This window comes from Stenotrophomonas sp. YJH_SMC_130, assembly GCF_059369035.1.
In genome coordinates this window covers 1-56,428 of record NZ_JCAFSH010000004.1, presented here as the reverse complement: position 1 = coordinate 56,428, position 56,428 = coordinate 1, and the positions used below count along the sequence as shown (strand labels likewise).

Genomic DNA, 56,428 nt, shown 5'->3' with positions numbered 1-56,428 from the left:
GCGCAAGGACCTGTTGATGGACATCGCCACCGAGGAGATCAGCCACTTGGAGATCATCGGCACCATCATCGCCATGCTCAACCGCGGGCCCAAGGCGATCCAGTCCGAAGGGCTTGCCGAGGCCGAGGACATGCGGCTGCTGGGCCAGAACAGCACCAGCCACACCGAACAGATCCTGTACGGCGGCGGCCCGGCGCTGGTCAATTCCAGCGGGGTGCCGTGGACAGCCGCCTACATCGACTCGATTGGTGACCCCAGCGCCGACCTGCGCTCGAACATTGCGGCCGAAGCGCGCGCCAAGCTGGTGTATGAGCGCCTGATCAACGTCACCGACGACCCGGGCATCAAGGATGCGCTGCGCTTCCTGATGACCCGCGAGATCGCCCACATGAAGTCGTTCGAGAAGGCGCTGCACAGCATCCAGCCCAACTTCCCACCGGGCAAGCTGCCGGGGGATCCCGCGTTCACCGATCTGTACATGGACATGTCGCAGGGCGACGGCGCCGACGACCTGCAGGGCAGTTGGAACAGCGGCGAGCTCTGGGAGCGGGTCAGCGACCGCGAGGCACAGGCCGCTGTGGACGGTGGCGACGGCAGCGGCACGGTAGACCTGGATCCGCGCGAACAAGCGGCGGTGCAGGCCATGACCCTGCGCACGCTCTCCGACCCGGAAGCGCGGCCGACCACCGGGGCCGAGCTGGGGGCCGGCCCAGGCGCGGGCGCACTGGACCTGCCGCCACGCGAGCCGTGAAAAACCTGGGGCGCCCACCTGCGGCGCCCCAGTTGAAACGCCCGTGAGTGACGCGAGGGCGCACGAAAGTGGGCGGACATCACGTCCGCCCACGAAGGGGTACATCGGGTTTCAATGCCGATCAGCGCTGCTGGCCACCGCGGCTGTTGCCGCCGCCACGTTCCTGCTGTTGCTGCCCCTGGTTGCCGCCCTGGTTGCCACCACCGCGACTGTTCTGGCCGCCTTCGCGGCCGATGTCAGCCATGTGCTGGCGGTCCTGGCTCACTGTTTCGCCGCCCTTGCGGCCGGCTTCGCGTGCTTCTTCCGAGCTGAATTCATGGGCGTTACCTGACTCGTGCGCGGCACGTCCACCCTTGGCGGCGATCTCGCGCTGCTTGTCCTCGTCCATCGAAGCGAAACCGCGGTTGCTGTTGCCCTGGTTCTGGTTCTGGTTGGCCATGGAAAGTCTCCTTGGGTTCAGCCGCCCGATTGGCGGCAGCGACCATCTTCCAGATCCGGCGCTAGACGGCGGTGGCATGGCTGCCAGCGTGGCGTCATCCGGAAGCCCGGGATTCCTTATCCTGCCTCCACGAACCATGGTGCACGCGTGTGCGCACCGGCAGACACGTCTTCCGCAACCCAACCGCGCGTCAACGCGATGCGGAAGGGACACGCCACTGTTCGACGCAGCGTCCACACCGATCTCACCGCGCGTACGCTCCGCGTGGCTATGGTAGAGCGGTCTGCAACAACCGGTGGTGCCATGCCTTTTCGAGCAATTGCCTACGCAAGTGAAGCCTCCCGCAACCTGACGGAACAGCGGCTGCAGCAGCTTGTGGCGGAGGCGGTGCAGTTCAACGAATCCGTCGATGTCACCGGTACACTGCTGTTCGATGGCTCGCGCTTCCTGCAGTACCTGGAAGGCCCGGAGGCAGGAATCAAGGCCGCTTACATGCGCATTCTGGGAGCCAGCAGCCACAGTGGGATCGTCGAGCTGAACCGGGGCAGGGTGGGGCGTCGACAGTTTCCGCACTGGCGGATGCGCAGCGTGCGGGTGGACGAGCTGGCGCTGGGAAAGGTCGCCATCTCCGACTGGACCGGCTTCGTGCGCAGCGCGTCGGCGCTCGACTCGGGGAAGAGTGCACTGGATCGTCTGCTGTCGGTTTCGCAGTCGCACACGGAGGCAGGTGTGGGCGGCATCACGGAACCGGACGGGCAGCTCGCACGATGAAGGCCACAGCCGCCCCGGTTGCGCCCGCCCCACCACGCGTCGGCTGTGCGGGTTGGTCGCTGCCGCGGGCGGATCAGGAAGCGTTCGGCGCGGGCGACAGCCTGCTGCAGCGTTATGCCACACGCCTGCCGATGGTGGAGATCAACTCGTCCTTCTATCGACCGCACCAGCCCAGGACTTACGCGCGATGGGCCGCGAGCGTGCCGGAGGGCTTCCGGTTCGCGGTGAAACTGCCGCGCGAGATCAGCCATGAGCGTCGGCTGCGCGATGCGATGCAGCCGTTCGAACAGTTCCTGGATGGCGTGCTGGCGCTGGGTGGAAAGCTGGGGCCGCTACTGCTGCAGTTGCCGCCCAGCCTGGTGTACGACACGATCACGGCCGAAACCTTCCTGCGGGGCCTGCGCGCCCGCACGCGGGCCGATCTGGCGTGCGAGCCGCGCCACCCGAGTTGGTTCACGCCGGAGGTCGATGCGCTGTTGAGTGCGCATGGCGTTGCACGGGTTGCCGCGGATCCGGCACGGGTGCCGGCGGCAGCGATTCCCGGCGGTGACCGCACGTGGAGCTACTGGCGCTGGCACGGCCAACCGCAGATCTATCGCAGTGCGTACAGCGAGCAGACCCTGGCGAAGCTGGCGCAACGGCTGCAGCGCGAAGCCGATGCGCAACGGCCGGCCTGGTGCGTACTGGACAATACCGCACTCGGCCACGCCACCCGCAACGCCCTGCGCCTGCAGGCGCTGCTGCAGAAGAACGCCCATGCCTGAAGGTCCTTCCATCGTGCTGTTGCGGGAAGCGGCGAGCCATTTCAAGGGGCACGTGGTCCGCACCGTGTCCGGTAACAGCCGCATCGACCTGTCACCGCTGCAGGGCCGCCGGGTCAAGGCGGTCCGCAGTTGGGGCAAGCACTTCCTGCTGGAATTCAGCCGCCACACGCTGCGCATCCACCTGATGATGTTCGGCAGCTGGCGCATCGACGAACGGAAGCCAACCCCGCCGCGTGCATCCCTGATGTTCGACAATGGCGAGCTGAACTTCTATGCGTGCTCCGTGCGGCTGATCCACGAGCCGTTGGACGATGTCTACGATTGGCGCGCGGACGTGATGAACGAGGCCTGGGATCCGAAGCTGGCCCGGCGCAAGCTGAAGGTCCTGCCGGACGTCCTGGTCTGCGATGTGCTTCTGGACCAGAGCGTCTTCGCCGGCGTGGGCAACATCATCAAGAACGAGGTGCTGTTCCGGATAGGCGTGCATCCCGCCTCCCGGCTGGGCGACCTGCCGCCACGAAGGCTTACCGCCTTGATCGAGCAGGCTCGCGCCTACAGCTTCGATTTCCTGGAGTGGAAGCGCCGCTTCGAGCTGAAGAAGCATTGGCAGGTGCACACGAAAAAGGTCTGTCCCCTGTGTGGTGGCCCGATCAGCAAGCTCTATCTGGGGACGACGCGGCGACGCACGTTCTTCTGTCCCAATGATCAGGTACTGTACGGGACCTGAGGCTGCCGTCCGTGGCAGCCGTATTCCGCGGCGCGCCGATCAGGCGGCCTGTGCAGCCTTGGCGTTGCCGCCGCCCTTGGCCAGCAGGGTCAGCTTCTCGTCGGTGGCCTTTTCTTCCTCCAGCGTCTCCAGCAGCAGCGGCAGGGCGTCCTTGTAGCCCAGCTGCTTGGCCAGCGCGGCGATGGTGCCGTAGGACGCAATCTCGTAGTGCTCGACCTTCTGCGCGCCGCCAATCAGGGCCGCATCCCGCACCGGTCCCTTGTCGATGCTGTCGATCACTTCCTTGCCTTCTTCCACCAGGCCCTCCATCGCCGCACATTTGATGCGCTTCAGGCGAATGCCCAGGATCTCCACCACCTGGTCGATGCGCTCGATCTGGCCCTGGGTTTCTTCCAGGTGCGTTTCGAACGCTGCGGCCAAGTCCGGGTTCTCGGCCGCACGGGCCAGGCGCGGGAGGGCCTTGGTCAGCTGCTTCTCGGCACTGTAGATATCCGAGAGTTCATGGATGAACAGGTCTTCCGCCGTCTTGATAGCCATACTGGGCTCCGCAGTGAGTGGAGTGCTCAGCGTAGGTCCTGCCCGGTTGCGATCGGGCAGGGGCCAGGTGAAGGCGGCATGTGAGCGCCCGCAGGATTACTGCGCACGGTCTTTACGAGAGTGCGCCCGAACCACACGGCATGCAGCGCTCCTTCCTGGACTTGATGTCTGCAGCGGTCTTCGCCAGTGCCTCGTAGCGCTGGCGAATGTCCTCAAGATGCGCCGGCTCCATCGACTCCAGGTTCAACAGCTCCTGGTTGGCGTCCATGCTGACCCGGATCAGTTCATCCAGCTTGATGTGCAACGCGGCCGTATCGGCGTTCTGCGTGTGCTGGATCAGGAACACCATCAGGAAGATCACGATGGTTGTTCCCGTATTCACCACCAGCTGCCACGTGTCATTGAAGTGGAAGGCCGGCCCGCTGGCAGCCCAGGTGATGATCACACCCAGCGCCGCGACGAATGCCCCCAGGCTGCCGGACAATCGCGCCGTCGCGGCCGCGACACGGGCGAAGCGGTGCCGCATCACGCGTCACCTCCCGCGGCCTCCTCATCCGTGCGGCGATCTGGCAGCCTGACCCGCTCACCCAGGCGCTTGTCCTGCTCGTCCGGCGTTGGCGCAGCGACGAAGGGGGAGATCGGATCACTGGCGGGGAAGGTTTCCTGCAGCGCTTCGTCATGATTGCGGTGGTTGTGCAGCTTAGCCTGCAGCGGACTGACAGGATCGGGGCGCTGCGCCTCCGTGTCCGGATGGGGAAGGTCTTTCTGGTCGCGTTGCATGGTGCATCTCCAGGTTGATCACCACCTCGCAGGTGGCGGGGCCAGCATAGGAATGCGTTGTGAGCGGCCCCATCAAGGGCGGGGCAACGTGGCGTCAATCCTCAGGCAACGCGCGTTAACAATCAGCGTGGCGGCGCGGTCTGCGTCGGCCATGGCGTTCTGATGCGGCACGTGGTTGCGCACCCCCTCACGCCATTCACCCCGCAACAGCGAGAATGGCCTACCGGGCGCACCATGCGCGATCCGCCCACCGAATGCAGGAATGCTGAGATGTCCAACACCCCCTTTGGCGAATCGTCATGTGTTGCCGCAGCCAGCGGCTGCATCGAGGTCCGCGGTGCGCGCGAGCACAACCTGAAGAATGTCGATGTCTCCATTCCACGCAATGCACTGGTGGTTTTCTCCGGCGTGTCGGGATCCGGTAAGTCCTCGTTGGCCTTCGGCACGGTCTTCGCCGAGGCGCAGCGGCGCTACTTCGAATCCGTCGCGCCGTACGCGCGTCGCCTGATCGACCAGGCCGGCGTGCCCGACGTGGATGCCATCGACGGCCTGCCGCCGGCGGTGGCCTTGCAGCAGCAGCGCGGCGCGAGCAATGCGCGCTCGTCGGTGGGCAGCGTGACCACGCTGTCCAGCCTGGTGCGCATGATGTACTCGCGGGCGGGGGCCTACCCGGCCCACCAGCCCATGCTGTACGCCGAAGACTTCTCGCCCAACACCCCACAGGGTGCCTGCAGCACCTGCCACGGCCTGGGGCACGTCTATGAGGTGACCGAAGCGCTGATGGTGCCGGACCCATCGCTGAGCATCCGCGAGCGCGCCATCGCCTCCTGGCCACCGGCCTGGCATGGCCAGAACCTGCGCGACATCCTGGTCACGCTGGGCTACGACATCGATGTGCCGTGGAAGAAGCTGCCGAAGAAGGACCGGGACTGGATCCTGTTCACCGAGGAAACCCCGACCGTGCCGGTCTATGCCGGGTTCACGCCCGCCGAGACCCGCGCCGCGCTCAAGCGCAAGCTCGAGCCCAGCTACATGGGCACGTACACCGGCGCACGCCGCTACGTGCTGCACACCTTTGCCAACACCCAGAGCGCGCTGATGCGCAAGCGTGTTTCCCGCTACATGGAGGGCCGGCTGTGCCCCGCATGCCACGGGAAGCGCCTGAAGCCGGAAGCGCTTTCAGTCACCTTCGCCGGCGTGGACATCGGCGAGTTCCTGCGGCTGCCGCTGGACCAGCTGGCGACGTTGCTCGAGCCCATCGCGCAGGGCGACTTCAGTGCACACAGCCACGGCGCGCGTACCAGCAGGCGTGCAACGCCCCGCGATCGCGCCAAGCGGGCAGCAACCGGCCGCGCGACCCACGCCGGCGCACCCGACGTGCGCCTGACCTCAGCCTTGTCTGAGGAAAAGCGCCTGGCGGCGCAACGGCTGGCGGGCGGGGTCATGGCGCGGGTACGGCAACTTCGCGAGCTCGGCCTTGGCTATCTCTCGCTGGATCGCGCCACGCCCACGCTGTCGGCCGGCGAACTGCAGCGCCTGCGCCTGGCCACGCAGCTCAGCTCGCTGCTGTTCGGTGTGCTGTACGTGCTCGACGAACCGTCGGCCGGCCTGCATCCGGCCGACAGCCAGGCGCTGTACGAGGCGCTGGAACGCCTGCGCGACGGCGGTAACTCGGTGTTCGTTGTTGAACATGATCTGGAGCTGATGCGCCGCGCGCAGTGGCTGGTCGATGTGGGCCCGCAGGCAGGGGAGCATGGCGGACGCGTTCTCTACAGTGGCGAGCCCGATGGCCTGCGCAACGTTCAGGATTCGCGCACGGCGCAGTACCTGTTCGACCAGGTGCCCGCGCCGGTCAGCCGGCAGCGCAGTGCCAACAGCTGGCTGGTGCTGCAAGGCATCCATCGCCACAACCTGCACGGTGTGGATGCGCAGGTGCCGCTGGGGCTGCTGACCGCAGTGACCGGCATTTCCGGATCGGGCAAATCCAGCCTGATGGCGCAGGCGCTGCCCGAGCTGATGCTGCTGCACCTGGGGCACGAGACGGTAGATGACAGCACCGACAGCGCGCCCACGGATGGACCCAGCTTGATCGAAGCCACTCGGGGCCAGCTGGCCGGCGACGTGGACGCGATCCAGCGCGTGGTGCAGGTGGACCAGAAGCCCATCGGCCGCACGCCACGCTCCAACCTGGCTACCTACACGGGCCTGTTCGACCACGTGCGCAAGCTGTTCGCCGCGACACCCGACGCGCGCCGCCGCCGATTCGATGCGGGCCGCTTTTCGTTCAACGTGGCCAAGGGGCGATGCGAGACCTGCGAAGGCGAGGGTTTCGTCAGCGTCGAACTGCTGTTCATGCCCAGCGTCTATGCACCATGCCCCACCTGCCACGGCGCCCGCTACAACGAAGCCACGCTGAGGGTGCAGTGGAACGGCCGCAACATTGCCGAGGTCCTGCAGATGACGGTGGACCAGGCCCATGCGTTCTTCGCCGAAGAAGAAGCCATCGCCCGCCCGCTGCAGCTGCTGCAGGAGATCGGCCTGGGTTACCTGCGGCTGGGCCAGCCAGCCACGGAACTTTCAGGTGGCGAGGCGCAACGCATCAAACTGGCTACAGAGCTGCAGCGCAGCCAGCGTGGGCGCACGCTGTACGTGCTGGACGAACCCACCACCGGCCTGCATGCAGCAGACGCGGACAGGCTGCTGATGCAGCTTCAGCGGCTGGTGGACGCAGGCAACACGGTAGTGATGATCGAGCACGACATGCGTTCTGTCGCGCAGGCCGACTGGGTGATCGACGTCGGCCCGGGCGCTGGCGGCGCGGGCGGCACCATCGTGGCGGCGGGGGCACCGCATCAGGTGGCCCGCGCCAAGGGCAGCAGGACGGCACCGTTCCTGGCATCCGAGCTGGGGCAGGGTGTGCGCGAGCGGAATCATCCGGCAGGCGGCGCCTAGCCGCAGGACAGCAGCGTCCAGCAACGATCGGCAATCTCTGCCGCGCCAGGGTGGCCGCGCAGGCTTGATCGTTTCGCAAGGCGGCACTGCAGATCGTCCATCCAGGCTGACCGGGTACCGTGCAGATCTCTCACATAGATGTCGCAGGCAAGCCGGATGACCGGCGCCACTTCGTGCCGGAAACTCACCGCGGGCAACGCGCCCAGGTTGAACGCGGTTTCCCAGTGGGCCAGCTCGCGCTCCACATCGACAACGTGCCTGCTTCTTCCGCGGCTCACGGCGCCTACCCCTGTTCGAAACCTCACTGTACACGCTTGCTGCCGGGAGCCTGTTCATCACAACCGTTCATACAACGCGCTTGCCGGCACGTTCCCGTAACGGCAACAGGCCCACAGTCAATCGGCAGCACACTTGCTGCGACGGAGCAATCGTGGCGCAGCGTTCGGCTGGCTGGAGTCGTTCCGCAGGGTCCAGCAGGACGAAGCACACGTATTCGAATGCGCAAAGCGCGCCGATGCGGCATCTTCCTAGGCGTCGCATCCGGACCTGACATCGCGCAGGCGTATGCTCGGGTCATCCAGGAGCAACGCGATGACTTTTCCGATCTGCATCTACGATAGAACGGGCACGGGGCTCCGGCTGCCCGCGGGGTGGTGGATCGACCTTCAGTCCGATCTGCCCGCGCTGGTGAACGGCGCCGCACGCATCGACCTTCCGCGCTCTTCGAAAGACGAGCATCCACGCTTGGATCCAGAGGTCCTGAGGGACCTTTTCCGGCGCATCGGGGGTTCGCAATGGCTAGGTTGAATCCGGTGCGTTCCCTGGGAGTGCGGTGGCTGTTCTTCCGTCTTCGCAACGGCCAATCCATCAGTCCCGCCAGGTTGATGTCCGTCTGGTCCGAGGCTGCCGAATCCAATGAGTGCGCCGTGCGCCGCGAGATCATCGACGGCGCAGGCTACGTCTATGCCCTGTACGCACCCAACAGCCTGCTTTCCCCCCGGCGTGTGGAGCTGCGCATGAGAGCGCTGCTGGAGGAGGCGGGCTACGCCTTCACGATGGGTAGCCTGGCAGGGCGTCACCCCGGCGACGGTTGAGGCGCGGCGCTGAGGCGCCGGCCGGACAGTCCATGCGTCGCTCTCATTCGGGGCCATCAGGCTCCAGTGGTTCGTCAGGTGCGGGATCGAAGAGCGCCAGCATCCGTTCCCGCCGACACTGTTCGAGCCAGTGGTGCCATATCTCCACCTCGTCCATCAGCCCCGTGGCACCGCACGCGGGGCACGTGAGCGTCGTGCCCAACGGACTCGTCTTGAGGCCCTCGTCCTGAGTCATTGATGAGCGCAAGCCGCAGCTCTTGCAGGTCGATCGCAACTGATCGAGGCGAACGATGGCGCCATTGCGCGCAAGAAGGGGCTGGATCGCGTGGATCCGGAAGGCATTGGGAGGATGCATGGCCGTGTCGTCTGGGGCTGGACACGGGAGCAAAGGATTCTGCGCCGGAGAAGAGCCGTGAGAACGCAGTGTGCCTTGTTGGAGGTTAACCCTTCATCAAGGTGCACACCGCGCTCCATGATTGGCCTGAAATCCCACGGCCGCAATCGTGCACTGACGTGGCAGCCGGCGCTCGTCCGGTGCCGGCCCTGCCTCTGGGCAGGAAGGGCTCCGCCATCACGACGGAGCCCCGTACACTCACTTTTCCTGCAGGAACGCCAGCAGGTCCTGGTTGACCTTGTCCTTGTGGGTGTCGGTCAGGCCGTGCGGCGCACCCGGGTAGACAATCAGCTTTGCGCCCTTGATCAGCTTCGCCGATTGGCGGCCTGAGATGTCGATCGGCACGATCTGGTCGTCGTCACCGTGGATGACCAGGGTGGGCACATCGAATTTCTTCAGGTCTGCGCGGAAATCGGTGGCCGAGAACGCGGCGATCGAATCGTAGGTGTTCTTGTGGCCGCCCTGCATGCCCTGCGCCCACCACGCATCGATCAGCCCCTGCGACACCTTCGCGCCCGGGCGGTTGAAGCCATAGAACGGGCCCGACGGAATGTCCTTGTACAGCTGCGCGCGGTTCTCCATCTGTGCCTTCCGGATGCCGTCGAACACTTCGATCGGCAGGCCGTTCGGGTTGTCGGCGGTCTTCAGCATGAACGGCGGTACCGAGCTGATCAGCACCGCCTTCTTCACCCGCCCGGTGCCATGCCGGCCGATGTAGCGCGCCACTTCACCACCGCCGGTGGAGAAGCCCACCAGGGTCACATCGTGCAGATCCAGCGTATTGATCACCGTGGCCAGGTCATCGGCGTAATGATCCATATCGTTGCCGTCCCACGGCTGGCTGGAGCGGCCGTGGCCGCGACGGTCATGGGCAATGACGCGGTAGCCGTGGTTGGCCAGGAAGATCATCTGCGACTCCCAGCTATCCGAGTTCAACGGCCAGCCGTGGCTGAAGGTCACGACCGGGCCGTTCTTCGGGCCCCAGTCCTTGTAGTACAGCTGCACGCCATCGGCGGTGGTGATGTAGCTGGCGGTGCGCGCGATGCTGGTGACTGCCGCCGGCCTGGGCGGTTCGGCGGCCTGCGCGGACAGGCCGGCCTGGACCGAGAGGGCGAGGGCGGCAACGGCCAGGGTACGGGCGAAGGTGTTCATGCGGGAACTCTCATGGGTGGGTGGTGAGACGTACTTTGCGCCTGCAATCAGGCGTCCGGGTGATGAACTGTCCTGATTTCTTGATAGATCGTCTTGCACGGATGTGCGCGTACGAATCGATCGCGATCGCCCGTTGACAGGGTAGAACGAGCGTTCTACTTTGCAGCCATGAGCAAGCTCACCACCGACACCCAACAGAAGATCCTGGCCACGGCCGAGGCGCTGATCTACCAGAACGGGATCCACGCCACCGGCATGGACCTGCTGGTGAAGACCTCGGGCGTGGCGCGGAAGAGCATCTACCGCCACTTCGAGAACAAGGACGACGTGGCCGCCGCCGCGTTGAAGGCGCGCGACGTGCGCTGGTTGGCCTGGTTCCGGAACGAATGCGATAAAGCGGACACCCCGGAAGCACGCATTCTCGGCATGTTCACCGTGCTCAAGGGGTGGTTCCAGTCCGAGGGCTATCGCGGTTGTGCGTTCATCAATACCGCGGGCGAGGTCGGCGACCCGGCTGATCCCATCCGGCAGATCGCGCGTGATCACAAGCAGAAGCTGCTCGATTACACGCTGGAACTTACCGAACAACTGGATGTGGAGCAGCCGGCGGATCTGGCCCGTCAGTTGCTGATCCTGATGGAAGGCGCCATCACCCTGTCGCGCGTGATGGGTGATTTCGACGCCGCAGACACCGCGAAGGATGTCGCGAAGCTGTTGTTGGAACAGGCCAAGCTTTAGCGCCTGGGTACGCCAGATCCTTTGAAGCAATCCGTGTATCCATTTCGATTGGAGGTCTCCCCGTGTCCGCAGAACAACCCCGTCCGCCGCTTCCTCCGTTCACCCTCGAATCCGCCACCCAGAAGGTGCGTCTTGCCGAGGATGGCTGGAATTCCCGCGATGCCGACAAGGTGTCGCTTGCCTATTCGCTCGACACCCAGTGGCGCAACCGTGCCGAGTTCACCAACGGCCGGGAGGAAGCCCGGCAGTTCCTGGCACGCAAATGGAACAAGGAACTCGAGTACCGCCTGATCAAGGAGCTCTGGGCCTTTACCGAAAACCGCATTGCGGTCCGCTACGCGTACGAATGGCACGACGACTCCGGCAACTGGTTCCGTTCCTATGGCAACGAAAACTGGGAATTCGGAGAGGATGGCCTGATGCAGCGCCGCTTTTCGTGTATCAACGACATGCCGATCAAGGAGAGCGACCGCAAGTTCCATTGGCCGCTGGGCCGTCGCCCGGATGATCACCCGGGGTTGTCGGAGCTGGGTATGTGATTCCCGCTGAGGCGCCACCTGAAGCGCGCTCAGGTACGATGGGGCGGCCGGCATCCGCGCCGGCGGGCAGGGGGCGCAATGGACATGCAGGCACGGGGCGGATTCGTTCCGCCCGCGAAGACCGATTCCCAGGAACTCACGTTCCACTGGCTCTACCAGCGGGTGCAGGGGCTGGTTGAGCACAGCATCTACCCCAAGGCGGGAAGGGTGGAGACGTGGGCGTTCCGCATCGGCATGGGTGCGGCGATCATCGGCATTCTCATTGGTCAGCTTCCGGATCGATGGCTGCCTGTTGGCGCAGTGCTCCAGGTGGTGGTTGCCTGCCTGGCAATCGAAATCGGAGGGTTCATTGTCGGTGGCGTCCTGGCCGCCCGCAGGGGCATTCGCCAGTTCAGCCAGCCGCGGCTCTCCCACGCCCGGGAGATGGATGAAGACTTCGCTCACTGGCAAGCGGTGGTGACCGAGCTTCGCGGATTCCCGCGCGTCCAGCGCGAGCGGCGACTCAAGTTCGTCAGCACCTTGCGCACAAACATGATTGAGCGCATGGGCATGATGTATGGCGGCCTGCAGCGGCTGGGACCATTCCCGCTGTTGATTGCCCTCTACCTGCAGTTCCGTGGATGGAAATGGGGTGACTGGGCGGGCGCTTTCGATGTTGGCCTGCTAGGCGCACTGCTCATCTTCGCCATGGTGCTGCTGTACGTGCTGGGCTGGATGCTGATCGGCCTTCGCACCAGGCTCGATACCTACGTTGCCTTGTTGGAGGGCTCCATCCACGAGCCCGAGCCCTCCCAGTCAACGCCCTTGTAGCGTCGGCCTATCGTGTTCTTCATGTTGAGGGACAAACAGGATTGTGAGCCATCCAGTGAGGCATACGCATGGCCCAAGTTGGTAGGGTCGTATATTTCGCCGACTTCACAGATCTGTACCCCGCAGATGGGCATAGTGGCCTTTGGGTAGTGTGAGCGCGTCCATCCAGCCACGGGGGTTCCCCGAACGCCAGGAGGTCACTGTGCCAAGTTGTGATGAAGGAATGAAGTTGACGCGTCGCCAAGTGATCGCCGGTGGCGTCACGACCGTGGCGATGTCCGCCGCACCGGGGGCATCATCGCTCGCCGCCGAACTGGCGGCGCCCACGCCGCCCAGGCCCCCGGTCATCGGCACGGTGGCCTTGATCGTCAACGGCGAGCGGCGGGAGCTTGAGCTCGACACCCGGACCACGCTGCTCGATGCCCTGCGCGAACATCTGAAGCTGACCGGCACCAAGAAGGGCTGCGACCACGGTCAATGCGGTGCCTGTACCGTGCTGGTCAACGGTGAGCGCATCAATGCCTGCCTCAGCCTGGCGGTGCAGCACCAGGGCGATGCCATCACCACCATCGAAGGCCTCGGAACCCCCGATGACCTGCATCCGATGCAGGCCGCCTTCATCAAGCATGACGGCTACCAGTGCGGGTATTGCACGCCGGGGCAGATCTGCTCGGCGGTGGCGGTACTGGACGAGATCAAGCGGGGTGTCCCCAGCCATGTGCAGGCGGATGTCAGCGCACGGCCCCGGGCCACCAACATGGAAATGCGCGAACGCATGAGCGGCAACCTCTGCCGCTGCGGCGCCTATTCCAACATTGCCGAGGCGATGGCAGAGGTCGCTGGCGTGACCTCTGCAGGGAGGCGCGCATGAGGGCCTTCAGTTACGAACGCGCGAAATCCCCGGCCGAGGCCGCCAAGGCCGTCGCCGGTACCGAGGGCGCGAAGTTCCTGGCCGGAGGGACCAACCTGCTCGACCTGATGAAGCTGGAGGTCGAGACGCCAGCGCATCTGGTCGATGTGCAGGACATCGGCCTGGACAGGATTGAACCCACCGACGAGGGCGGCCTGCGCATCGGCACGCTGGTCACCAATACCGCGCTGGCCTCGCATGAGCGCGTGCGCCGCGACTACGCGGTGCTGACCCGCGCGATCGTGGCAGGTGCCTCCGGGCAGTTGCGCAATAAGGCCACCACCGGCGGCAACCTGCTGCAGCGCACGCGCTGCCCGTACTTCTACGACCCCAATCTGCCCTGCAACAAGCGCCTGCCCGGATCCGGCTGCGGCGCACTCGAGGGGTTCTCCCGGCAGATGGGCGTGATCGGCACCTCGGACAGCTGCATCGCGACCTATCCGGGCGACATGGCGGTGGCCCTGCGGGTGCTGGACGCCTCGATCCAGACCGTCAGCGGTGACGGCAGTACGCGCAGCATCCCGATTGCCGATTTCCATCGTTCCCCCGGCGACAGGCCGCAGCAGGACAACGTGCTGCAGCGCGGTGAGCTGATCACCCACGTCACGCTGCCGGAGCCCCTGGGCGGTCGGCACGTGTACCACAAGGTACGTGACCGCGCGTCGTATGCGTTCGCACTGGTGTCGGTCGCCGCGGTCGTGCAGCGAGACGGCTCGGCGCGGTTCGCCTTCGGTGGGGTTGCGCCGAAGCCGTGGCGCGTCGAGCCAGCCGAACCCCTGCTGCGCGACGGCGTAAAGGCCGCGACCCGGCAGGTGTTCTCCGGTGCCCGTCCGACGCCGGAGAACGCGTTCAAGATCGCGCTCGCCGAGCGCACCCTCGCAGCGGTGCTGGTGGAAGGAGAGCGCTGATGCCCCTTGAATTCAACGCCCCCGCCGGCGACAACCTGTTCGACAAGGCCAAGGTCGTCGGCAAGTCGACGCCGCGCATCGACGGTCCACGCAAGACCACCGGCACCGCCCCCTATGCCTACGAGCGCCACGACGTGGCGCCGAACCAGGCCTACGGCTACATCGTCGGTGCGGGCATCGGCAAGGGGCGCATCATTTCGATGGATGCCTCCCGCGCACGTGCCGCGCCCGGCGTACTGGCGGTCATCACCGCACCGGAAACCAAGCCGGTCGGCACATCGAACTGGAACAATGCACCGCTGTTCGGCGGGCCCGAAGTAGCCCACTACCACCAGGCCATCGCCTGCGTGGTGGCAGAGACCTTCGAGCAGGCCCGCGCCGCCGCGGCGCTGATCCGCACCCGCTACGAGCGCGGCAGGGGGCGCTTCGATTTCCCCGCCCTGGCGCCGTCCGCGCCGCTGGCAAAGGGGCGCGGTGGCAAGCCCGACCGGCAGACGCTCGGCGATTTCGACACCGCCTACGCGAGCGCCGCGGTCAAACTCGACCAGACTTATCACACCTCCGACGAAAGTCATTCGATGATGGAGCCGCACGCCACCATCGCCGCCTGGGAGGGCGACACGCTCACGCTGTGGACGGCGAACCAGATGATCGACTGGGCCAGGCAGGGCATGGCGGCGATCCTCGGCATCGATCCTGCCAAGGTGCGCGTGGACTCGCCCTATATCGGCGGCGGCTTCGGCGGCAAGCTGTTCATCCGTGCCGACGCGGTGCTGGCCGCGTTGGCGGCCAAGCAGGTCGGGCGGCCGGTGAAGATCGCGCTGCAACGCCCGTTGATGCCCAACAACACCACGCACCGGCACGCCACCCTCCAGCGCGTGCGGATCGGCTGCGGAAAGGATGGCCGGATCTCCGCCATCGCCCACGAGAACTGGTCGGGCAACATCAACGGCGAGGACGGCGAGAACGGCACCCTGCAGACGCCCAAGCTCTATGCGGGCGCCAACCGCCTGGTGGCCAACTACATCGCCACGCTCGACATGCCCGAAGGCAATGCGATGCGCGCACCGGGCGAAGCACCGGGCCACATGGCGCTGGAAGTGGCGATGGACGAAATGGCCGAGAAGCTGGGTCTGGACCCGATCGCGTTCCGCATCCTCAACGAGCCCGAGGTCGTACCCGGCGATCCGTCCAAGAAGTTCTCCGACCGCAACCTGGTGCGCTGCCTGCGCGAAGGCGCGGAGCGCTTCAACTGGAACAAGCACAACGCCAGGCCGGCGCAGGTCAGGGAAGGGCATTGGCTGATCGGCATGGGCGTGTCCGCGGGCTATCGCGGCGCACCGACGATGAAGTCGGCGGCGCGGGTCCGGCTTGACGGCCAGGGCGGGGTGATTGTCGAGACCGACATGACCGACATCGGCACCGGCTCCTACACGATCATCGCGCAGACGGCAGCCGAGACCATGGGCGTGCCGCTGGACCGGGTCCAGGTGACCCTCGGTGACTCCCGTCATCCTGCCTCCGCCGGTTCCGGCGGCCAGTGGGGCGCGGCAAGCTCCACCGCGGGCGTGTACGCGGCGTGCGTCAGCCTGCGCCGTAAGGTGGGCGAGAAACTGGGCTTCGACGGCGACACCGCAGACTTCGCCAATGGCCGCATCCAGGCGGGCGGGCGGACGATCAAGCTGGCGGAAGCGGGGACACTGTCGGCGGAGGACGGCATTGCCTTCGGCGACTTCAAGCAAGGCTACGACGTCGGCACCTATGCAGGGCATTTCTGCGAGGTTGCCGTGCATGCCTACACGGGAGAGACGCGCATTCGCCGCATGCTTGCCGTATGCGATGGCGGCCGGATCCTCAATCCGCTGTCCGCACGCAGCCAGGTCATCGGCGGGATGGTGATGGGTGCGGGCGCGACCCTGATGGAGGAGCTGGTGGTCGACAAACGGCTTGGCTTGTTCATCAACCACGACCTGGCCGGCTACGAGGTTCCCGTGCACGCCGACATCCCGTATCAGGAGGTGGTCTTCCTCGACACGCTGGATCCGGTGATCTCGCCGATGAAGGCCAAGGGTGTGGGCGAACTGGGCATCTGCGGGGTTGGCGCCGCGATCGCCAATGCGATCTACAACGCAACCGGCGTGCGCGTGCGCAACTATCCCATTACCCTGGACAAGCTGCTGCCCGGCTTGCCCGACGTGGGCTGACCCTTGCGCATGGACCGACCCGCAGCCTCGCCCACTCTGGAGGCCTCCGCCGCAGGCGGAGGGGAGCCCTGCGATCTTGCCGAGGACCTGTCCGCAGCGCCGGGCTTCCTCGCCGAAGGCAGCCCGCGCGGCGTACTCGAGACGGCCTTGACGCGCGTGCGCGCGGGGGAGCACGCCGTGCTCGCGCTGGTGCTGGAAATCGATGGCTCCACCTACGCCGGTGCCGGCGACATGGTGCTGTTCTGCAACGGCAGCCAGGTCGGCTGGCTGAGCGGCGGATGCCTGGAGCCGGAGCTCGCGCGACGCGCGGAGCAGGTGAGCGCGGCAGGGCGGGTCGACTGGATCGAGATCGACACCCGCAGTGACGACGACCTGTTGAGCGGGTCCGCGCTCGGCTGCCGCGGCCGGCTTCGGATTGCGCTCCTGCCATTGCGTGCCATGTCCGGCATCGACGACGTCATCGAGGCCTGGCTCCGCGAGGGCGTGCCACTACAGCGCGAGCTGCGCGCATCGGGGCAGATCGTTTTCCGCGCGGGCTGTCGCGAGCGGACGTGGCAGCTGCACCCGATGGACGGTACGCAGTCCTTTGGCGAGGGCGCATGGCATTTGCCGTTGCCCCGGCTTCCGCGGGCTCTGGTGTTGGGGGGCGGCCCCGAAACGCCCTTCCTCGTTCCGTTGCTGCGCGGCCTGGGGTGGCGGGTCAGCGTGGCCGAACGGCGAGCGCGCTGGGCCCCAGCCGGGCAGTACGCCGATGCGCATCTTCAGACCAGCCCGGCCGAGGCCCTCCATGGCGACCCGTGCGACGCGGCACTGGTGATGCATCACGATTTCGAACTGGACCGGGAGACGCTGGCGGCCCTGGCTGATACCAAAGTCGCGTTCATTGGGCTGCTGGGTCCGCGGCGAAGGCGCGAGGACCTGTTCAAGCTGCTGACACCGGATCAGCGCCACCGCCTTTCCCCGAGACTTCGATCACCTGTCGGCCTGAATATCGGCGGCCGGGGGCCAGAGGCGATTTCGCTCAGCATCGCCGCGCAGCTGCAGCAATGGCGAAGCGCGCACGGCAGGTGACTGACGCGCATGCGGTCGTCGTGCTGGCTGCCGGCGGGAGCACCCGACTTGGCCAGCCCAAGCAGCTTCTGACCCGGCAGGGCGAGACCCTGGTACATCGCGTGGCGCGGTTGGCGCGGGAGCTCGCGCCAGCGCAGGTGCTGGTCGTGGTGGGCGCGAACGCACAGGCCGTGACATCCAGCATTGCCGGGCTGGATGCCACCCCGGTAACCAACCACCACTGGGAACGCGGCCTGGCGAGCAGCCTGCAGGTTGCCGGCGCACACCTGCTGGCCACGGTGACCGTGGTGATGGTCGTGGCATGCGACCAGCCCGCGATCGAGCGCTCCCATCTGCAGGCGCTGCTTTCCGGTGCCCGCGCCTCGGCGTCAGGGTGCGCTGGCACCCGTCATGGAGACGCGCTTGGCATTCCTGCAGTAGTGCCGCGCGCCTGGTTCACCGCTGTCGGTGCAGCCGGTGACCGGGGCTTCGGAGCGCGCCTGCGGGAACTTCCTGTCGATATGGTGCATGTCCTACAGGCGCCGGAACTGGGCCTGGATATCGATACGCCAGAAGATCTAGCGCATGCGCGCGATGCGGGCTGGATCGATGCCGGGAGGTGACCCGCATGATCACAGGGCCAATGCCTGTCGCGCACGTGACGAGCGGAAGGACTGGAGCTCGAACCCTCGCTGCCCTCAGCCCTGTAGAGTCGAGCCATGCTCGACTACGGCACGCCACATCGCGCCCCGTCAGGCACATCACCAGCAAGAATCTGCAGCACCCGATCCAACAGAACAGGCTCCGGCACGTCAGCCAGCACCTGCTCCAGGTAATCCAACGGCTCCAACTGCCATTGAAGCAACGCGCCAAGCTGCAGAACCGCGGGCGCCCGCTGCTCTGCGTCCAGTGAGACCTGCAACAGCAGATGGTGCGGGCGCCTCTCCAACCACAGCACGGGTATGCCTCGGCAATGAACCTGGAACGCGGCATCCCGATGCCGCTCAACGAACTGGAAGCCCTGTCGTGGCCCAGCCTCCACGAACTGCACGGCTTGGCGGCGCAGTTGTGAGAATCGATCATCGTTGACGCTTTGGAACGCGACAGGCGAGGGCACCGGCGGCGCCGGCCACAGCGCCTGTGCCCCAACCACCACCACAAGACAGAGCGCGTTGGCCGCCCAGCGGCACCACGCCACTCAGCCCTCCGGATGCAGTCGGGTACTGGCGTGTGCGGTAAGGCCGATGCCAGCCATGATCAGCCCCTCCATCACGCGCGGACCGACGCACTGTCCCAGTTCGCCGTTCTCGCGGGCACGTTGCGCGGCCAGTAGGATCTCCAGCACCACCCGAAGGCCCGCGAGCGAGCAATCGGTATCCGCCAGTGCGATGCGCCGGCCCGGCATCTGGTGGCGTTCCGGCCAGGGCTGGCCATCGGAGGCGGCACCGGCGCCGATGCTGTGCAGCAGGGCGATGAGAGTGTTCGGGTCCAACGCGGGGCCGTTGGCGGGCGCATCGTGGATCGGGTGCGGGGCAGGTGAGTGGGGCTGGGTCATGGCTGGGCTCCTTGCGTGCAGGCAGAAGCCGCCACCGATAAAGGTGGCGGACGATGCGTGGTTCGAAACCCGGTCTACGCTAAGCCGGCGGGCACAAGGCCCCCACGCACCGCCCGCCATAGTCGGCCGACGGTTGCCAGCCGGCATCACCCAGGGAGTGATGCCGACTGGCAAGCGCTTACTTCAGCGTAGAACCGGGGATTCGAAGCCCCGACCACCCGTTTCCGGTGGCACGCAAAGGAATACGCCCGGTTGTGCGCGATGCCAATGCAGTAAGGCCGATGCCGACACCACTTTCAACATTTTCAGAATCGTTGCATATGGCGCAGGGGGGCCGGATCTTTGCGCTGCAAGGCTAACGGCGATGTTGGCGATCGGTGTCCGCGGACTGTCGGTATCCGCTCACCGGGATCATAAGGGAGGCGGATGCGACAATTTTGCCAGAGGCTGTCAGGCCTCAGTAACCCTTCAACGCAGCCTTGGTTCGCTCCAGCCATGCGGCATTGTGGCTGCGCGCGTGGCGCGACCAGTGCTGAGCATCGTCGATGATGCTGGCGAACAGACTGCGGGCTTGCTCGCGATCGTCGGGTTGCGGCTGCGCCATCAGCCATTCGGCGTAGAGGCAGCGAGCGGCCGCGTCATTTCCGCACTCCACCGCGCGCTCGAACGCGGCACGGGTGCCGGGCGCTTGGGCGGTTGCCAATGCCTGCGCGTAAAGCAGCGTCTGTTCCGGCTTGTGGCGCACATCCGGATGGCGGGCGAACAGGCCGTCCAGCGTCTCCACCGCAAGCGCGGGCTGTCCGGACTCGAGGCGAGCGCGGGCGAGTCCGGTCAGGATGTAGGGATCGTCGCCCAACGGCGAGCTGGCTGCCTGCTCAAGCAAGGTTCTGGCTTCCTCGGCCTGGCCGCCATCCAACAGCGTCATGCCCAGGCGAACCCGGTTCTGCACGGTCGGCGTGCGCGCCAGTTCGGCACGGGCGTTGCGCAGGTCCTGGCCCGGGTCCATGAGCTGCTTGGCGGAACGGACGACCTGCCGGGCGCCGCGCGAATGGCGGACTTCCGGGAAGTAGATCGCCAGGAAGTAGACGACGCTGCCGAGCAGTGGGAACGAGAAGAGCAGGATGAGCCAGTAGAGGCTCTGGCCCGAGCGGATGGCGTGCACCGCGAAGTAGATGGCGGCCAGTACGTGGAGTCCGATTCCGATATAGGGCATGTGTGCCGCCTCGTCCTTGTGAGGGGTGGAACTATAGTTGGGGAGGGGTGGGGCGCCAATGGGCGGGGTGATCGGGCGTGACGCGTCACGTTAATAGAGTGGATTCTGCAGAGCGGAGCGCAGCATGCCACTATGTGGCGGGGCTGCATTGATGGAAGGGGATACATGGAACGTACGCAGAAGACGCTAACGATGGCTGATGTTGCTGGATGGGGTTCGGCGCTCGTCACGTTCGGATTGATTCAAGGGGCCTTCTATCTGAAGGCGTATTGGGGGCACTTCGGCCTGGATCCCTTTCAGTTTGTTGCGGTGAGTGAGCTTGCGCTCGCAGGGCTTGCGGGGATCGGCATGGTGTTGTTCCTCATGCTGCTGGCCTCGCTGTTTGGCGGCTGGGTGGAGATGAAGGTCACGAGCGGCAGCTCCAAAAGCAAGCTGTTCGCATGGCTGTTTCCAGTGCTTTTCTTCACTGCCCTAGGGCTGCTGCTTTGGTGGTCGAACACGTGGCCTCTTCTGATAGGGGTTCTTCTGACGGTCATCTGTGCGTTGATCGTGCATCTTTCACCAGTGGTGCCCACCGCAGTGAAAGATTCCCCTTGGCTGATCTACGCCTTGGTGATGCTGGTCTACGTCTCGATAGCGTCAAGCATGCTTGGCTCCCAGCGTGCCGAGAAGATTTCCTCTGGCGGCGGCAAGCACGTGACGGCTGTGACTGTTGATGGAAAGGTCCAGGGCGACCTAAGCCTGATTGGTCGTCTTGGTGACAGCTATGCACTGTGGGACCCGGCGCGGAAAGCTACAGTGCTTGTGCCTGTTGGCGATGTTGGGAGGTTGGAGATTCTGCGAAAGGGTGTGATTCCTGTTCCGGCAGCCCAATAGGGCTGGATCTTGGCAAGCGCCAAGCTGGGAGGGGCAGTGCACTTCAGTACGGGGAGTGGCGATAAGGGATGTTTATCGAGGGTACGGTGGTTGCGCGCTTTGGGCTGGAAGTGGGTGCCGATCTGGAGAGACCTATCGCGCACATAGAAATGTCCACTTCTAGCCGAGGGCAGACAGATTGGCTGAGATCAGCGCGACTCCTCGTTTAGTTCGAGGCGGCTTGAGATATCGCGACCAGGTCCGCTGCCGTAGGCGGTGATTCGATACTTCGAAGCCGGTGAGCTTCAGGGGCATGAGTGTGATGAGATCTGATGGAGAGGAGAGCGGCGTATCCAGTCCGTGAATCAGTGTCTGAACCGAGGCCATTTCTCCATCGAATCTCCATCCGCGCTCCAAGAAACGTCCATTTGCGGCTTTCAGAATGACTGCGTGGCGGCTGCGATGGGTAGCCGCGGTCATTTGGCGTGAGTGTTCATGAACAATCGCAAGTTAGTGGCTATTGCAGTTGTGCTTGCCGCAATAGTGGGGGGCACCGTCTGGTCGATGAGTTCAGCTGGGGACGATGCTGCGTTGATCACCGCGCCCGCAAAGATTGCCGATCTGGAGAAGACTGTACAGGCGGTTGGCCGGGTCAATCCTAAGGAGCTGGTGGCCGTTGGCGCGCAGGTATCAGGTCAAGTCACGAGTCTGCATGTCACGCTGGGTCAACGCGTGAAGGCCGGGGATCTCATTGCTGAAGTCGACTCGCAGCCTCAGCGCATCGCTCTGCGCAGCGCTGAAGCTGCAGTCGGCGCGCTCCGTGCGCAGCAGGCCGCTAGCAAAGCTCGCTATTTGCAAGCGAGCAGCATGTATGAGCGGCAGGCTCGCTTAGTGAAATCGCAAATGGTCTCGCTGGAGGGCTTTGAGGCTGCACGAGTGGCGCGTGACGCCGCCCACTCGGAGGTTGCCTCGCTACAAGCCCAGATCGATCAGGCTGTCACGCAGGTGGAAACGGCTCGGATCAACTTGGGCTACACCCGCATCGTTTCCCCTACAGAGGGCTACATCGTGGCCATAGTGACAAAGGCCGGGCAGACCCTGAACTCGATGCAGACCACGCCAACGATCGTCATGCTCGCGCAGATGGACATTATGACGGTACGCGCTGAGATCGCAGAGGCCGACGTGGAACTGGTGAAGCCAGGCCAGCGCCTCTGGTTCTCGACTCTGGGCTCCAAAGGCCGCCGGTATGAGTCACGCCTGGAGAGGTTAGAGCCGGCGCCGGCGACCATAGCCGACAGTGCGACAACTACCTCCGGCAGCACGTCTCAGGCGCAGAAGGCCGTCTACTACGCGGGATTGTTTGACGTCCCCAATCCGGGCTTGAAGCTCAAGCCTTCCATGACCGTGAAAGTGAATCTGGAACTGGCTCGGGTGGCCAACGCGTTGCAGGTACCCCTGACGGCACTTGTTGAGTCAGGCGATAGCACCGGAAAAGAGATCTTCGTACGCGTCGTTGATGCCAAGGGACGTGTAGCGCAGCGGCAGGTCACCACCGGCTTGCGCACATCTACTTCAGCGCAGATTCTTTCTGGCCTACGTGCGGGTGAGAATGTGGTGATCGGCCAAGCCACACCGGGCGCTATCGAGCCTAGCGCTACTAGCCTGCTGGGGATGTGATCATGGCTGAAGCGTTGCTGGAAGTTAGGGGCGTTTCGCGTGCCTACCACTCGGGCGCGGGCGAGATTGTCGTGCTGAAGGATGTTTCGCTGCGTATCCAGGCCGGTGAGTTCATAGCCATCATCGGGCCGTCTGGCTCAGGCAAGTCAACATTGATGAACATTCTGGGGTGTCTGGATCGCCCCACTGGCGGCAGCTATCTCGTCAACGGCAATGCCACCGAGGACATGCAGCCCGATGACCTCGCCCGTCTACGCCGGGAGTACTTTGGCTTCATATTCCAGCGGTACAACTTGATGGAAGATTTGAGCGCCACAGAGAACGTGGCGCTTCCGGCCATTTACGCCGGCGTAGCCGCCGGGGCGCGTAACCCGCGCGCGCGCACGCTGCTTGAAAAACTTGGCCTGGGTGAGAGGACATCGAACAAGCCTAGCCAACTGTCCGGGGGGCAGCAGCAACGCGTCTCTATCGCTCGCTCCTTGATGAACGGCGGATCCATTATCCTCGCGGATGAGCCCACAGGTGCATTGGACCATGCCAGTGGACAACAGGTGATGGAGGAGCTGAAGCGCCTTCATGCCCAAGGCAAGACGGTAGTGCTGGTGACGCACGACCGGGCTATTGCCGCGAATGCACCCCGCGTCATTGAAGTGTCCGATGGTCGAATTGTGTCCGACCACGTCGAGGGAGGTCGCTCGGCTCAGTGTCCTGAAGCGCTAATCGATCCAGACCTGCCACCAGCTCGCACGGCTCGTTCTCGACTCGACGTCATCCGCGAGGCCGCGGGGATGGCCGTGCGCTCCATGCTGTCTCATCGCTTGCGCACGTTGCTGACTATGCTCGGGATCATAATCGGTGTGGCTGCCGTGGTATCGGTTGTCGCGCTGGGCAAAGGCGCGCAGTCACAGGTCGAGTCTCAGATCAACGAACTGGGTGCCAGCACTCTGGAGGTTTTCCCAGGTAGTGACTTCGGAGACCCAAGGTCGGCTGAGATTGAGACACTCGTCGTCGGTGACGCTGATCATCTGGGCGAGTTGACCTATGTGGATAGCGTGAGCCCAAACCTAAGCGGCTCCGTGGCGGCACTTCAAGGCAGCCGCCGGGCTAATACTCAAGTGCTGGGTGTGGGCGCTGAACTGCCTCGCGTTCGGGGGATGCGCCTTCTGGCTGGTCGGTTCTTCACGGACGCTGAAGTGGAGGAACACGCCGCGGTAGGCGTGATTGACCAGAAGGCCGCCAGTGCACTCTTCAGTGGTAATCCTATCGGCAGCACGCTGCTATTGGGGGGCATGCCTGTTGAGGTGATTGGCGTGGTCGGGTCGAGCGCATTTGCCGGCGGTGCAACGCCAACGGTGTATGTGCCACACACGTCGGCCTCATCGAGGCTACTGGGCAGCCAACGCTTGGAGAGCATCATTGTTCGGGTGCGCGACAACGTACCTACAAGAGCAGCCGAAGCACTGTTGCGAGCCGAGCTCCAGCGTCGGCATGGCACGAATGACTTTTTCATCTACAACTCGGACCAGATCCGGAAGGCTGTAATGAAGTCCAGTCAGACGATGACAGCCTTGGTCTCAGCAATCGCGGCTGTTGCGCTCATCGTAGGCGGAGTAGGAGTCATGAACATCATGCTGGTATCAGTGAAAGAGCGCGTGCGCGAGATTGGCGTGCGTCTGGCTGTGGGGGCGCGCCAGGGCGACATCTTGCGTCAGTTCCTGATCGAGTCAGTCCTGATTTGCCTCTTCGGCGGCGTGCTAGGCATCCTGCTTGCTCTCGGCCTGGGCGCATTGTCGACTCTGGTGTCGATAGGCGTGCCTTTCCAGTTCACAGCGTGGCCCGTGATAGGCGCCTTGGCCTGCTCGTCAGCGATTGGCCTTGGCTTCGGATACTTCCCCGCTCGGAGTGCCGCTCAGCTGGATCCCATTCAAGCGCTTACGGCAGACTAGCAGGAGCTGTCTGGCTCTGCCTTACATTCATTCCTTTTGCCGGGCGTGCGGCGGCCTTGTACAAGAGAGTAGGGGGCTATTCTCTAGCTTTTGATCAGCAGCACCTAAATCAACTGTCGTCTAGAGACCAGCCTTCGCCGATGCGCCTCCATTAACGAGACGAACGCTACCGGTGCTCGAAACGAGTGGGGAGTCAGCTCAGTTAGTTGATCTAAGATGCGTAGGACGCATCTTCGGGCGAGTTCAAGCTACCCGGGACCTTTCCTTCCCCAGAGCGAGGAGGACTCTGGCTAATGCCAGGTGATGTGAGTTGCCGGAGTCGACAGTACGCTGTAGCTACTGGATGCTAAGATGCGCTCTTGAACACTAATTGGGGAAACGCGACCTACTCACCACCCCATGTGGGTACGGCGGTGAGCGGTGCGCTTTCGAGGCCGTTGCCTTGATCCTGAGCAGCGACCGCCTGCCGGTTACTCAACAGCTGGCTTGGCGATGCTCACAACGAGCCGGGCGTTACTTACCGATTGGCCCTTGCCGCACTCCGAGCATGCGAGAATGGTCCCGCCTGGAATAGATCGGAGAGCAGGCCACTTGAGGTGATTGACATGCTGGCAGCTATTGCAGCGCACGCATATAGATACGACGCTTTGGATATTCCCTTGCATGTCATACAAGGGGTCGATGTCCAGCACGAAGAACAGACCTGTATCTGTCATGGCGGTGTACCGAGATGTGATGAGTCCTGGCCGACCCAATGACGTTGGCCAGGCGCTATTCTGCGGGTTGCGACGGATTGACCAGATGGGACGACGAACCTTTAAGGATAAAGAACAGGCCGGCGGACAGCATGGCAATTGCGCCGGAGGCCATCAGCAGCACTACTCCGTGTCCCTGAGAAAATGCCAGACGAGCAGCAGCCATCACTACCTGCGCATCATCCGCCGCTAGGCTGCTCGCCGCCAGTGCGGTCTCGCCGATCGAGTGGGTCGCGTGCTCCGGAATCAGGCCCCGTACTTCTGGTGGGACCTCGAGTCTGGCGGTATAGAGCCTTGTCACAAGCACTCCAAACCCGGTAATGCCAAGCCCTGTCCCGAGATCGTAGCTTGTGGCCTCAAGTGCGCCGGCAGAGCCTGCTTTGCTGGCCGCTGCACTACTCATGATTGCCGCCGATGAGGCGGTGAGTCCAACGCTCAGAGCGAAACCCAGCGTCGCGAGCAGAACTGTGATCACGACTCCGCCGTGTTCAATGCTCACCAGCCCCAAGCCAGCGAGTGCTATCGCCGCAACCGCCATTGCAGCCACGGCAACGCTTCGAAGGCCGGCGTGAGCGGTCAACAGGCCACCTAATGGGCCTCCCGCCATTGCGCAGATCATTATCGGAAGCAGGAAAACACCTGCCTGCAAGGGCGTCTTGCCCATCGAGAACTGAAGCTCCTGGGCCACTGTCAGCTCAACGCCGGCAAGCGCCCCCATGGTGACCAGCCCCATTAGAACGCCCGCCCGCACCGCGGGCATCTTGAAAAGGCCGAGATCGAGCATTGGATTTGCTGATTTCAGCTGCTTTCCGATGTAGAGGGCAAGCATGCCAGCACCGAGAGCAACAGCTGCTGCAGTGAGCAGGAGCGAGGATTCAGGCTTTGCGGCATTCTTGATGCCGTAGACAAGTGACATCACGCCAACCATGAGGATCAATGCTTGACCGATCGACCAACCCCGTTCACGTGAGCCGCGTCCAGAGGGGAGCCACTTCAACGTCAGGGGCGTGACCAGGACAAGGATGGGGACGTTCACAAGAAACACGGCCCCCCACCAGAAGTACTCAAGAAGCAAGCCGCCTACCAGTGGCCCGATCGCGGCACAGGCCGATGCGACAGCGGACCAGATTCCCAGAGCAAACGCGCGCTCTTGCTCATCCTTAAAAGTTTGTCGGATGATGGCCAGGACACACGGAATGACCATAGCCGACCCAATCGCCATGACCGCGCGCGCCAGGATCAGGATCTGGGCAGTGGGCGAGAGCGCTGCTACTACCGAGCCGACCAGGAAAACTCCCAATCCGCAGAGCAGCAAGCGCTTGTGTCCTAGCCGGTCGGCAAGAGTCCCCATTGGGATGAGAAGGCTTGCCATCACCAAAGGATAGACGTCGATGATCCACTGTATCTGCGTGCCAGTAGCAGATAGTGCGAGCGTGAGCGGCGGGACGGCAATATGAAGGATGGTCAGGTCCATCGCAATGGGCACGAATGACGCGATAACCGCTGCCAGCACCAACCACTTGTTTCTCACCGTTACAGGGTTCATGACTCTCTTGTTGCGCTCAAGGCTGAGGAGGAGGGCAGGTGTCGACACTAGATCGTCTTCCGCGACAAGTCAGAATCTGCGGAGCTGTCGCCCGTTCGATCCTTGGAGAACGTTGACATCACCCAGTGATAGAAGATCGGAATGAAGAGGACACCTAGAACAGTAGCAGCCAGCATCCCGCCGACCACGCCTGTGCCGATGGCGTTCTGGCTGGCCGCACCAGCGCCTGACGCGATCGTGAGCGGGACCACGCCGAGAATGAACGCAAGCGATGTCATCACAATTGGTCTGAAGCGAAGCTTCGCCGCCCGCAGCGCTGCCTCGAAGACGCTACTACCTTCGGCATGCAGCTCCCTAGCGAACTCCACGATCAGAATTGCATTCTTCGTCGCGAGGCCAATGATAGTGATGAGGCCAACCTTGAAGTACACATCGTTGGACATGCCTGCCAGGCTCACCGCTCCGACCGATCCGATTGCGCCGATCGGAACGATCAGCATCACCGCAAAAGGAATGGACCAGCTTTCATAGAGGGCGACGAGGAGCAGGAACACAACGACCAGTGCGATCGACAGTAGTGCGGGCGCCTGCGAGCCAGCGAGCTTCTCCTGGAAGGACAGGCCGGTCCACTCGTACCCGATGCCTTGGGGCAACTGCGAGGCAATCTTCTCCATTTCGGCAAGCGCTTGGCCCGAGCTGCTCCCCGCCGCAGCATCTCCGGTAATCGCGAACGACGGATAGCCGTTGTACCGGCTGATCTGTACCGGGCCAACTTCCCAGGAACTATGAGTAAAGGAGGTAAGCGGAACCTGCTTTCCTTCTCTGTTAGTGACGTAGAGGTCCCTCAATGAGTCCGGCGACATTCGATACTGCGTGTCGCCCTGAACTACCACGCGCTGCATTCGTCCCTTGTTCACGAACTCATTGATCATGGCCGATCCATAGGCGCTGGAAAGCACATTCGTGGCGTTATCAAAGCTCACACCAAGCGCCTCCGCCTTCTCACGATCAATTTCCAGCCTAAGCTGCGGCGCGTCGGGAATGCCTTCGATAGATGCGTAGGCGATCTTTGAGGATTTTCCGGCGCGCTCCAAGAGCTGGTTTACCGCGGTGGTCAGGGCCTCACGCCCGACTCCCGCGCGATCCTGGATCCGCATCGAGAAGCCTCCGGAGTTGCCAAGTCCATCTACTGGTGGAGGACTCATTGCCAGCACGGTCCCGTCCTTGATGCCTGCGAAGAACGCATTGGCTGCAGCAACTTCTGTTGCCGTAGTCTCTTTGCGGCTGCGCATGGACCAGTCCTTCAATGTGGGGAATGCCATGGCCGCATTGGCCCCTGAACCAGAGGAGCTGAAACCGAAGATGACAGTGACCTCGTCAATATTTGGACGCGTCGCGAAGTATTCGATTGCCCGCGCGGCCACCTTACGTGTCCGGGACTCCGAAGCGGCTGGAGGCAGCTGGATATCCAGCATCATGTAGCCCTCATCCTCGGGAGGAACGAAGGATTCGGGTAGACGCAGGTACATGAATGCAAGCAGACCCAGCAGGGAAGCATAGAGAAGCATGAGCCGCCCGCTCCTACGCATGAGTCGCTTGTTGGTTGCATCGTAGGCGTTGGTAGCACGCGCGAACGAGCGGTTAAACCAATCGAAGAATCCGTTCCTTTCAGTGTGATGCCCCGCCTCAACGGGCTTGAGGAGCGTCGCGCACAAGGCAGGCGTCATGGTCAGCGCCAGGAAACCTGAGAAAAGGATCGAGACCGCCAGCGCGACAGAGAATTGCTTATAGATGACGCCAACAGAGCCCTGCATGAAGGCGAGGGGTAGGAACACCGCAGATAGAACCAGCGTGATGGCGACAATCGCGCCGCTCACCTGCTTCATTGCTTTGATCGAGGCATCCTTGGGTGAAAGCGCCTCTTCAACCATCAAGCGCTCAACGTTCTCGACTACGACAATCGCGTCGTCCACGAGAATGCCGATGGCAAGGACCAAGCCGAACATCGTCATCATGTTGACTGAGAAGCCGAGAATGCCCATCACAGCCAATGTTCCCAGAAGGCACACTGGGACGACGATGGTCGGGATGATCGTATAGCGGATGTTCTGCAGGAACAGAAGCATCACCAAAAATACGAGTACGATGGCTTCAGCGAGCGTCATCAGCACTTTCTTGATGGCTACATTCACGAACTTGGAACTGTCAAGCCCAACGGAGTACGTGACGTCAGCGGGGAACGTCTTCGAGAGCTCGGCAAGGCGATTCCTGACGGACGCCACGGTTGCGACCGCATTGGCGCCGGGAGCAAGCTGCACTGCAGCACTCGCCGAGACCTTGCCATTGCTCTCAGTTGCAAAGCGATAGTCCTGCAGACCGGTTTCCAGTCGCGCTACGTCCGACAGACGCACAATTGAGCCATCCTGCTTGGCGCGCAAGATGATTCGCCCGAACTCTTCTGGTGAGGACATCGTGCCCTGCACCAGCAGGTTCGCGGTTAGCTCTTGGCTAGGCTCTGCAGGAGAGTCACCGAAGCTGCCCGCAGGAACCTGGATGTTCTGCGCGGTGATGGCGCTGTTGACATCCTGTACGGACAGGCCGAACCCAGCGAGCTTCAGCGGATTGATCCAAACTCGCATTGCCGAGTCCGCACCGAAGAACTGGACGCGGCCGACGCCGGGTATGCGGCGAATCTCGTCGTTGACGCTACGTGCCGCGAGTTCGTTGAGCTTGACGACGTCCTGAGATTGCACGCCGTCTTTATAGGTTAGCGTGTAGATCATGAGGAAGCTGGCGCTTGCCTGCTCGACCTGTATTCCGCTGCGCGTCACCGTAGGCGGCAGCCGGGATTCAGCGTTCTTGAGCCTGTTCTGTACGTCGACCTGAGCGAGGTTCGGATCGGTGCCGGGCTTGAAGGTCGCCGTAATCTCGGCGGAGCCATTGGAGCTGTTGGACTGGAAGTACAGTAGGTTGCGCGCACCATTGAGCTCTTGCTCAATGATGCTTGTCACAGTCTCATCGACAACTTTCGCAGAAGCTCCAGCGTACGATGCGGCAATACTCACCTGCGGGGGTGCAACCTCAGGGTACTTCTCAACCGAGAGACGCGGGATTGCCAGCAATCCTGCGAAACAGATGAAGATTGCCACGACCCAGGCAAAGTTGGGTCGTTCGATGAAGAATCTGGACATGAGAATGTTCCGGTTTCGCGTTCGTAGTCAGAGCTGGAATGGCCGCTCAATGAATGCCTTTTTTGCAGGCATCAAGTCGTCAAGGCTGAGTTGGACTTGGAGCGGTCTCGGAGCGAGTCTTAGCGCTTGGCACCTTCATGCCCTCTTTGACTTTTTCAACACCAGAAGCAACTACACGCTCGCCTTCACGCAGCCCTCGGACCACCTGCCAGCTACCGTCCTGCATGCGGGAAGTCTCGACCTTTCGGACGTGAATAACATTGTCGTCGCCGACCAACATCACATATGCCTTGCCAGCAGCGTCGCGCTGGATAGCACGCTGCGGAACAAGAACTACAGGGGACGCCTTCCCGGCGTTGAGGCGAACGCGCACGAACATGCCTGGGAGCAGCGTGCCATCGCTGTTTGGGAACTGGCCGCGCATGGCGATGCGTTCGGTTCCCGGGTCCACGGCAATGTCCGTGAAAAGCAGCCTGCCTGAACGTACGGCGCCCGTCTCAGGGATCTCGATGGTTACAGTTGGGTCCCCAGCGCCCGCCGATCCGGTAGCCGCGGCGCGCATGCGCAACATGTCGCCGGCGGGTTGGCTGAAATCGGCGTAGATCGGGTCCAGCTGCTGAACAATAGCCATGGCGGTGCTGCTATCTTGGCCTACCAGCGCTCCTTCCGTGACCAGGGCTCGGCCGATCCGTCCGTCAATGGGGGATCGTACCGTGGCGTGCCCGAGCTGGATCTTCGCGCTCTCGACTGCGGCCTTGTTCGACTGCAGCCCCGCCTCGGCGGTTCTCAGACGAGTCAGTGCGACTTCGTAGTCCTGTTGGCTGATCGCCTTGATGGTTGCTAGCGGACCGAGTCGGCGCTCCTGAGTGCGAGCCTCATTGAGTTCAGCCTTCGCCTTTGCCAGCTCCCCCTCGGCTCGCGACAGCTCGGCACGAAAAGCTGATGGATCAATCCTAAACAGGACCTGGCCCGCCTTCACTTCGGCGCCTTCCTCGAACTCGCGACTGAGCACGATGCCAGCAACGCGCGAGCGTATCTCTGCAATTCGGACTGGAGAGATCCGGCCTGGCCATTCCTGTTGTTGCGACTGTTCGCCGGCGTGGACGGTCACGATCTCGTACGTCGGTGCGCTAGGCTCCTCTGGGCTCGTTTCCTTACTGCCCCCGCAGGCCGCTAGAAGACTCGCGAGCGCAAGACACGACATGAAGCGAATTTTGTTCGTAGCACTCATTCATTGATATCCGAGAAGAACCTCGATCCACGAGAGTCGAGTTATGGAAGTAGGGTTAACGATGGATGATCACGCGCAATGCAACACCGCGGATCCACTGCTTAAGCGATTCTGGCGTCGCCACCCGCTTTGTACTTCGGAGAAACAAAGGATCTAGCGACTGATGTGCCGGCGCACCTCGGGCGATTAGTCCGGTTCACCACAGGAAACTACGGAAGAGGTGAGAACTCAGTTCGTGGCGATTACAGCGGTACAAATGCGCTTCATCGCGCTCTCTCGCCGTCGCGTTCCTCTATTCCTGGACTAACCCTGCGGCCAATATCTTTCAGTCTTGCCAGCTGATCCACCATCGACGGTGCGTCGTCCAAGCTACCGACGAAGGTCCAAAGGTAGGTCATCACCGCATAGACATGGCCAGGAGTCACGTGATCGGTGCTTGCGAGCCGGGCTATAGTCAAAGCGAATAGCGTGGCCGCTGCGGTACCGCTCACCAAGAACGCACCTGCTTCACGGTCAGACAGCAGGATTCGTAGACGTGAAAGCGTGGTGTAGTGGCGGCGCAGTACGGAGGGGCTGACCCGGTCAACTAGCCGTATTTCGTGCTCGAGACGATTGTTCAGTCGACCATGTAGCTGTTCATTGCGCCGTGCAAATGCCGGCAACAGTAGCAGCGCGAAGATCAGGGTAACAACGCTGGCCGTACCCACCAATGGCTCAATCGCAAGCAGCATCGCCGCAGCGCCAAACATCGACACCAGGGCCGTGGCGATAATAGGCACGTGCTTTTCAAAGAAGTCCACGAACTCCCGTGCCAACACCACGCGCGCAGCGGACGTGGATACGGTCTGACCGAGACGCCTCTGGGCCTGCACCACATTGACCGCCAGATCGGCGTAGATTCGAGTGAAGGTGCGCGTATCGACTGCGCGACGTGCCGCACCGACCAGCCAGAAAAGTAGGACCACTCCGGCGTAGGAGATCGCCTGCCACACATTCCCGCGGATAATTGCATCCACGGCAAAGCCCGCGAACAGGGGATAGGCCAGCATGAGGGCGTTCTCTAGCGCGACCAGCGAGAATGTACCCGCGAGCTGCAAGGGATAGGTTCGTAGGATGGCTTTCAGGGTGGCGGCGGCGTTCTGCTGGCCAATGCTCCTGGCCGCCGCAGCGGGGCCAAGTGGGGTCGTCATGAGCGTCACGTCCTCGTTTTCGCCAGTATCGTCACTGCTTTGGAGCGGGCGTGGAGGAACGATGGAGATTGCGTGGAGAGGCCGGCCGCGTTCAGCGGCGAGTGTGTACGGGCCATCGGATCTCGAACGAACTTCCTCCGCATTCGTTCAAGCGGCACTGAGCGGTGCCTTGATGGGCGACGGCGATTGCGCGAACCACAGCCAAACCCAACCCGGAACCGCCGCTCTGGCGCGAGCGCGAGAGGTCAGTCCTTTGAAACGCTTCGAAGATTGTTTCCTTCAGGGCCTCGGGTACTCCGGGCCCGCTATCCTGGACCGCGATCATGCACTCGCCATGATCCCGAGCAACCCTGATGCGAAGAGGGCAGGGGGTGGCATGGCGACGAGCATTTTCCAGGAGAGCAAGTGTTGCTTGGCGGATGCGCGAGGGGTCGCAATCAGCGGGCGACAACGGCGCGTCGACCGAGATCGAGAAGCCGCTTTCTCTCAATGAATCGGACATCGCATCTACAACCGCTCTGACTTCTTCGCTGACGTCAACTCGCTGGAGGCGGAGATCAAGATGACCGCTCTCGGCGAGACTGACGACCCGCAGGTCTTCGATGATGCGGGTTAACCCCTCGAGATGGGTCAGCATGTTATCGAATTGTTCCGGCCCTGGCTCGAACACTCCATCGGCCATGCCCTGTACGCGTCCACGCAAAATGGTGATCGGCGTGCGGAGCTCATGCGCAATTGCTGCATTCCAGAACACCCGGTTTCTCGACATCTGACTCAGCTGTTCGGCCATTGAATTGAAATCGCGGACCAGTGCCGCTGCTTCCACCATCGAGCTATCTCCTCCACGAGCTCGCGCGCTCAAGTCGCCGCTGGCGACACTGCGCAGGCTCTCAGCTACGGAATTTAGCGGGGTAATGATGCGACGAGTCAGCCTTGAAGCCACTAGGGTAGCCAGCACGGCCACCACAATCGACGTCAGGGCGATCCAGAGCCACTCGAGTCCCGATGGCGTCATGGAGTCTGGCTCTTGATACCAATTGGGATAGAGCTTCACTATCAAGTAGTACAGGAAGTAAAAGCCGCCAATCGAAAGTATCGCCGACGCGACCGCAGCGATCGTGATTGACAGAGTGATCTGGTGGCCGATGGTCCTGCCAGTGATAGCCATGCTTTACTCCAAGAAGCGGTAACCGACACCGCGGACCGTGGCCGGGATGCCGGTAATCCCGACAGACTCAAGCTTTCGACGCAGTTTGCTGACATGGCTGTCAACCGTGCGCTCCTGTGCCTCGCCTTCGGGTAGGCAAGCGTGCAGCAAACTAACACGACTGTGTACCTGACGCGGTGCGCGAGCCAAGTGTGCCAGCAGGCGAAACTCGGTGTAGGTCAAATCCGGCACCCGCTGCGGCTGATCATCGCGTACAAAGACCTCGTGGCTAAGCAGGTCAATATCCAAAGGCCCTTGGCGGATGACGTCAGTTGGCGAACCTATCTCTCCTGCCTCGGCAACCACGCTGCGGCGAAGAACGGCCTGGACACGGGCAATGACCTCCGCCGGATTGAAGGGCTTGACCACATAGTCATCCGCACCGACCCGCAGACCCGTTAGTTTGTCCACGTCCTGGTCGAGCGCGGTGAGCATGATGACGGGGGTATTGCCACGGCGGCGCAGCTCCGTCAGTACTTGCCAACCGTCGAGCTTCGGCATTTGCACATCCAGCAGGACCAGATCAGGACGCAGTTGACGGTGCAGCGCAAGCGCAGATTCGCCGTCTACAGCACGGGTGCTGCGCAACCCTGAGCGGCTGAGATAAGCACTCAGGATATCCGCGATGTCGCCCTCATCTTCAGCGATCAACACCAATGGCGATCGCGTTTGGCGGTGTGTGTTGTTCATTGAGAATGGCGTTGTTGTGATGAAACAGGCAGTGTGGTGAAAGGGCGTGACCGACGCACGTTCAGTTGCTGTGCCTCCTCCGCAGCCTTGCACTCTGGTGCCAACTGAACTAGTAGACGGCGCAGCTCCGGATCCAGTGGCCTGCCGTCAGAAAGCGCGTGCAGCAGTTGCGCTGAGAGTAAAGCCGGGAGGCGGCCACAACCGGCTTTCGTTGGGGCTGCTATACGCACCTGCAGACTGGTCGCGATTTCCAAGACCGCTTGCACCCGCACCAAGACTATGATCATCACTGACGCGAGCAGCGCACACAGGGTCAAGGTACACAGCCCTTCATGCGCATGTGGACGTGGATCCACGGTCAGCCATGTGGAGAATCCAACCAGCAAGGTCGAACACACTCTCCCGGAACGCACCAGCTTTCTTGGCCCTCCGCCACAGAACCAAACCAAGGCAGTTGCGCCCAGGCCTGCAAATACGGCAAGGCCAGGGGCGGCATCTATTATCAGCCAGCACGCCGTTACAGTGGCGATTACTGCCAGTACGAAAGGAGATGGCGTGCACCACGCAATAAAGGCGCCGCGCACGTCCATCTCGTTCAGCTGGGGCTTGGGCCGGGTCAAGGAAGGCAACCGTAGGAAGGGTGCGTAGCCTATCCGCGTAACATGGAGACTCCATCGAGAATGTGTGGACTTTTCGTGAAGAAAAAGTCTCGTTCAGATTCAAGGCGACTCTTGATGATAACTAGGGCCTCAACCGTTCTACCTTCTCGACATCAGGCGGCGATCTCTGGCACGACGCCAACTAACGGCTGCCCCACTCGTGAAGCCGCTGGGCCCGCGTCACGGCCGTCCAGCCCCCCTGCTGTTCAGCATATTGTCGCTCCTCGGGTGCCGTGCTTGAATTCCCGGACGCCACTCCACGGAGTCCCCATGGTCGTTTCCTTCAACTATCGAAAGATGCGCTTGGAATCGGCAGGGGCGCTTACCGCAGCGGTTCTTGCCATGCAGCCATGGCCGGTTGTAGCAATCGAGTCGCCCCACGTGGTGGTGGATGTGGCCTACAACCCATCACTGGATCTATTCAACCTGCTCGACAACCTGCCCGATTGGTTGTCCGGATACACTTCCTCGGTCTACCAAAAGGAGTGGCAACAACGCTTCGGCCTTGGGGAGCGGGACCGACAGTTGTTGGCGGGCTATGCGGCATTCCGCCGTCGCACCTCGCCGTTGGGACGGGATCACCAAGTGAAGGTCGCTCCAGCCGGCCGGTTGTTCGCCGGGCCCGACACCCGCGATGGCGATCCCTACGCCAGCCATTTCCTGGCGGCACAATCGTTCGATGCGGCCGTCAGGGAGGCCATTGCCAGCCAGAACAGTAGTGACCAGGCATTGCTGCGGCAGTACTACGCGCGCTTTGCTCCGCGTGCCCGTCAGCTGCTGGCAGGACAGACGCAGTTCCATGCTCAGAAAAGCGAGCTCGCGCGGCAGCTTGCGTCTGACCCGGTTGGTGAGCTTGCGGATCAGATGAAGGCCTTTTTCAAGGTGACTTCTCCGCCTACCTTCCAAGTGCGCTTCCTGTGGTGGCCGGAGGCGGCGCAGACCCAAGCAAAGCTGCGCGGCGGCTACATTTTCCTATTCTCGACGTCCGATGCCGAGGAGGACTGGGCGCCGATTGTGATGCATGAGTACAGCCACTTTCTTTCCTCTGAGCAGCCGCCGGCGCAGCGGCAGTTGTTGGCCGAAACCTTTGCAGCGTTGTGCCCGGAGGCGCTGACGCTCCGGAACCCGTTGAATGCTCTTGAGGAGCCACTGGCGGTCTATTGGGGCCAGTACCGATTCGAGTATCAGGTGCGTGGTGGCATGCTGTCGCCTGAGTCCTCCTGGTACATCCAGCCACATGTAGACCGGGCAGCGAAGGCGCTCGCGGCAGCGTTCCCGGCAGCAGGTCTTGCGCCACGGCTGCAGCCCGGTCCGTTGTTGAAGGCGGCGGCATCCGTCTGTGCTGAGGCCCGGGCAGGGATAGCGCCGAAGGCTGGATTTCAGCAGTGATCATGCGCAAGATTAGTCGCGGCGCCATCAGGGTGGACAGTAACGCGACAACAAACGCGGTCAGAGCGATCTAAAGCCATTCATTCGACTGCTATGGCCCCCTTGCTTCTGGACATTTCGCCCTGCTTGCGCAACTGCGCGAAGACCTGCCATCCGTCCGCCTTGGGCATCTGCACGTCTAGAAGAACTCAGCTCGGGCGCGGCAGGCGATGCAAGGCTGGCGGGTTTAAAAGTTTAGGAAGATTTATCGAGGGTAGGGCGGGCGGCGTACGGCGAGGAGCAATTAAGAACAGGGTGCTCTTCCAATCCATACGAGGTGCTCTGACATGCCTGACAGTACGCCCGCCGCGATGAGTCCTCTAAGCAATCCGATCCTAGTGTGCCCTTCGACAAGATGCAGCCTTGGGGCATATGGGGCAAGGACTCCACCCAGAAGGATAGGAGGCCTTATCCAAGTACGCTCGCACTCCCAACTCAAGCGGACGTCGGCGCGCACATCGACGCAGTTCCAGCCCTGGGTGGCAAAAGCGTTGACTCGCGCCGCCACACTATCGAACCAATCCTGGAAATCCCGCCACACCGTACAGACAACAACTTCCTCGGCAGGGACACGATCCAGCTGCCACTCGATGCGACTGATGTCGAGGTGTCCATATTGCTTCTGGAAGGCGCAGTTTCGTCCGTGGTCTGCATAAACTTGGATGAGGATGTCCTCAGGAGTGGACGGAAGTGCCTGGCGTAGCGCATCGAGTTCAATCCTGCCTGATTCGGCGTAGCTCAGATTCATGAGCGAGGAGAAGAGCATTTCGACCACATCTCTCAAATTAGTTCTAAACATGGCGTTGGCGCCAGCGGAGCCAAATGTCAGGTCACGAACCTTCCACCGCCTTCCGTGAGACCGTCGTTAGCTGATTTCGAAGTAGCGCCTCTTCGACAAGGAACCAAGGAACCCTATCTGGAAAGAGGAGTGCAGTAGCCACGACAGCGAGCCGCTGGACGGGATCAGAAGGGGAACTAGATACATCTACTGCAGACAAGTGCGCTATTCGAAATACATCTCGGCCAATCTCAAACGTAGAATTTTTACCCTTTGAAATTCTCTCAGCTGAGAATTCAGCCCAAGCATCAGTAACGAAGAGAACGCCGGCAGCTCCGTCGAGCTGCCAAAGATACGGATCAAAGACGTCATCCAGATTCGCAGCGTGGCCTAGCCGCAGAACCACCGCTAATGCTTCACATGGATTCGCCACACCTTCAAAGAGTGACTCCTCCGTACAGTCCTGTATGGAAGTCAGGCAGCTCAAGGCAGCCTTCCCATCTAGAGAACTCGCGGCGATCCTCGATCGAGAGTCGGTTAAGGAGGAGAAATAGTAGCCAAGTGCCTCCTCCGCTAGATCCTGATTCCCGGTCAATAGGAGCATCGAAACAGCCACAGCAATGAGGGGTGCTTGCTCCTCGCATACGACAGTCATACATGCCGGATATGCCTTCAAGAGTTCTTCAACGCATGCAGCGAAACTCGCCACACTCTCCGGCCCTGCTGCCTCACCGTATACAATAAGCGGCAATGCAGTCCAAGCCATCAGGGCAGATATTCTTATTGGGTGGTTGAATAGATCTGCCGGTCCGCCCCCTGGATGGCGGAGCATGGCCAGCCTGTCTTCGGACACTATGCTCTTTACACTCAGTTGTGCTGAGCAGCATTCCGCCACCAAGTCGTCACACACATCGCGGGAAAGCTGATAGCACTCCGCCTCATGCAACCACGGCAGGAGAGCCGCAAGCATCGCCGCACAAACTTCCGATCTAAGCATGGCCTCGCTGCTTCCGACTATTCGAGAACAGGTGGCTTCGTAGTATGTCCTAGCGAGCATACCCCTTCGACTGCCATCTGAGCCAAATGCTTTGAGGCATGCGCCAAGCCCATCAACGAAAGTCCTGGGCTCCCAAACCTCGGGAAGAGTATAGTGAATCTTCCACAAATCTGATATTTCGCGCTGCGCAGGCTGATCGCATGCATCGCCCGCCGTCTTCAACGCCTGCCGCAGCTCGCTATCATTCAAAGAGTAGTTCGGATTGATGCAGAACTGCGGTGGACCGTAGAGGTTCAGACCCCACATTACAGGGCTCTGTCCAATCACTCTCAAGCTCTCGTGAATTCTTCTGCCGACCTCCAACAAATCCAGAGTTTGGCTATCGTCTCGAAGAAATTTCTCCCCTGTTATGTACGACACGAGTGCTTGAGTTGCAAACCCTCCTTCGGCAGTCTCCTTGGCAACCTGATTGCTCGCAGATGCAGCAAACAACGTGATACCAGGTGTGCCGACCTCCCCGTACAAGGTTCCCTTGAGGAGAACGTTGAGGTCTTCTATTAGGCCACCACTTTCACAGGCATCTATCACGATGTTTGTCTGAGCGGGTTTGGCTTCATTGATGTAACGAAACAAGTCCCCCAACGACAACGATGTTACAGAGAGCGCACCAATTCGTGTATCGCGCAGGCAAATGAAAAAGCTCCCGTTCGCCACCTTGCCGTGCCCGGCGAAGTAGATGGTCAGTACGTCGAGCTTCGGGCCATCAAAAAGGAGCTCTTTCAGAGCCAGCCGAACGACGTCGGTGCACGGAGAACGAAGTAGAGTTGATCGATCCGCATCATAGAATGGGACGTTTGCGCTCAAAAGTGCGTTGAAAACCCTATCGGCATCCCTCTCTGCCCCCGAGAGAGGAGTTACATGATCATAGGAGTCACATCCAATTGCCAGAAGAGCTCTCATTCTCACTCTCCCCCGTAGCTCACGAAACGTGCCTTTCGTTCAATTTCACGCTGGAGAGGGGCCTGAATCTTCCTTTCTTTTAGTTCTTCAAATCTCTTCCTGAAATCATCCGACGCTGACTCCAAGGCATGGAGCATTCTAATGGCTACTTCTTTGCCCGCATGAAGAGCAGGGAGTTGTACGTTGCCAAATCTGTCGGCGCCGAATTCGATCTTGTCGATGGTCTCGTAGAATGTCTCCGCCAAGGACGCTTGCGAACTCGCTGAGACCACGTTACCTGAGGACTCACAAGTTTCGCTAAGCAGCCCATAGACACTTCCTGCGAGCTGCGCCTCCATATCTTCTGCAGCCCGACGCATAGCGGATGCTAGGCTCTCAACGTTGTGATCCGCGATGTCGTCGAGGCTAGTTTGTATCTCTGTCGAGTGGACCTTGAAAGAATCGTCATCCGATCTCTCGCTCGCACTCCAGAGTCTCCATCCGGCGCCGTGTCGTAAGTGGTGCACGTTCTTGCCAGATACAAATTTCTGCGTTGCCTCGTGGTGCGCTTCTGCCAACCTTTGAGTGAACGCGTCCATGAACTCCTTGGCGCCGCGCGTCATGGAAAAATAAAATCTACTCATAAGTTTGTCCGATGAGAAGTTTGCATCACTGAATGATCGCTCGCCTCAGTCTTCAAGTAGCCGAGCACCTGGGTTTGCTGCAGCACCACCAGCTTGAAAGTACCCCAGAACGCTTGACACTGACCGGTGCTCGGTCAGCTGCATGATTGCCGGCAGGGCAACACCCTGGCGGCTGGCCTCGGTCACGAACCCCGAGCGCAGGCTATGCCCGCCAAAATCGCCCTCCAGTCCGGCCAGGCGAGCCCGCCGCTGGACAATCTCACCCACAGCCGCCGGGGACAAGGCAGGGCCAACCCGCTGTTTCCAGAGCCGCCGGAAGATCGCCCCTTCGATGATCCCGGCTGCGTCCAGCCAGTCCTGCAGGGCGAGGGCGGCCCGATCGAGCACCGGCTTGTCCGGGGTCGAGGTCGCCGTAACCCCGGCCTGCTGGGTCTTACTGTGCTCCAGCCGGTAGATATAGCCCGCCTCGCCAATCCGGCGCAGGTCGCGCAGGTCGGCAGCGGCGATCTCGCTGCGCCGGCGGCCGCCACTAGCGAACCCGAAGCAGAGTAGGGCGCGATCCCGAATTCCTTCCAGGCTGTCGTCACAGGTGGCCAACATGGCCTCCAGCTCGGCCAAGGTGATCGCAGTCTTCTTGCGCGGGCGCTCGCCGCGTTTGACCGCGGCCCGCGCCGCGCGGCTGAGCACGGTGCGAATTGCAGGCTGCTCGCAGGGATTGGCCACGTGCTTGAGTCGGTGCGCGGTGGACAGCACGGCAACGCGATGGCGCACGGTGGCCAAGGTCCACGGGCCGACCTTGGCTTTGAGGCCGGCGGCCACCAAGGCCTGGTCGACGGCTGGTGGAAGTTCCCAGGCCAATTCGCCATCAGCCGACCGGCGCTGCACATGGTCGACCACGAACTGCAGCACGATGGCTTCGGGTACCGGCAAGGCCAACTCGATGCCGTAGCGCGCCACGTGCCAGCCGGCCCAGTAGCGCAGAGCGCTGCTGTAGCTGCGGGTGGTGTTCTCGGCTGCGGCTTCGGCCAGCAGCTCGCGGACCGCATCGGAAGCCTGTTGGGCCAGCTGTTCGGGCAGTGCTAGGCAGGTGGCCGTCGCGGCAAGTGCGGGAATTGTAGAAATATCTTTCATACTATGTAATGTACGCTACGCTTAGCCGATCGTACCCGCGATAATCATCACTTATCGCGCGTACGCTACCAGCAGAGTAGGGCGCCAGTAAAGGAGACTTCGCATGGCCCGGGGCATCACTGAATCTGACGTCCATAGCGCCGCCGACGAATTGGTCGGCAAGGGCGAACGCCCAACCGTCGAGCGGATCCGGGCTCACCTGGGGACAGGCTCGCCGAACACCGTGACCCGCTGGCTGGAGACGTGGTGGAAGCGACTTGGCACGCGCCTGCAGCCAGCGCGTCCGGACCTGGAAGATGCACCAGCGGTGTTAGCAGAACTCGCCGGACAATGGTGGGAGCTAGCGTTGAGTCATGCCCGGGAGGCCGCCCATCGAGAGCTTGCAGCGGCTGAGCAGTCACTGGCCGCCCGGCGTGATGCACTGGAGGCAAAATCCCGGCTTGTAGCTGACGAGCTGACGCAAATGCGCTCAGAGCGCGACGATGCTCTCACAGGAGAGAGGATTGCCGCTACGCAAGCTGCAGAGCTACAGCGATTGGTTGACCAGCTCCGTCTGCAGATGTCAGAGCTTGTAGAGCAGCGGGATGTCGAGCTTCGAAGAGCCGATCGAAATGAAGCATCGAGACAGCAACTCGACGCCAGGCTTCATGAGGCGCTAGAAACGGCGAAATCTGAGCGAGAAGACTGGGCCGAGTACACCAGATCTGTCGAGAATCGGGCGCTCAGCGATGTTGATCGCGCCCGACAGGAGGTGAAAGAACTCCAGGTGCAGCTAAGCAAGGCATCCGAGCAACACAGGGCTCTTGAGAAGCAGCTGCGCCAGGATATCCAGACCGCCCAAGCAGCGGCCGCCACGGCCAGTCAGTCTGCCGATATCCTGCGTGGCAGATGTGACGCGCTCGAGGGACAACTTTCAGGGCTTCGAGATTTGCCAGCTCAGCTGGAAGTTGCATTCAAGCGATCCAAAGAAGTTCGCATCGCTGCTGATGTTAGGCCGAAACGCAAGCGGCCGAAGCAATGAGCGCGCTGAAGTAGCACTTTTACTTGGAAGGCTCGCCTCCAGAAGGCGAGCCGAATCACCTCGGTTACTGCAGTCGAGCCTAGTGGACGCCAACTAATGGCGCTACTTACTTGATGGAGGCGCCAACTTCAGAGAAGTAGCACTAATACGTTGAGCGGCGTAACAACTTTAATTGGGTCGGCTCCAGCCATTGCCACGCCGAGGACACGAACGCGGCCACGGCCCGATACAGCAGTTCGCATAATGTATACGCCCTCTTCACAGCGGAGGGGGCGCAAGCGAGCGGGGTATGGCCGTAGGCGCCCATACGTCACTGCCGAGCAGTTCCGTGATGCCCGGATTTTCTCCGGGCTCACCCGCCTGGACGCCGCCGAGATGCTCGGGGTGTCCCTTCGCACCATCGGTAGCTGGGAGCTTGGCCGGTCCAGGCCGTCTTGGGCCGCCTTCAAGCTCCTGCGTTTCCTCAAGCATGGCGCTTTCATTGATCCGGCATGGGCTGGCTACGCGGTCGTCCGTGGCCGCCTGATCACGCCCGAGAACCATGCGATCGAGCCTCACGATATGGCCTGGCTGTCGCTGCTGGTGCGGCGCTCGCGGGCGTTCTCCGACCTGTTGAAACAGCGGCAAGGGCAGGCGGCCGACGCCGGCGCTCGCGCCGGTGCGGCCGCTGACCTCGGTCAATTTTCATCCGTTCGGGGAGCCTCAGATGGGGCGCCCAGCAGCGGCCGCGAAGCGGCCGCTGCGCTGGGCTTGTCTCTATATAGGACAAGTGACAAGTATTTTCCCGCCCAAGTGGCTCGGGCCCTACTGCTGACTGGCGATGCCAGTCTTGTGGGGGTCATTGACAGTGGGGCCAAAGTGGGGCCAAAGTGGCCCCATGAAAAAGCCCAAGCCCGAAGTACAGAAGTTCAACCTGAGGATGCCTGTGGATCTGATGGAACGTGCCCAGGAGCAGGCCTCGGTGATGGGGGTCTCACTCAACGCGTTTATCCTGATGGCCCTGTCGGATTTCGTGCGCCGGATCGACCAGCAGGCACGAGCGTCGACGGATGCCGAAGCGGAATCGATCATCGGGGCGCCGATCAAGCCAGCCCCCAAGCCGAGGGCCAGCCGTGCCAGCACTGCGAAGGCGACAGCGTCGAAGCCGGTGGAACCGCCAATGCCACGCGTTGGCCGCAACGAACCGTGCCCGTGCGGCTCGGGCCGCAAGGCCAAGCACTGCCATCCGGCGTACTGCTGAGCTCCGGGGGTGCAGCATGATGCTGACCTTCCGCGACGGCCTTGAATGGGTCCAGCCGCAGTCGGCGGCGTACCCGTCGCCGAAGGCCTGCTGCTACTTCAGCGAGCGCGAATTGCTCGGGCTGGCCCTTGATTCCTACAGGGCAGCTTTGCGTGGTCTATCTCCGCCTGCAGGTGAGCCATGGTCGCTCGAAGGGTCAGCCTGGGCTGGCCCTGAGTCGTTTGTTGAGGGGCTGGCGTTGGAGCTGGTCACCCGGTTGCGTCGGCGCGCCTATCTCACTGGCCACATGATTCCGGCTCAGGAATGGTCGCCTGACGATGCACGGGGGGCGGGGGGAACCCCCGCGGATATGGCGCATGGATGCGCCGCTGTTGACGCGGTTGGACCCGCGCAAGGTGCGTGTCTGCCGCACCGAAAACGCCCGGCCTCTAACGCATTGATTTTAGAAGATATGGATGGGGTGAGCTTAGCCTCTTCCTGGCAGCTTCCGTCCACCAAAGATGCCCGATATTTCCGGAAGTCCACCAAAGATGCCCGATATTCCCGGAAGTTCACCAAAGACGCCCGGCATTTCCAGAAGTACATAAATAACGCCCAACAGTTCCGGAAGCCCATAAAACACGCCCACGACTGCCGGGGGTTCATTAGAATTGCCAATTAGCCCACGCGGCGGCAAAGCCTCCCCTTGTGTTGCGTACTCGCATGAAGGCTACTGCCGTTCGCAGTCCGGCACGAGACAGTGCCGTTGCCCCAATGATGGCAAAAATTGCTAAGAACTGCCTGCCTTAGGATTTCTGCTGGATTCTAGCTGTTTTTCGAGGTGTCACCCAGGCGACCCGGACTTCTCTCAAGGAACGGGCGGAACCCTGAAGCTCGATGACCGGATACCCACCTGAAGGCAGTACATCCTTCGGATTCAGCTTGAACACCCTTGCAAGCGTCAACGCCAAGCCTTCCTCATAAGCGGTTGCCAGAACCCACACAAGCGCGTCGACCAAGGCGGATCTTCCCTTAATGCTGTCCAATACCGAAGCGACGATTACGGAAGGGGACCTATCCGGCTTGTCGTTCGCGATACCAAAGGCCGCAGCGGCCAGCTCCAGCGCTGTGCCGCACGCTAACGTTACCATCGGGTCGACAACCGAGAGATTGAGCCAAGTCGCGCCGCTGGCAGAAACACCATAGGGAGCTAGGAACGACTCGTGCCGCTCTACCTCAGTGGGTCCTTGGGTGTCGTAGTGCGTTGAGCGGAAGCTCAGGACAGATAGGCCTTCAAGTCCGACCCTGGCGCATGCCGCTGCAGTGGCCCGCGTCAAAGCATCGTAGGCCATCAATGGGAGCGGAGCGCACATGAGGCCCGAGTTGCCGCCAATCATTGCCCAGCCCCAGAACGCCCCTGGCTCCGGATCGTCAGCGGATGGCTGGAAAGCCTCATACCTTACGTGAGCATTGCCATCGTCCTGGTGGACGGGCGGCATAGGAGTCGTTCTATCAATCAGGCGCGCCAGAGCTGAAGGCCAGCTTTGCGCATCACTGGGGAAGTGAATCACTCGGCCTGCCCGCTGGCGTGATGCCCAATGAAGGTAGTCATCCACCCACTGCGACACTTCACGAGCGGGAAATTGCCTGACGTCCAGTAGCGCTGTGTGGGCGTCGATTGGCTGAAATCCACAAGTACAAGTCCCGAGACCACCGGAGTGGTCAAAACTGGTGCCCAGCGTCCTTCCGCATGCCTCGCAGTGGCTGATGAGCTTCTCGCCATGCCAAGGGCACGCAGAGATGGAAGGAAGGAGAAATAGTGAACAATGGTAGCCGTGAAGTGCGCATGCGGGGCACCGCATATATGGAAGCTCACTACCCGCGAGAAGTCGAAGTGATTGAACTGGAAGCCACGCGGCCGGATTCCATAGATTCTTCGTTGTGACGTCACGGACTTCGATGGCTGACGCAAAAGCATCCTGCACCCGGCCCGGCAGAAGCAAAGGGCGGAGCATGGAGCGCCCAGTCTTACGCCTCACCCCCATGATCATGAGTTGCTCACTTGTTGGCATGCCCAGTGCAACGATCCGCTGCAGCACGCCGTAGCCCGATATGTATGGATAGAACTCATGCTCTGCGCCGACAATCCGAGGCGTAGAAGGATTTACGGCGCGAGAGCTATTCATTGCTTCCCCCTACCTGGTTTGCCGTATTCTGTATCTTCTCAATGATGGCGATTGCCTTGTCGGACATCTTCTCGCGCATGCGAATGAACTCGGTTCGCAGGTACCCGACATGCACAAGCGCAGCACGGACGTCAGATGGAGTGAAGCGTTCGAAACTCTGCTGAAACCAAGCGTTCGTTAGCAGATTCCGCACGGTCGATGTGAAGGAGCACATCGGCCAGCCACTATGTTCGGGAAGTCCCACCTCCCTCCGGAGGGCGGACACAGCATCGCAAATCATCTCCGTTTCAGATTCCAGCCGCCATCCGCGATCAAATGCGTCGGTGGCGAAGTATCTAGAAAATGGCATGTCCTCTGTCGGCCACCATGCTGCGCCGTCGTAGCGCGACAGGGCATGCCTGACCTCATCTCGCGCCGCAAGAGGAAGAAATGGGGCTGAGTCCAGAAACCACCGGCGAACAACATGTGACGGATGGTGCTGCCACATGTCGCCAAGCTCGATGCCCTGCTGGTCACTTTGGTACACAAAGACCAAAAAGAGAGTAAGCCTGTCCTTGCTCATCAAGTTATCAAGATCTTCTAAGCACTGAAACTCAAGATTGGTGAGCCGTTGAGCACTGTCGATGAACAATACGTACCTGCGTACGTCGGCGTGCCCACACGCGGCGCGCATGTGATTGTGTATTCGTGCCCTCAGCTCGTGAGGCCTGGCCGATGACCAGCGCGGCATTCCCAGTTGATGTGAAAGCGCGTGCCAGAAGCTCAGCGGGCTCCTGCATGCATCTGAGGTTGCGACGATTGCCCTGGCCACACCTGCGCGGCGTCCGTCCTCCACGAGCCAGCGCCAGTCGGTTTCGACTAGATAGTCTTGCGCCGTGGATTTGCCAACCCCGCTCTCTGAATAAAGAGAGCACCCATGATGACCCTGCTGAATGTTGTACAGAACGAAATCCGCCATGCGTTCGACAGGCTTCGTGTTGATACGGTAGCCAGACTCAATGAAAAGTGGATGGTCGGGGTCAAGGCGACGGACGGCCATGATGGCCTCCGCAAGGTCCGATCTAGTCATCAAGATTCACCTTGCCTCCCCGGGGGACTCTTACCGGGATGTGAGCTGGCTGGGACCGAATGTCGGGCAGACGGCCGAAGTGCAACTGCTGCAAGCGCGCAAGTTGGTCGACTGCGGGTTGGGACGTGTCTGCAGTAGATCGAAGATGCGCTATGAAGGCTTCAATTGCACACTCCACGCCAGCGATTGAGAAATCACTGCGCTGTTTGGACCAACGACAGATGATCCTTCGCGTCCTCTCGTCATGCGGCGCGCGCGACCAAGGCGCTCGCGCGGTAGCCACTCCGAATGGCACGGTGGCACTTTGAAGTAGCACGATTGAACGAAGATCGCGCCTATTCACGCGCGCAAGAATCCTGGTGCCAATCAGTCCCCATTTATCGTTAAGGGAAGGGGATCGGTAGTCCGCATACAAGTAGGTGACATGGGGCAACTCCCCATTATCCTTGTTGCCTTTTACGGGCAGGCTTACGATTGTCGAAGCCATATCTGCAGCATCCAGGCCACAGGTTTCCGGCGCAAACGCAAACGCTGACTCTTTGCGATTCGTGAGATACGCTAGCGGCGTCATCTGTCCGAGTGCGGAGTGAGGCGTCGCGTTGTAGTTGGCTATGATGACGTCCAGGAGCTCCTCGAGAAGGTGCATCTGGATGGGATGGGCATCCGGAGAGAAGTTGCTGATCCTGATCTTGTTTTCCCCCAGCCGTTTGGCGGGCTCAAAACCGCCGGGGATCTTACGCAGCGCACCACGTTCCAAGCGCGAGAAGAATTGCTCTACAATGGGTCGTGAGCGCGGTGTGTGCGACTTTCCGAAGATCATCACACCTCCCCGAGCCCTGCAGAATGCTGCTTCGAGTGCATGGGCCGAGTGCGCAAGGAAGTTGTCCAGTGCGACAGCGGCCGAGCGCGTGACTATCGGCGTTGCTGCCTGATAGACGGGCATTCCAGCGCCAGGTGCGTAGAAGAGGTCCGGGATCGTCAGGTCCCTGGGAGCCCAGGGTTCCATTGACTTGGACAAGCAGAGCGCTACATCAAGATTGTCATAGCTCTGGCCGACACAGAGAAGCCATCCCGTTACCGCCCTGGATTCAGTCTCTATTTCGATGAGAAGCCATAGCCGTGACACTTTGCGCGTAACACGCGCGCCATTGGGCATATCGATGGAGATCTTGCATTCAACATCGATTTGGTGCGCGTCAAACTCCGTTCTGGCGAACAGGCCCATCCGTACTGCTTGCTCCAAAGCGACAGGAGCGTTCGATGCCGATTGAGGTTCATAAAGGTCCACGTCGGCTACTGCCGACTGCCGCCGCTTGAGCAAAGCAAGCAGCGAGCGCTTCCCCTTGCCAGGATCGTTCAGGGGGAATTTGTCCTCCAGGTTGTGCTGCTTCAGCTCCGCAAGGACTCGTTGGTGCAATTTTACGAACGCGCTTGGAGGGCGGCCCGGCGGCAGATGGGTTGCAAAGCCATCGATCAAGGCTTTAACACTCGGCACAGCTTCGGAGACTTTGTGCCACGCAAATCTTCCTGGAACCAGCGGCAATTCCGCGGGTTCGAAGGAAAGCTCAGTCGAGTAACTGCCCCATGGAATGCATACGCGAAATCCGTGCGGCATGCCATCGTGGGCTATCGTGGGCGCTTTCATTGCCATGCGCTTCAGGCGTTTGTGGCAGATTCCATATCTCCGGGATATAGCGGTGATGGTGGAACGGCCCAGAAGCAAGGCGGTGAGTGCTTCCTTAGCCACGCGGAACTTGGAGAGATGATCTGGTGCAATATCAACCGGATGTGGGGAGTACCACTCGTCGAGTGTCGCCTGATCATAGATTTCGTACCTAGCCATGACGCACCTCCACGAGGGCATCCGGATCCCCTGGGCGATAGTCCACGAGTTGTACGCGGCCGGTGTAGACGAGGCTTGCCACTGCGCAAGCCACTGCGAACCGGGCCTGGCCCGTCTGCAGTTGTAATGCGCTCATGGTGAGGCGCTCAACGTTCTGGAGCATGTCCTCAATCCTCACTTCCAACTGCCTGGCCCCCGCGATCTTTGCATTGGCCCAGACAAGCGGAAGTAGTTCGTAGGCAACAGCGACCTCGCTGGCGCGAGATGCCAGAGAGTTTTCGTGGACAAGTCGCAATACGAGCCCTTGATTCAAGGCCATGTGGATGAGCTCGTCATCTGCGGGAAGCTTGACTAAGCCAACGCTCAGTGAAGCCACCCGTTTTGTAGGGATTACAAACTGGTAGTGCTGGGTGCCATCCCTCCGCCCGACCCAGAAGCTCAACTCAAGGTCGCGCTTCTCGCCTACCGTGATTCGACGCGGCCTCTCAACATACATCTCCACCTGGGGGTCAAATTCGAGCATCAGCGCCTGGCAAAAGTTGACCAGGTCGGCCACCGTTACGGTCCGCCCATTCTTCGGGGACTGAAATACAAAGATTTCGCGGCGGTCGCGCTTGCCGCGTGCTAGCTCGAGAGGGGAATGGGGCAGATGCCCCTCACGGCGGTCTTCGTCCGTCGGTTTGGCGGTCGCGCTTTTTCCTGCGGTCATCATCCTGCTCCTCAGCCGTCGGCTTGCGAACGTCTGCCCGGTCTCGAGATTGGAACAAGGTGCCCATTCAGGTTCGCCTCCGCCATATGAGATGGGGAGGAAATGGGCGCACCCCTCCGCGCGAACGGGAAGTCGCTTGACTTTGTCAAGGAAAAGGGTGAGCCTCAGGGTACAGGCTGAGTTTCACCACCATCTGCTCCAACAGATGTCACTTGCCCCCGCGCCAACGGGGGCAAGTCATTTCCAGGGTTCGGAGATGTTAGTTTCCGGCTCTTGGTACTCTCCTCGGCGCTCGGCGAGCGCATCTTCGGGGACGTCTTGAGTCTGTTCTTGAAACGCTACAAGCCCGGCCCCTTGAGTTTGGGTTGTGGGGCGTCATTCCTGGTTGGGCTTCAGAGCAGCCGCTTCATCTTGCGGGGTGCCAGATACTGCCGGCGGACTGATTGCGGCCCTCAGCCCAACCATCCAGTCGGCGATGTCCATCGCAAAGGCAAATTTGCCGCGGCGGCCGGGCACTTTGAATATCTTCACGGGCAAGGTTCCGCGTGCCTCTGCTTGGCGGAGCGCGTGGCTGGAGCGATAGCCAAGAGCTCGCGGCAAGTTTTCATAGCCGATGAGAGGCCCGAAATGAAAGGTCAATTCTCTTTCGATCTCACGGCGTTCCGGGGCCAGGATTGATTCGTTGGTCCGCTCCGTCATGGCGTGGTCACACCCCGTCGCTTGTGTCCTCCTGATTCTGCCCCTCTAATACGGATGGTGGAAGGAGTAACAAACTCGCGTTTCGTTACCCATCAAAGGTGAATGGGGAGGGGCACGGCCATGGCGCTCAAAGAGATACCCTTTTACGGCGAGGCGCGACTTGCCCGCATGCGTGCAAGCACGAGCATACTTCCCGCCAACCGAGCCGTGCCGTACTGCCTGCGATCACTCAGTGTCGGATTGTGGTTTGAATGCTTGCGAAGCCGAATGGGCCTATCCAGCGCATACGCGCTCGGACAGTCGATATCCCCGGAGCGTCCCGGCTGCCACTCCAATGTGTGGGTGAAATATGCCCATGCGGAACACGTCCCGTCCCAGGCGACGCAGGCAGCAGCCGAGGCGCGCTATCCCGGCTCCCGCATGGTTCTATGTTCACCGGTCTGGGCCGCTCTGAATGTCCACGAGGCACTTGGCGGTTGTGGAGAATCAATACTCATGTCGCTCAGTGCACCTGTGCAACTGGAAGTGTTCAGCGGAGCGAGCTTGCGAGCCGGCATGTTTGTCCGCCGAGACCGTCGGTTACGAGAGATCACCGAGGGCTTGTGCGGGCTGGGCACTCTGGATAGCCTGGCGGCACTAGTGGTGATGTTGAGGGTCGCCCATGAGCAGGGCAGACGGCATGACTGCTTTGCCTTGGGGCGTGCACTGCACGATTGCCTGCTACTGGTGGGGCAGGATAGTCCCATCCAGCTTATTGCCGAAGAGCTGTTCTGGTACTTCAGCCATTTCGTGCTTCCTTTCACAGGGTGCCGGGGTGTTCGGATTGCATCGTCGCGACGCCGCTTGCTCCTGCAGCATGAGGTTCTCTCCCGCCTCGTACTTGAGCTTGAAGACAGCGGGTTCGACTATCTCCCAGGCATGCGTCACCCGCTCTTGCGGGTAGTCCGCAATCAGCAGCATGCTCCGTCTTCGCGCTTCTTCTCGCCCGGCGTCGGACCCTGCAGCGCAACATCGCGGCAGATGGCGCGGTAGCGCTATCAATACAGAGTCTTGTTGAGACGAGGAGGCATCCAGGATGGTGAGCGCAGAGACTAAAGGCTCGACCGATTACGAAATGAGCCGCTTGTGGTGGGCGGCACGGCTGTCGCAGTCGAGTAGAGGCTCAAGATGATTGCCTATCTTGGTTGGGGGTCGCTGGTATGGCAACCCGACGGTCTACCGGTTCGTGGACAGTGGCTGGCAGACGGGCCAACGGTTTGCGTAGAGTTTTTAAGGCAATCCGGCAATGGACGGCTTACGTTGGTCATGCATGCGGCCGCGTCTGCTGTCACCTCCTTCTGGGTTGAGGCTGGTACCGACGACGAGGGCGACGCCAAGCGAGCCTTGCGTGAGCGGGAAGCCATTCCCTCAAAGAACATGGAGCGACACTTGGGGGTCTGGACACATGGCTGTCCAGCACCGGCGAGTATTCCTGGGCTCGCTGACTGGGCCGCTGCTCGCGGGATTACCACTGTGCTATGGACGGCGCTGCCACCGAAGTTCAACGGGGAAGATCAACGCGTCCCATCAGTGGAAGAAGCAGTTGCCTACCTCGCAAGCCTCTCAGGGCAAACTGCGACGCTCGCAGAAGAGTACGTCCGGCGAGCCCCGCCCCAGATTGACACCGTCTATCGTCGTGAGTTTGCTGCACGTCTAGGCTGGCATCCCCTTCCGAAAGGGAGCTAACTGCGACGTGCGTGTGATAGCCGATGGCCAAACTCCGGCAATGGCCAGCACCGTTTCTCACCTTGGGCCGACTTGGGCCGGAAGGCCCGGCCCTGTCAGCGCTGCCCGGGGCTCCGGCTCAACAACTGGATGAGCAGAAGCCACTTGTGTGTCACTTTGCCGGCGGAGGCAGCACAACGATGAGTGCCATCCATGGGGCGATTGCCAGAACAGTGGCAATGTACGCGTACTTCAAACAGCTGAATTTTGACGAGAGAATCTTGGAATTGCGCCAACATTGACCCAGGAGGTCTTCCTCGAACTCCATCAGCGTACGCTCCGCGCACTTCTGCAAGAACTCGTGCTCGGCCATGCTCGACACCCGTTCAAAGAAGATGAGCGAATTTGACCCGCCTCGCAGTTCCGGAAAATATCCGTACCACAGGTGCCAGAAGCTAACAGTAAGCGGTGTAAGGAACAAAACGCCCGCAACCGAGATCAGGGCCGTTAGTTCATCAAGTTTCGGCAGCCGCGTCGCGATCATGGCAAGCATGCCCAGGTTGATACCCAGGCCGACCGAGAGTTTTGTGTCTACACGGGAGAAGAAGCCCAAGACCAAATTCAGCTGCTGCCAAGCGGCACTAACGCGGTCGCTTTGATTTGGCGGGTGGCCGCCAGAATTTTGAGGTTCTTGCACGGGGTGAGTTCTCTGTCTTGAGGGATACGGTTTGTGTTCGTTTGATGGCAGATCGAAGACCGCAGATGTCCAGCGTTCCGCAGCAGCGCGCTCCTGCAGCCGCACAATCCTCAAGGAAAGCTGTGTCGGCCAGCGCACATCGGTGCTGTTCCAAGATGAAAGTGACCAGGGCCGCAGCGTGGTCGCCACATGCAGTGATCGCACCGTCAGGATCGCGGCCACATGGGCAGACTGGGGGTCTCCCGACCAAGGTTTCAGTGCGCGTCGACACCCGAGCAAGGAGTAGTTTGCCGTGCCAGAGCTCGAGCCTCCGCTTCTGAGGGCGCGAATCCTTGCGGACCATGAACTGCCCCGCGAGCACATCTGCCTTGAATGCCGGACCCAGTCGTTCGGCTGCCTGCTCAGCATTGGCCTGATGCTGCGCAGCACGACCGTGCGCGCGGCCGTTCTCCGCTCCAGGAAAGACCCGGCGGGCGTTCGCGCCGATCTGGTAGGTCAGGTACTGGTAGACCGTGGCCCACCAATGCCTCGCTGCTGCTTCGTCTTGGATCCGGCTCGGATTGTCTTCTCCCCAGCCGAGGCAGAAGCTACGGTCACCGTTGATATGCCGATCGGGACAGAACCCCGGCAGCATGCCGGGGTCGGCGATCTCGCGCACTGAGACGTGCTCGCCTGCAACGGAGACGAGCAATCTAAATGCGTACTCGGCTCCGCCGGCCCGAACCACTGTGATCCCAACCAGCCCCCCGACAGGGTCTACGATCAACGTGGCACCGTAGTCCGGTGCCACGCGCTGCAGCAGCTCCAAAGGCCTTGGCGTCACGTCGCGGCCACATGAGGACGGATCGGCTGCGCGAGCGCAGGAGCCACTGCGGGTGCCACTTCAGCGTAGTGTGCCTCCAGTGTTGCCTTCGCCACGCGGTCCCCGGATGCGGCGAGTTCCTCCACCGCTGCGGCATAGTCTAGGTTCGCCGCCTTTCGCTTGTCGGTAAAGACGGTCCGTATCGCGGCGCTGGCGGCCTTGTAGGCATTTTCACCAATGGCCGTCTCCACACCGTCGCAGAGTCGTTGTTGGGCTTCAGATTCCAACACCGCTCGCCCCGTGGCACACCGCAGAAGGCTCCCCTTCATGCCCAGGCGGGAAATGGCAAGGGGGCCAAGTTCGAAGCCAATGGCCAATCCCAGCTCTGCCACTTCCGCGCCTTCGGCGCTCAGTTGCTCCAGGGCAGTGGAGAAACTGCTGCGCAATGCACCCGCGCACTGGGCAGCGGTGCTGACCGTGTCCTGCGCATCTGTCGTCTGTGACGTGCCCTCCAGCAGCACCCCATGAAGGCAGTCGCCAATAAAACGGACACGACGCCCTCCAAAATCCTCGTGTACGACCGCATCCAGCTCAGAGCGCAATACGTGCAGTGTTCGAACCAGATGTTCGGGATCCTCCTCTAAGTGCTTGTCCACGAAGTCGGTGAATCCGTCAATGTCGGCATAGATCGAAACGCCATCAAATCGCCTTGAGTTCGCCGCGCTGAGCAGGGAGAAGTCCAGATCAGAAAGCGGAGGCGTCGGTCGACTGAACTTGAATTCGCCGATAGGGAGCTCGGCCTGTTCATCTTTCCAGAGTTCGATGATGCGCGACTTGGAAATGCCGAGTGCAGCGGCCTCGACGCATGCGGAAATCTGAGCATCGGTCAGCGAAGTGGTGCGGTCCTTGTTGCCGGTCAAGGTAGGCAGTTCAAGCACGGCACGTGCGCCGTGCGTCAGGTAGATGCCTTCAGCCCCTCCATGCCCGGCACACTTGGCCGCCTGATTGGCTGGGGAGCCTAAGAAAAGAGGTTCTCGGCTGGCGCGACGACCATTGTTGACGGCCAACGCCATCCCGCTGTCAATGCCGACACGAACCTGGGCATTGGGGATGTGCGCGTCCGAGTCGCCCGTTTCAGCCAGCACATCGATGGCGAGCTGGGCGATCGCAACCGCGCGCTCGATCCGGGCGCGTTCGTTGGCATCGCCGTACGGCTTGGTCACAACCGCATGCAGCCGCTGGTTGTGAAAGTCCACACGGATGGCATCACTTTCAACGAGGATGCGATGGACGGCGCGGTAGTGCTGATTCAGGAATCGAAGGGCCCGCTTGTGGCAGGTTTCGCCTTCGATGTCAGTGCAGCTAAGCATGTCCGCCAGATTGACGATGTCGATGTAGACATGCGCCCCTTGGACGCGATAGGCGCGATTGACTGGAATATCCACCAGCGAGGTTTCCCGCTTGTAATCGCGGATGTCCACGTCGCGGACTTCGGCGTAACGGGTGGCAATGCGCTTCTTGGTGCGATCTTTTTTCCAGCTGTGTCCCATCGTGCTACTCCCTGCGCCCAAGAGGAGGCCAGGCCGGGCGGGTCGCGTCGCCTACGGCGTGGCTGGCAGCCGGATTCATTCCAGCTCCTTTGGGCGTATATTGGGACCCAGTTCACACTTTCAAGGGGGCAGTATGGGGACTGGGATCGTCGAGCGCCTCGCGGCGGATGATGGCAGGCGACTGATCGCCGCCTTGGCTGAGTTCCGCCTGCTGGCCGGCTTGGACGCGGCCGCAGCCCAGCTGGCACAGGCCGGGGAATTGCTCGACGTGGGGACAGGGCAGGCCTTTATCACTCAGGGCGCCCCAGAGACCGACGTTTTCTTCATTGTCTCCGGCTCCGTGGACGTGCTGGTCAACGGCAAAGTGGTTAATACCCGAAGGGCTGGGGACCACGTCGGCGAAATGGCAGCCATCGAACCGGCGCAACTGCGGGCGGCAACTGTTACTGCACGCGAGCCGACCGTAGTGCTAAAGGTGCCGGAAATCGATTTCAGCAGGATTGCGGATTCACACCCCGTCATCTGGCGGCGGCTGGCCGCGACCCTTTCGCGCCGTCTAAAAGAGCGCAATCACATGATTACCCAACCTCGCGGACAGGTCCGGGTCTTTGTGATGTCGTCGGTGGAGGCGCTCCCTGTCACGCGGTTGCTGGTACAGCACTTCGAGCACGACCCGTTCCTGACGGTGGTATGGGACCACGGGGTGTTCCGCGCCGCCAACTACACACTTGACGAGCTCGAGCGCCAGCTGGAACAGGCAGACTTTGCCATTGCCGTGGCCCACGCGGATGACATGGTCATCAGCCGCGGTGACGAGTGGCCTGTCATGCGCGACAACGTCGTCTTTGAACTGGGTATGTTCATTGGATTCCTGGGGAGTCGGCGCGCCTTCTTGATGGAGCCGCGCGAAGACAAGCTGAAGCTTCCCAGTGATCTCACGGGGCTCACGACCGTCCCCTACCGATACACCCCTGGCCCGGACGCCCGGGCTTTGATTGCACCGGCATGCGAACAAATTCGCTCCCGCATTCTCGAAGCTGGGCCGAGGGACTGACGGTGGCACTGCTGGAAGAGATGACGGCCGCCGTGCAGGCGATAGCACAAACCCGATGGTCTACACGGAGAGGTCAAGTTGTACCCGATCCAGAAGATCTGCGATTGGGCAATGACGCAGTGGAGTTTGATCGTGCCACTGTTTTGTACGCGGACCTGAACGGCTCAACGAATATGGTCGACACCGAAGCCTGGCAGTTGAGTGCAGAGATCTACAAAGCGTTCCTGCACTGTGCAGCGACGATCATCAGGAAAGAGGGCGGCAAGATCACCTCCTACGACGGAGATCGTGTCATGGGCATCTGGGTGGGTGACCGGCAAGCCACGCCGGCGGCTAAGGCCGGGTTGAAAATCAACTATGCGGTCAAGATGATCGTCATGCCAGCGTTGAAACAGCAGTACCCCGACTGGACAGGTACCGTGAGGCATGTCGTCGGAATCGACAGCAGCCCAATCCGAGCTGCTCGCACGGGTATTCGAGGCGGCAACGACATCGTCAGGGTTGGACGCGCGGCCAATCATGCGGCCAAGCTCACGGACCTGGACCTTGCCCCGTCAACCTGGATTACCGATGAGGTGTTCTGATCTGGCCCCCTGAAAACGGACGCCATGAAGCCGTTTCAGGCGGCAGCCCGGAGCTGCCGGGCGTAGTTGTTAGGCGAGTGGTAGCCCAGCGCCGAGTGTAGCCGGGCTGGATTGTAGAAGCCGTGGATGTAAGCAG

52 protein-coding genes and 1 pseudogene (1 of these 53 cut by a window edge) are annotated in these 56,428 nt (G+C 61.7%); 25 read left to right on the top strand and 28 right to left on the bottom strand.

Annotated elements, in window-relative coordinates:
- Nucleotides 1–751, top strand: partial view of a manganese catalase family protein gene (locus AC5P5V_RS08365; protein ID WP_049416476.1) — the 3' portion only. 158 nt of this gene lie to the left of the window's left edge; only the last 751 of its 909 coding nucleotides appear in the window; its start codon lies off the left edge, out of view; the stop codon is at nt 749–751.
- Nucleotides 752–872: 121 nt separating this feature from the next.
- On the opposite strand, the gene AC5P5V_RS08360 is transcribed toward AC5P5V_RS08365, so the two are convergent.
- Nucleotides 873–1,190 (bottom strand): KGG domain-containing protein, encoded by a 318-nt coding sequence (locus AC5P5V_RS08360; protein WP_134967924.1) that lies wholly within the window; start codon nt 1,188–1,190, stop codon nt 873–875.
- Nucleotides 1,191–1,493: 303 nt separating this feature from the next.
- On the opposite strand from AC5P5V_RS08360, the gene AC5P5V_RS08355 reads away from it, so the two are divergent.
- Genes AC5P5V_RS08355 through AC5P5V_RS08345 form a run of 3 tightly spaced genes read left to right on the top strand, consistent with a single transcriptional unit; the run spans nt 1,494 to nt 3,452 of the window.
- A complete protein-coding gene (locus AC5P5V_RS08355) occupies nt 1,494–1,961 on the top strand; it encodes a BLUF domain-containing protein (protein WP_134967923.1) in 468 nt (155 codons plus the stop codon).
- Nucleotides 1,958–2,725 (top strand): DUF72 domain-containing protein, encoded by a 768-nt coding sequence (locus AC5P5V_RS08350; RefSeq protein WP_134967922.1) that lies wholly within the window; start codon nt 1,958–1,960, stop codon nt 2,723–2,725. The genes AC5P5V_RS08355 and AC5P5V_RS08350 overlap by 4 nt, the downstream gene beginning before the upstream one ends.
- Nucleotides 2,718–3,452: a DNA-formamidopyrimidine glycosylase family protein gene (locus tag AC5P5V_RS08345; protein WP_134967921.1), complete on the top strand. Its 735-nt coding sequence runs from the start codon at nt 2,718–2,720 to the stop codon at nt 3,450–3,452. The genes AC5P5V_RS08350 and AC5P5V_RS08345 overlap by 8 nt, the downstream gene beginning before the upstream one ends.
- A 39-nt stretch (nt 3,453–3,491) precedes the next feature.
- Here AC5P5V_RS08345 and AC5P5V_RS08340 read toward each other — a convergent pair whose 3' ends face one another.
- The 3 genes from AC5P5V_RS08340 to AC5P5V_RS08330 form a co-directional block, all read right to left on the bottom strand.
- Nucleotides 3,492–3,989 carry a YciE/YciF ferroxidase family protein gene (locus tag AC5P5V_RS08340; protein WP_134967920.1) on the bottom strand — a complete coding sequence of 166 codons (498 nt, stop codon included), beginning with the start codon at nt 3,987–3,989 and terminating at the stop codon, nt 3,492–3,494.
- Nucleotides 3,990–4,101: 112 nt separating this feature from the next.
- A complete protein-coding gene (locus AC5P5V_RS08335; RefSeq protein WP_134967919.1) occupies nt 4,102–4,518 on the bottom strand; it encodes a low affinity iron permease family protein in 417 nt (138 codons plus the stop codon).
- Entirely contained in the window at nt 4,515–4,769 is a 255-nt protein-coding gene (locus AC5P5V_RS08330; RefSeq protein ID WP_134967918.1) for a hypothetical protein, read from the bottom strand. The genes AC5P5V_RS08335 and AC5P5V_RS08330 overlap by 4 nt, the downstream gene beginning before the upstream one ends.
- A 270-nt stretch (nt 4,770–5,039) precedes the next feature.
- On the opposite strand from AC5P5V_RS08330, the gene AC5P5V_RS08325 reads away from it, so the two are divergent.
- The gene (locus AC5P5V_RS08325; protein WP_231352102.1) at nt 5,040–7,721 is read left to right on the top strand and encodes an excinuclease ABC subunit UvrA; all 2,682 of its coding nucleotides are present in this window, start codon (nt 5,040–5,042) and stop codon (nt 7,719–7,721) included.
- On the opposite strand, the gene AC5P5V_RS08320 is transcribed toward AC5P5V_RS08325, so the two are convergent.
- Complete coding sequence (locus AC5P5V_RS08320) at nt 7,718–7,966, bottom strand: hypothetical protein (protein WP_231352101.1); 249 nt, start codon at nt 7,964–7,966, stop codon at nt 7,718–7,720. The genes AC5P5V_RS08325 and AC5P5V_RS08320 overlap by 4 nt on opposite strands.
- A 346-nt stretch (nt 7,967–8,312) precedes the next feature.
- Here AC5P5V_RS08320 and AC5P5V_RS08315 point away from each other — a divergent pair, with 346 nt between their 5' ends.
- Nucleotides 8,313–8,528, top strand: coding sequence for a hypothetical protein (locus tag AC5P5V_RS08315; RefSeq protein ID WP_019659700.1), 216 nt, complete (start codon nt 8,313–8,315; stop codon nt 8,526–8,528).
- Nucleotides 8,516–8,815 (top strand): hypothetical protein, encoded by a 300-nt coding sequence (locus AC5P5V_RS08310; protein ID WP_061478250.1) that lies wholly within the window; start codon nt 8,516–8,518, stop codon nt 8,813–8,815. The genes AC5P5V_RS08315 and AC5P5V_RS08310 overlap by 13 nt, the downstream gene beginning before the upstream one ends.
- A 43-nt stretch (nt 8,816–8,858) precedes the next feature.
- Here AC5P5V_RS08310 and AC5P5V_RS08305 read toward each other — a convergent pair whose 3' ends face one another.
- Entirely contained in the window at nt 8,859–9,170 is a 312-nt protein-coding gene (locus AC5P5V_RS08305) for a hypothetical protein (RefSeq protein WP_061478249.1), read from the bottom strand.
- Nucleotides 9,171–9,407: 237 nt separating this feature from the next.
- The gene (locus tag AC5P5V_RS08300) at nt 9,408–10,361 is read right to left on the bottom strand and encodes an alpha/beta fold hydrolase (protein ID WP_061478248.1); all 954 of its coding nucleotides are present in this window, start codon (nt 10,359–10,361) and stop codon (nt 9,408–9,410) included.
- Between the two features lie 168 nt (nt 10,362–10,529).
- Between AC5P5V_RS08300 and AC5P5V_RS08295 the strand changes: the two genes are divergently transcribed.
- From AC5P5V_RS08295 to AC5P5V_RS08260, 8 genes are all read left to right on the top strand, one after another.
- Nucleotides 10,530–11,099 carry a TetR/AcrR family transcriptional regulator gene (locus AC5P5V_RS08295; protein WP_231352100.1) on the top strand — a complete coding sequence of 190 codons (570 nt, stop codon included), beginning with the start codon at nt 10,530–10,532 and terminating at the stop codon, nt 11,097–11,099.
- Between the two features lie 62 nt (nt 11,100–11,161).
- Nucleotides 11,162–11,638, top strand: a complete 477-nt coding sequence (locus tag AC5P5V_RS08290; protein WP_021202431.1) for a nuclear transport factor 2 family protein — start codon at nt 11,162–11,164, stop codon at nt 11,636–11,638.
- A 78-nt stretch (nt 11,639–11,716) separates the two neighbouring features.
- A complete protein-coding gene (locus AC5P5V_RS08285) occupies nt 11,717–12,448 on the top strand; it encodes a hypothetical protein (protein ID WP_134967915.1) in 732 nt (243 codons plus the stop codon).
- Between the two features lie 223 nt (nt 12,449–12,671).
- On the top strand, nt 12,672–13,319 hold the full coding sequence (paoA, locus tag AC5P5V_RS08280; protein WP_231352099.1) for an aldehyde dehydrogenase iron-sulfur subunit PaoA: 648 nt from the start codon (nt 12,672–12,674) through the stop codon (nt 13,317–13,319).
- Nucleotides 13,316–14,266 (top strand): FAD binding domain-containing protein, encoded by a 951-nt coding sequence (locus AC5P5V_RS08275; protein ID WP_134967913.1) that lies wholly within the window; start codon nt 13,316–13,318, stop codon nt 14,264–14,266. The genes paoA and AC5P5V_RS08275 overlap by 4 nt, the downstream gene beginning before the upstream one ends.
- Complete coding sequence (paoC, locus tag AC5P5V_RS08270; RefSeq protein ID WP_134967912.1) at nt 14,266–16,470, top strand: aldehyde oxidoreductase molybdenum-binding subunit PaoC; 2,205 nt, start codon at nt 14,266–14,268, stop codon at nt 16,468–16,470. The genes AC5P5V_RS08275 and paoC overlap by 1 nt, the downstream gene beginning before the upstream one ends.
- A gap of 9 nt (nt 16,471–16,479) precedes the next feature.
- Nucleotides 16,480–17,541, top strand: a complete 1,062-nt coding sequence (locus tag AC5P5V_RS08265) for an XdhC family protein (protein ID WP_134967911.1) — start codon at nt 16,480–16,482, stop codon at nt 17,539–17,541.
- Nucleotides 17,517–18,143 carry a nucleotidyltransferase family protein gene (locus tag AC5P5V_RS08260; protein ID WP_134967910.1) on the top strand — a complete coding sequence of 209 codons (627 nt, stop codon included), beginning with the start codon at nt 17,517–17,519 and terminating at the stop codon, nt 18,141–18,143. The genes AC5P5V_RS08265 and AC5P5V_RS08260 overlap by 25 nt, the downstream gene beginning before the upstream one ends.
- Nucleotides 18,144–18,247: 104 nt before the next feature.
- Here the strand turns inward: AC5P5V_RS08260 and AC5P5V_RS08255 are convergent, their stop codons facing one another.
- The 3 genes from AC5P5V_RS08255 to AC5P5V_RS08245 all read right to left on the bottom strand — a co-directional run bounded on the left by AC5P5V_RS08255 (nt 18,248) and on the right by AC5P5V_RS08245 (nt 20,288).
- Nucleotides 18,248–18,718, bottom strand: a complete 471-nt coding sequence (locus AC5P5V_RS08255) for a hypothetical protein (protein ID WP_134967909.1) — start codon at nt 18,716–18,718, stop codon at nt 18,248–18,250.
- On the bottom strand, nt 18,719–19,075 hold the full coding sequence (locus tag AC5P5V_RS08250; RefSeq protein ID WP_134967908.1) for a hypothetical protein: 357 nt from the start codon (nt 19,073–19,075) through the stop codon (nt 18,719–18,721).
- A gap of 457 nt (nt 19,076–19,532) precedes the next feature.
- Nucleotides 19,533–20,288: a tetratricopeptide repeat protein gene (locus tag AC5P5V_RS08245; protein ID WP_134967907.1), complete on the bottom strand. Its 756-nt coding sequence runs from the start codon at nt 20,286–20,288 to the stop codon at nt 19,533–19,535.
- Nucleotides 20,289–20,453: 165 nt separating this feature from the next.
- Between AC5P5V_RS08245 and AC5P5V_RS08240 the strand changes: the two genes are divergently transcribed.
- The 3 genes from AC5P5V_RS08240 (at nt 20,454) to AC5P5V_RS08230 (ending at nt 24,769) form a co-directional block, all read left to right on the top strand.
- Entirely contained in the window at nt 20,454–21,164 is a 711-nt protein-coding gene (locus AC5P5V_RS08240) for a hypothetical protein (RefSeq protein ID WP_049447970.1), read from the top strand.
- A 474-nt stretch (nt 21,165–21,638) separates the two neighbouring features.
- Nucleotides 21,639–22,823 carry an efflux RND transporter periplasmic adaptor subunit gene (locus AC5P5V_RS08235; protein WP_111190383.1) on the top strand — a complete coding sequence of 395 codons (1,185 nt, stop codon included), beginning with the start codon at nt 21,639–21,641 and terminating at the stop codon, nt 22,821–22,823.
- 2 nt (nt 22,824–22,825) lie between these two features.
- Nucleotides 22,826–24,769, top strand: a complete 1,944-nt coding sequence (locus AC5P5V_RS08230; RefSeq protein WP_154350828.1) for a MacB family efflux pump subunit — start codon at nt 22,826–22,828, stop codon at nt 24,767–24,769.
- Between the two features lie 771 nt (nt 24,770–25,540).
- Here the strand turns inward: AC5P5V_RS08230 and AC5P5V_RS08225 are convergent.
- The 6 genes from AC5P5V_RS08225 to AC5P5V_RS08200 all read right to left on the bottom strand — a co-directional run bounded on the left by AC5P5V_RS08225 (nt 25,541) and on the right by AC5P5V_RS08200 (nt 34,579).
- Nucleotides 25,541–27,070: an MFS transporter gene (locus tag AC5P5V_RS08225; RefSeq protein WP_231352098.1), complete on the bottom strand. Its 1,530-nt coding sequence runs from the start codon at nt 27,068–27,070 to the stop codon at nt 25,541–25,543.
- A 47-nt stretch (nt 27,071–27,117) separates the two neighbouring features.
- On the bottom strand, nt 27,118–30,261 hold the full coding sequence (locus tag AC5P5V_RS08220; RefSeq protein ID WP_231352097.1) for a multidrug efflux RND transporter permease subunit: 3,144 nt from the start codon (nt 30,259–30,261) through the stop codon (nt 27,118–27,120).
- Between the two features lie 79 nt (nt 30,262–30,340).
- A complete protein-coding gene (locus AC5P5V_RS08215) occupies nt 30,341–31,492 on the bottom strand; it encodes an efflux RND transporter periplasmic adaptor subunit (protein ID WP_154350825.1) in 1,152 nt (383 codons plus the stop codon).
- 263 nt (nt 31,493–31,755) lie between these two features.
- Nucleotides 31,756–32,682 (bottom strand): ABC transporter six-transmembrane domain-containing protein, encoded by a 927-nt coding sequence (locus AC5P5V_RS08210; RefSeq protein WP_231352096.1) that lies wholly within the window; start codon nt 32,680–32,682, stop codon nt 31,756–31,758.
- Between the two features lie 91 nt (nt 32,683–32,773).
- Nucleotides 32,774–33,850, bottom strand: a complete 1,077-nt coding sequence (locus AC5P5V_RS08205) for an ATP-binding protein (RefSeq protein WP_154350823.1) — start codon at nt 33,848–33,850, stop codon at nt 32,774–32,776.
- 3 nt (nt 33,851–33,853) lie between these two features.
- Nucleotides 33,854–34,579 (bottom strand): response regulator, encoded by a 726-nt coding sequence (locus tag AC5P5V_RS08200; RefSeq protein WP_111190391.1) that lies wholly within the window; start codon nt 34,577–34,579, stop codon nt 33,854–33,856.
- A 929-nt stretch (nt 34,580–35,508) separates the two neighbouring features.
- Here AC5P5V_RS08200 and AC5P5V_RS08195 point away from each other — a divergent pair.
- Nucleotides 35,509–36,627 carry a hypothetical protein gene (locus tag AC5P5V_RS08195; RefSeq protein ID WP_231352095.1) on the top strand — a complete coding sequence of 373 codons (1,119 nt, stop codon included), beginning with the start codon at nt 35,509–35,511 and terminating at the stop codon, nt 36,625–36,627.
- Between the two features lie 869 nt (nt 36,628–37,496).
- Here AC5P5V_RS08195 and AC5P5V_RS08190 read toward each other — a convergent pair.
- From AC5P5V_RS08190 to AC5P5V_RS08180, 3 genes are read right to left on the bottom strand one after another with little or no spacing between them, the layout of a single operon-like run.
- Nucleotides 37,497–39,401 carry a caspase family protein gene (locus tag AC5P5V_RS08190; RefSeq protein ID WP_231352094.1) on the bottom strand — a complete coding sequence of 635 codons (1,905 nt, stop codon included), beginning with the start codon at nt 39,399–39,401 and terminating at the stop codon, nt 37,497–37,499.
- Between the two features lie 2 nt (nt 39,402–39,403).
- Entirely contained in the window at nt 39,404–40,024 is a 621-nt protein-coding gene (locus AC5P5V_RS08185) for a hypothetical protein (RefSeq protein WP_231352093.1), read from the bottom strand.
- 45 nt (nt 40,025–40,069) lie between these two features.
- Nucleotides 40,070–41,155, bottom strand: coding sequence for a site-specific integrase (locus tag AC5P5V_RS08180; RefSeq protein ID WP_134967904.1), 1,086 nt, complete (start codon nt 41,153–41,155; stop codon nt 40,070–40,072).
- A 103-nt stretch (nt 41,156–41,258) separates the two neighbouring features.
- On the opposite strand from AC5P5V_RS08180, the gene AC5P5V_RS08175 reads away from it, so the two are divergent.
- The 4 genes and pseudogenes from AC5P5V_RS08175 to AC5P5V_RS08160 all read left to right on the top strand — a co-directional run bounded on the left by AC5P5V_RS08175 (nt 41,259) and on the right by AC5P5V_RS08160 (nt 44,077).
- Entirely contained in the window at nt 41,259–42,176 is a 918-nt protein-coding gene (locus AC5P5V_RS08175; RefSeq protein ID WP_134967903.1) for a DNA-binding protein, read from the top strand.
- A 243-nt stretch (nt 42,177–42,419) separates the two neighbouring features.
- Nucleotides 42,420–42,803: pseudogene (locus AC5P5V_RS08170) on the top strand (VC1465 family Xer recombination activation factor); the annotation flags it as partial.
- Nucleotides 42,804–43,053: 250 nt separating this feature from the next.
- Nucleotides 43,054–43,416, top strand: coding sequence for an SEC-C metal-binding domain-containing protein (locus AC5P5V_RS08165; protein ID WP_197637399.1), 363 nt, complete (start codon nt 43,054–43,056; stop codon nt 43,414–43,416).
- Between the two features lie 16 nt (nt 43,417–43,432).
- Nucleotides 43,433–44,077, top strand: a complete 645-nt coding sequence (locus AC5P5V_RS08160; protein WP_134967902.1) for a hypothetical protein — start codon at nt 43,433–43,435, stop codon at nt 44,075–44,077.
- A gap of 124 nt (nt 44,078–44,201) precedes the next feature.
- Here the strand turns inward: AC5P5V_RS08160 and AC5P5V_RS08155 are convergent, their stop codons facing one another.
- The 9 genes from AC5P5V_RS08155 to AC5P5V_RS08115 form a co-directional block, all read right to left on the bottom strand.
- Nucleotides 44,202–44,747, bottom strand: a complete 546-nt coding sequence (locus tag AC5P5V_RS08155; protein ID WP_126412179.1) for a hypothetical protein — start codon at nt 44,745–44,747, stop codon at nt 44,202–44,204.
- Nucleotides 44,748–45,573: 826 nt separating this feature from the next.
- Nucleotides 45,574–46,620: an ATP-binding protein gene (locus tag AC5P5V_RS08150; RefSeq protein ID WP_072167141.1), complete on the bottom strand. Its 1,047-nt coding sequence runs from the start codon at nt 46,618–46,620 to the stop codon at nt 45,574–45,576.
- A gap of 22 nt (nt 46,621–46,642) precedes the next feature.
- Entirely contained in the window at nt 46,643–48,493 is a 1,851-nt protein-coding gene (locus tag AC5P5V_RS08145) for a hypothetical protein (RefSeq protein ID WP_024956856.1), read from the bottom strand.
- Nucleotides 48,486–49,202 (bottom strand): hypothetical protein, encoded by a 717-nt coding sequence (locus tag AC5P5V_RS08140; RefSeq protein WP_049401583.1) that lies wholly within the window; start codon nt 49,200–49,202, stop codon nt 48,486–48,488. Before AC5P5V_RS08140 ends, AC5P5V_RS08145 begins: the two co-directional genes overlap by 8 nt.
- Before the next feature lie 375 nt (nt 49,203–49,577).
- Complete coding sequence (locus AC5P5V_RS08135) at nt 49,578–49,901, bottom strand: hypothetical protein (RefSeq protein WP_024956858.1); 324 nt, start codon at nt 49,899–49,901, stop codon at nt 49,578–49,580.
- A 720-nt stretch (nt 49,902–50,621) separates the two neighbouring features.
- Complete coding sequence (locus AC5P5V_RS08130; RefSeq protein ID WP_126412177.1) at nt 50,622–50,861, bottom strand: hypothetical protein; 240 nt, start codon at nt 50,859–50,861, stop codon at nt 50,622–50,624.
- A gap of 916 nt (nt 50,862–51,777) precedes the next feature.
- A complete protein-coding gene (locus AC5P5V_RS08125) occupies nt 51,778–52,302 on the bottom strand; it encodes a Pycsar system effector family protein (RefSeq protein WP_464816522.1) in 525 nt (174 codons plus the stop codon).
- Nucleotides 52,247–53,029 carry an E2 domain-containing protein gene (locus AC5P5V_RS08120; protein WP_369332838.1) on the bottom strand — a complete coding sequence of 261 codons (783 nt, stop codon included), beginning with the start codon at nt 53,027–53,029 and terminating at the stop codon, nt 52,247–52,249. The genes AC5P5V_RS08125 and AC5P5V_RS08120 overlap by 56 nt, the downstream gene beginning before the upstream one ends.
- Nucleotides 53,030–53,121: 92 nt before the next feature.
- Nucleotides 53,122–54,654: an adenylate/guanylate cyclase domain-containing protein gene (locus AC5P5V_RS08115; RefSeq protein WP_043033494.1), complete on the bottom strand. Its 1,533-nt coding sequence runs from the start codon at nt 54,652–54,654 to the stop codon at nt 53,122–53,124.
- Between the two features lie 133 nt (nt 54,655–54,787).
- Between AC5P5V_RS08115 and AC5P5V_RS08110 the strand changes: the two genes are divergently transcribed.
- Complete coding sequence (locus tag AC5P5V_RS08110) at nt 54,788–55,708, top strand: TIR domain-containing protein (protein WP_134967901.1); 921 nt, start codon at nt 54,788–54,790, stop codon at nt 55,706–55,708.
- Nucleotides 55,709–55,710: 2 nt separating this feature from the next.
- On the top strand, nt 55,711–56,292 hold the full coding sequence (locus AC5P5V_RS08105) for an adenylate/guanylate cyclase domain-containing protein (protein WP_231352092.1): 582 nt from the start codon (nt 55,711–55,713) through the stop codon (nt 56,290–56,292).
- Nucleotides 56,293–56,428 lie beyond the last annotated feature (136 nt).

Bases quoted from the DNA above. Each gene is read 5' to 3' on its own strand.
- AC5P5V_RS08360 (WP_134967924.1), bottom strand. From the start codon at position 1,190: ATGGCCAACCAGAACCAGAACCAGGGCAACAGCAACCGCGGTTTCGCT.
- AC5P5V_RS08355 (WP_134967923.1), top strand. From the start codon at position 1,494: ATGCCTTTTCGAGCAATTGCCTACGCAAGTGAAGCCTCCCGCAACCTG.
- AC5P5V_RS08350 (WP_134967922.1), top strand. From the start codon at position 1,958: ATGAAGGCCACAGCCGCCCCGGTTGCGCCCGCCCCACCACGCGTCGGC.
- AC5P5V_RS08345 (WP_134967921.1), top strand. From the start codon at position 2,718: ATGCCTGAAGGTCCTTCCATCGTGCTGTTGCGGGAAGCGGCGAGCCAT.
- AC5P5V_RS08340 (WP_134967920.1), bottom strand. From the start codon at position 3,989: ATGGCTATCAAGACGGCGGAAGACCTGTTCATCCATGAACTCTCGGAT.
- AC5P5V_RS08330 (WP_134967918.1), bottom strand. From the start codon at position 4,769: ATGCAACGCGACCAGAAAGACCTTCCCCATCCGGACACGGAGGCGCAG.
- AC5P5V_RS08325 (WP_231352102.1), top strand. From the start codon at position 5,040: ATGTCCAACACCCCCTTTGGCGAATCGTCATGTGTTGCCGCAGCCAGC.
- AC5P5V_RS08315 (WP_019659700.1), top strand. From the start codon at position 8,313: ATGACTTTTCCGATCTGCATCTACGATAGAACGGGCACGGGGCTCCGG.
- AC5P5V_RS08310 (WP_061478250.1), top strand. From the start codon at position 8,516: ATGGCTAGGTTGAATCCGGTGCGTTCCCTGGGAGTGCGGTGGCTGTTC.
- AC5P5V_RS08305 (WP_061478249.1), bottom strand. From the start codon at position 9,170: ATGCATCCTCCCAATGCCTTCCGGATCCACGCGATCCAGCCCCTTCTT.
- AC5P5V_RS08300 (WP_061478248.1), bottom strand. From the start codon at position 10,361: ATGAACACCTTCGCCCGTACCCTGGCCGTTGCCGCCCTCGCCCTCTCG.
- AC5P5V_RS08295 (WP_231352100.1), top strand. From the start codon at position 10,530: ATGAGCAAGCTCACCACCGACACCCAACAGAAGATCCTGGCCACGGCC.
- AC5P5V_RS08285 (WP_134967915.1), top strand. From the start codon at position 11,717: ATGGACATGCAGGCACGGGGCGGATTCGTTCCGCCCGCGAAGACCGAT.
- paoA (WP_231352099.1), top strand. From the start codon at position 12,672: ATGAAGTTGACGCGTCGCCAAGTGATCGCCGGTGGCGTCACGACCGTG.
- AC5P5V_RS08275 (WP_134967913.1), top strand. From the start codon at position 13,316: ATGAGGGCCTTCAGTTACGAACGCGCGAAATCCCCGGCCGAGGCCGCC.
- paoC (WP_134967912.1), top strand. From the start codon at position 14,266: ATGCCCCTTGAATTCAACGCCCCCGCCGGCGACAACCTGTTCGACAAG.
- AC5P5V_RS08265 (WP_134967911.1), top strand. From the start codon at position 16,480: ATGGACCGACCCGCAGCCTCGCCCACTCTGGAGGCCTCCGCCGCAGGC.
- AC5P5V_RS08260 (WP_134967910.1), top strand. From the start codon at position 17,517: ATGGCGAAGCGCGCACGGCAGGTGACTGACGCGCATGCGGTCGTCGTG.
- AC5P5V_RS08250 (WP_134967908.1), bottom strand. From the start codon at position 19,075: ATGACCCAGCCCCACTCACCTGCCCCGCACCCGATCCACGATGCGCCC.
- AC5P5V_RS08245 (WP_134967907.1), bottom strand. From the start codon at position 20,288: ATGCCCTATATCGGAATCGGACTCCACGTACTGGCCGCCATCTACTTC.
- AC5P5V_RS08240 (WP_049447970.1), top strand. From the start codon at position 20,454: ATGGAACGTACGCAGAAGACGCTAACGATGGCTGATGTTGCTGGATGG.
- AC5P5V_RS08235 (WP_111190383.1), top strand. From the start codon at position 21,639: ATGAACAATCGCAAGTTAGTGGCTATTGCAGTTGTGCTTGCCGCAATA.
- AC5P5V_RS08230 (WP_154350828.1), top strand. From the start codon at position 22,826: ATGGCTGAAGCGTTGCTGGAAGTTAGGGGCGTTTCGCGTGCCTACCAC.
- AC5P5V_RS08225 (WP_231352098.1), bottom strand. From the start codon at position 27,070: ATGAACCCTGTAACGGTGAGAAACAAGTGGTTGGTGCTGGCAGCGGTT.
- AC5P5V_RS08220 (WP_231352097.1), bottom strand. From the start codon at position 30,261: ATGTCCAGATTCTTCATCGAACGACCCAACTTTGCCTGGGTCGTGGCA.
- AC5P5V_RS08215 (WP_154350825.1), bottom strand. From the start codon at position 31,492: ATGAGTGCTACGAACAAAATTCGCTTCATGTCGTGTCTTGCGCTCGCG.
- AC5P5V_RS08210 (WP_231352096.1), bottom strand. From the start codon at position 32,682: ATGACGACCCCACTTGGCCCCGCTGCGGCGGCCAGGAGCATTGGCCAG.
- AC5P5V_RS08205 (WP_154350823.1), bottom strand. From the start codon at position 33,850: ATGGCTATCACTGGCAGGACCATCGGCCACCAGATCACTCTGTCAATC.
- AC5P5V_RS08200 (WP_111190391.1), bottom strand. From the start codon at position 34,579: ATGAACAACACACACCGCCAAACGCGATCGCCATTGGTGTTGATCGCT.
- AC5P5V_RS08195 (WP_231352095.1), top strand. From the start codon at position 35,509: ATGGTCGTTTCCTTCAACTATCGAAAGATGCGCTTGGAATCGGCAGGG.
- AC5P5V_RS08190 (WP_231352094.1), bottom strand. From the start codon at position 39,401: ATGAGAGCTCTTCTGGCAATTGGATGTGACTCCTATGATCATGTAACT.
- AC5P5V_RS08185 (WP_231352093.1), bottom strand. From the start codon at position 40,024: ATGAGTAGATTTTATTTTTCCATGACGCGCGGCGCCAAGGAGTTCATG.
- AC5P5V_RS08180 (WP_134967904.1), bottom strand. From the start codon at position 41,155: ATGAAAGATATTTCTACAATTCCCGCACTTGCCGCGACGGCCACCTGC.
- AC5P5V_RS08175 (WP_134967903.1), top strand. From the start codon at position 41,259: ATGGCCCGGGGCATCACTGAATCTGACGTCCATAGCGCCGCCGACGAA.
- AC5P5V_RS08165 (WP_197637399.1), top strand. From the start codon at position 43,054: ATGAAAAAGCCCAAGCCCGAAGTACAGAAGTTCAACCTGAGGATGCCT.
- AC5P5V_RS08160 (WP_134967902.1), top strand. From the start codon at position 43,433: ATGATGCTGACCTTCCGCGACGGCCTTGAATGGGTCCAGCCGCAGTCG.
- AC5P5V_RS08155 (WP_126412179.1), bottom strand. From the start codon at position 44,747: ATGGCCTACGATGCTTTGACGCGGGCCACTGCAGCGGCATGCGCCAGG.
- AC5P5V_RS08150 (WP_072167141.1), bottom strand. From the start codon at position 46,620: ATGGCCGTCCGTCGCCTTGACCCCGACCATCCACTTTTCATTGAGTCT.
- AC5P5V_RS08145 (WP_024956856.1), bottom strand. From the start codon at position 48,493: ATGGCTAGGTACGAAATCTATGATCAGGCGACACTCGACGAGTGGTAC.
- AC5P5V_RS08140 (WP_049401583.1), bottom strand. From the start codon at position 49,202: ATGACCGCAGGAAAAAGCGCGACCGCCAAACCGACGGACGAAGACCGC.
- AC5P5V_RS08135 (WP_024956858.1), bottom strand. From the start codon at position 49,901: ATGACGGAGCGGACCAACGAATCAATCCTGGCCCCGGAACGCCGTGAG.
- AC5P5V_RS08130 (WP_126412177.1), bottom strand. From the start codon at position 50,861: ATGCTGCTGATTGCGGACTACCCGCAAGAGCGGGTGACGCATGCCTGG.
- AC5P5V_RS08115 (WP_043033494.1), bottom strand. From the start codon at position 54,654: ATGGGACACAGCTGGAAAAAAGATCGCACCAAGAAGCGCATTGCCACC.
- AC5P5V_RS08110 (WP_134967901.1), top strand. From the start codon at position 54,788: ATGGGGACTGGGATCGTCGAGCGCCTCGCGGCGGATGATGGCAGGCGA.